This window comes from Micromonospora sp. C95 (assembly GCF_018070465.1).
In the GTDB taxonomy this organism is placed as follows: domain Bacteria; phylum Actinomycetota; class Actinomycetes; order Mycobacteriales; family Micromonosporaceae; genus Micromonospora.
Map to the genome: position 1 here is coordinate 169336 of NZ_JAGPXT010000006.1, position 55424 is coordinate 224759.

Consider the following 55424-nt stretch of genomic DNA (forward strand, 5'->3'; position numbering starts at 1 on the left):
TCACCCGGCACCCCGGCAACGAACGGGCCGACGCCATCGACGTGGTGACCGTCGCCGACGCCACCGTCACCGACGGCGTCAACCAGGCCGAGGTGGCGACCGTACTCGACCTGGTCGCCGCCCTCGCGGCCCGACCGCCGCAGGGCGGCGTCGCGGTGATCAGCCCGTTTCGCGCCCAGGCCGACGCGGTGGAGACGGCGCTGCTGGCGGCGTACGACGTCGACGAGATCGAACGGTTGGGCCTGCGCACCGGGACGGTGCACGCGTTCCAGGGCAGTGAGGCGGACGTGGTGATCGCCACGCTCGGGCTGGTCGACGACGACCCGCCGGCCCGGCACCGGTTCGTCGCCGAACCGAACCTGTTCAACGTCCTGGTCACCCGGGCCAGGAAGCAGCTCACGGTGGTCACGTCACTCCAGGCCCCCGAGGGCATCATCGGCGACTACCTCCGGTACGCCGAACAACCCCTCGACGCCACCCACGCCGGGCCGCCGGACACGACCTTTGCTGGACCGCCGGACACGACCAGAACGGGAGCCGCCCAGCAGGAGCCCTGGACCCGGGCACTCGCCGTCGAGCTGACCCGGGTAGGACTGGCCGTGCGACCCGACTACCCCGTCGGCCGCTGGCGGGTAGACCTGTGCGTCAGCGACGACGGCCCGGTCGGATTGTGCTGCGCGGTGCACCCGGACGGCGTTGCCGCGCACGTGGAGCGGCAACGCACCCTCACCCGCGCCGGCTGGCGCCTGTACGACGCGTTCGCCAGCCGCTGGGCCGACGACCCGATCCACGCCGCCCTCGACCTAGCCACCCGCCCCCACGACGACGCCACGCACGAACAGGCCAATCCGCCCGCTGGCTGAGCAGTCGGACCCGGCCTCACCGCTTCTCCGACCGGTTGGCTTCGCGCAGGTCAGGGCTCCCGCATCCAGGTCTTCGGATCGGTCACGAAGACACCCTTGCCCTGCTGCCGCCGAATGACGCGAAGCGCTTCCAGTCGTACGTAGACCATCTGGATGGTCGATGAGCTGACGTCGAAACGGTCACCCATACCGGCGATCGACGGCAGCTTCTCTCCTGGCTGAACCTTTCCGCTCCGCACGTCGCTAACGATCTCGTCAGAGATCCGAATGTAGTCGGGTCTGGTCGATCCTCGCGTGGCAACGAGTTCGGCTCATCCCCCTGGTCGGGGCGGGTGCAATTCCAGGCCACGGTCGCCGACGAGCTGGCCGACCTGCACCAACAGCTCCGCAGACTCGCCCAGGAGAACAACCGGCTCAAGCGGACGCTGCGCGACTGGCAGTCGATGCACGCGCGGCACTGCCGACCACCGAACCAGGGCCCCTGGTGACGGTACGCCCGCAACCCGGCGACCTGCTCCGGATCGACAGCCGGGCATTGGTGCAGTTCGCCGGTGGGCGAGCGCTCACGCTGCGGGTCGTCTCGGTGAGCGACCGCCACGCATACGACGGATGGATCTGGCTGACCGGGTACGTCATCGACCGGCGCGGCAACGCCACCGCCAAGCGGGAACTCTACCTCCGGTCGGCTGGCCTCCGCTGGGCCCCTGATCCCGCAACGGCTGGTCCTGGGGCTGATGGCCCGTCACGCCGGAGGCTTCGGCGGGTGTCGACGGTCAGCCCGTCGCCGCCTGCCGGGCGGGCCGTCGAAGGACGGCGGGTCGCGAGAATGGCCAGGGTTTCCCGGCGTACGTTGTCGGGTTCGTGAATCAGGCGGCGGTGGGCGAAGCGGACCACCAGGATGCCGGTGGTCGCCAGCAGCGCGTCCCGCCGCAGGTCGATCTCGCGCTGACGGGGGTCGCCGTGGGTCGCCGCCCCGTCGAGTTCGATGTTCACCAGTTCCTGCTCGGCGAGGAGGTCGAGGTACATGGTGCGGCGCCCGATCGCGACCCGCGTCTGCCGTTGGAACGCCGGCATCCCCGGGCCGATGAAGACGTGCTCGTGCCCCCAGATCTCCAGCGGGCTGCGGCAGACATCGGCCAGCCGGGTCAGTAAGGTGCGCAACGTCGACAGGTCGGGCAGCTTCGACGCGTCCCGCAGGACCGACGCCACCCGCACCGGTGTGGTGAGCCGATCGTTGACGGCCTTGATGATCGGCGACCGCCGTTCAGCGAGAGGCAGCATCGGCCAGGAGTCGACGAGTGCCCGCTCGACGCGGGTCACCGGACGTCCCTGGCGTACCACCACGTGCGGCGGTTCGAGGGTGAAGTTCCGCCGTCGGTGCACTCGCGTAGCGGGTTGGCCGCGCAGGCCACTGTCGGTCGGCACGCTCAGGTGCAGCGGTTCACCGTCCGCCTGCCGGCGTAGGCCCCACAGGTCGAGCGCGGTGAGGTGGCTGAACGCCGCCCGGCCCCGCACCCACGCCCCCACCGCGCGGTGTGCCGTGGACGGGCCGAGCCGGCTGAGCGCGGGAGCGTCCTGCGGGCCGTGGGCCAGCAACTGCGCCGCTACGAACACCCCGGTAGCACCCGCACCAGCTCGCCAGCCCCGCACGCCTTCTGGAGAGTCCACCGGGGCACCACCTGCTCGACGGCCGGCCGGGTCACCAGACCACCGCCCCGCGCCACCAGTTCCCGAAGCACCCCGTTCACGCCCCCGACGGTGTCCCCCCGCCCGTCCCTGCGCCACTCCGCTCGACACCACCTGTGGGCAACCACCCCACTGTGGAAAACCCACACCACCCCACCCAAACCTGCTACGAGCCGAGCGGCCGGCCTGTCTCGATCTGTGGCAGTAAAGGTGCTCGGCGGTCGGCGTGTCGAGCACCGAAACTGCCAACGATCGGACGTCGGTGGCCCGGCGGATGGTGGGGGCGGTCCGATATAAGGGACGGATGGAGTTGCCGCCGTACCTGGCCACGATGCCGATGCACGCGATCACCGAGATGCACGGCGAAGCCGGGCTGCGGGAACGTTTCCGGCTGGAGATCGAGAGGTTCGAGGCCGCGGAGCGGCAGCGGCTCGACGAGGCGTTGGAGCTGGCCGCGCGGCTGCATCGTGATGATCGGCGGTCCCGGGAGCCGTACGTCAATCATCTGCTCCGGGTGGCGATCCGGATGCTGCACCACTACCAGGTACGCGACGTCGACGTGATCGTCGCCGGGCTGCTGCACGACGCGGTCGAGGACCATCCCGCCGAGCTGGCCGGCGGTGGGGACAACGTCGAGGAGCAGACCGAGGCGGCGCTGGGGGTGCTGGCCGGGCGGTTCGGGGCGCGGGTGGCGCGGCTGGTCGCGGCGGTGACCAACCCGCAGTGGGATCCCGGACGGGACCGGTACGAGCAGTATCGGGAGCATGTCGCGGCCAGTCTCGAACGGGAACCGTGGGCGCGGGTCATCAAGGTCTCCGACTTCACCGACAACGGCGTCGGGGTGATCCATTCGGTCGGTCCGAAGGTGGAGTCGTCGGCCCGCAAGTACCGGCCGTTGGTGCCGGTGTACCGCGATCTCGTCACCCGTGCCGACACTCCCCTCTCCGAGCCGGCCAAGCGACACATCCTGGACCAGCTCGACCTGGCCGAGCAGCGGTTCAGCGCCATCCTCGACCAACCCACCCACCCCGCCTGAGCGACACCGCCAAGCCCACCTGAGCCGCACCTTTTCGAAACCCCCGGCCGCGGCCGGCGGTCACCGTTCGGCCAGGGTTCCGGTGGGTGGGGTGGTTGGCAGGTTGAGCCTGCTGAACAGCAGATCGGCCTGAGCCACCGACCCGCCGCCGACTCCGAGCCCGCCACGGGCGGCACGGTAGAAGCCGTCCCGTGCCTCGTTGGCCCGGTGCAGCAACGTGGGCCGGTCGGCGTCGGCCTGCCCGTCCCGCGCCAGCCGCTCGACCTGCCACACGCTGTCCCGCCACGCCCGCGCCGCCGCCACCGTCGGCGCGTCGCCGAGCAGCAGCACGTTCTCCCAGGCCAGGGTGTGCCGAAAGTCGGCCTCCGCCAGCTCGGCGAGCGCCGCGTCCCGGTCGAGGTGGCCGCCGGTCAGCCGGCTGGCGATGGTGTGTGTCTCCTTCAACGCCCGGGCGAACTCGACGTACGCGTCGAGCCGGCGCTCGTCCCAGCGCACCGTCTGGTTGCGTCGCCAGCGTGACCGGTCGGCCAGCGACGTGGCCACGATCGTGCCGATCGTCCCGACCAGTACGCCGAGTAGTGCGGGTAGCTGCGCAGCGATACCGTCCATCGCCGGACAGCCTGACAGCAGCGGGCGAGAATCGTCCACCCGTCGTGGGTGTATCTGCGCTGGGTACGATGCGGTGATCTAGGCGCTTTCCGACGACCCCTCCGATAGGAGCTCCGGCATGCCCAGCCCGCCCTCTGCTCGGCGGTGACGGTGAATCCGCTGGCCCAGCTGTCCCTGGCCGAGCTGCGCCGCCGCACCAGCGTCAAGTGGCGCCAGTACGCCGACGACGTGCTGCCCCTGTGGGTGGCCGAGATGGACGTCCCGCTGGCCGCGCCGGTCGCCGAGGCACTGCACGACGCGGTCGGGCGCGGTGACACCGGATACGCCTGCGGGACGACGTACGCCGAGGCGCTCGGCGACTTCGCGGCCCGCCGGTGGGGCTGGTCCGACCTGCCGGTCGACCGCACGACCCTGGTGCCGGACGTGATGCTCGGCATCGTCGAGGTGCTCCGGCTGCTCACCGGTCCCGGTGACGCGGTCGTGGTCTGCGCACCGGTCTACCCGCCGTTCTACGCCTTCGTCAGCCACGCCGACCGGCGAGTGATCGAGGCACCTCTCGGCGCGGACCAGCGGATGGACCTGTCGACGCTGGACGAGGCGTTCCGCCGGGCCCGCGCGGGCGGTCGCCGGGCGGTGTTCCTGCTGTGCAACCCGCACAACCCGACCGGTGTGGTGCACCGGCGCGACGAACTCGAAGGGGTCGCCGACCTCGCCGGCCGGCACGGGGTGCGGGTGGTCTCCGACGAGATCCACGCTCCGCTGGTGCTGCCCGGGGCGCGGTTCACGCCGTACCTGACGGTGCCCGGTGCCGAGGACGCCCTGGCCGTGCTGTCCGCCTCGAAGGCGTGGAACCTGGCCGGGCTGAAGTCGGCGCTGGTGGTGGCGGGCCCGCAGGCGGTCGCCGACCTGCGGCGGATCCCGGAGGAGGTCAGCCACGGACCGAGTCATCTGGGCGTCATCGCGCACACCGCCGCGTTCCGGGACGGCGGTGAATGGCTGGACCGGCTGCTGGTCGGGCTCGACGGCAACCGCGAGCTGCTGGGAATGCTGCTGGCACGGCACGCCCCGGCCATCCGCTACCACCGTCCCGAGGGCACCTACCTCGCCTGGTTGGACTGCACCGCACTCGGCATCGACAGCGGCCCGGTCAGCGACGAGCCGGGCGTGGTGACCGACGTCGCCGGGCCGGCGAAGCTGTTCCTCGACCGCGGGCGGGTCGCCCTTAGCTCCGGGCATGTCTTCGGCACCGGCGGCGCCGGCTTCGTACGGCTCAACTTCGCCACCGCACCGGACATCCTGACCGAGGCGGTGACCCGGATGGGCCGCGCCGTCGCCGAGCACCACGCGACGGCCGGGTAGTCGCGGTGGCGGCGCGGCGCGGTCAGGCGAAGAACCCGTCGCGCAGGTTGATGCCGTGTTCCAGCCACGCCTTCAGGCAGCAGAGCATCTGGGTCCAGCCCTGGCAGTTGCCGTACGAGGCCTCCTGGCCCTCCGGGGTGGGCCGCCACCCCTGCTCGGCGATGGTGACCAGGGTCCGGTCGTCGCCGAGTGACTCGAACTCCATGGTGACGGTGGTGAAGTAGGACGCCCCGGTGACCGGGGTGTCGGTGGTGGACTGGGCGCCGTCGGCCGCCTCCCAGCGCAGCACGATCCGCCGGTCCTGCTCCACCTCGACCACCTCCACCGGGAAGGCTCCGGGGAAGTCGGCAAAGTCCCAGGTGACGGTGGCGCCGGTGACCAGCCGGCCCTTCGCGCCACCGGTGGTGAAGTACCTGGAGAGCTGGTCGGGATCGACCACCGCCTCGAACACCTCGTGCACCGGGCGACTGATCCGTCCGGCGATCTTGAATCGCAGGTCCATGGCGATCCCCTTTCGCAGCGTCGACATGTTATAGCTTTATAACATGTCGAGTCGTCGTGGAAAGCGTTCCGGCCCGGAACCGGTCGACGAAGACAGGGTCTTCAAAGCGCTGGCGTCGTCGACCCGCCGACAGATACTCGACGCGCTGAAGAACCAACCACGGACCACCGGCGCTCTCTGCGAGCGGTTTCCGCAGCTGGACCGCTGCACGGTGATGCAGCACCTACGGGTGCTGGAGGCGGCCGGGCTGGTCATCGCCCAGCGCAAGGGCCGCGAGCGGTGGAACCATCTCGACCCGCTACCGATCAAGCACATCCACGACCGGTGGATCGGCGACTACGCCAGCAGCGCGGTGGGAATGCTGGCCACCCTCAGAGACGACCTCGAAACCCGTCCCACCGACCACCGGAACGGGTGACCGGGCCGTGGAGTGATCACTCCCGGTCGGGTGCCGGCCCGTTGTCGTTGAGCCGGAAGCTGCTCGTCGGCGGCCCGTCGCCCAACTCCTCCAGGATCAGCCCGGAGTCCCGTGACGTCCGTGGATCCGCCGAGTTGTTGCTGATCAGGAACCCCTCGTCCGCGTCGCCCTCCACCAGCAGCGGCCGGCCGCTGATCGACGTACCCGGGAGGCGGCACAGGTATGCGACGACGCCCCGGTTACGACTCAGGTCGTAAGTCGAATGCCGTCCTGCGCCAGATGTCGCGCCGACGGCACTCGCGGAGGCTGGCACCAGGCCCCGGGTGACGCCGTACGGAAGCTCTCCGGACACCCGTACGGCCCGGAAGGTGACAACCAATCATGATCCACAAGACCGCGATCCGATCCCTGTCGCACCGCGTACGAATCGGCGCTGCCCTGGCCACGGCGGTCGCCGTCGCCGCGACGGTGGTGGGCTGCGGCACGTCACCGGCCGCCCCGGTACCGCCCGCTCCCGCGTCGGCCGATCCCGCCGCGTTGACCGGCGCGAACGTCGACGCCTGGCTCGACGGGCTGCTGCCGGCCGCGCTGGCCCGCACCGGCGTCGCGGGAGCGAGCGTCGCCGTGGTCCGGGACGGCGAGATCCTCACCGCCCGGGGATACGGCCACGCCGACACCGGCGACGGCGGTACGGACGCGGTACCTGTCGACCCCGACCGGCACCTGTTCCGGATCGGATCGGTGTCCAAGCTGGTCACCGCCACCGCGGTGCTGCAACTGGTGCAGAGCGGCAAGCTCGACCTGGACACCGACGTCGCCGAGTACCTCGACTTCACCGTGCCCCGCCGCTATCCGCAGGCCGTCACGCTGCGGCACCTGCTCACCCACACCGCCGGGTTCGAGGAGCGGATCGCCGGCCTCATCGGCACCCCCGGCACCGACGTCGACCTGCGGGCCGCCCTGACCACCGACCCGCCGGAGCAGATCTACCAGCCGGGCACGGTGCCGGCCTACTCCAACTACGGAAACGCGCTGGCCGGCTACATCGTCGAGCGGGCCGGTGGCGTCCGCTTCGAGGAGTACGTCGCCAGCAACGTCCTGGCCCGTGCCGGCATGACGTCGTCCACCTTCGAGCAGCCGCTGCCCGCCGAGCTGAACGACCGGATGTCGAACGGGTACGAACGCGCCGGTGCGCCCGCCGCGCCGTTCGAGATCGTGGGCACTCCCCCGGCCGGCGCAATGAGTGCCCCGGCGACGGACATGGCCCGGTTCATGCTCGCCCAACTGGGTGAGCGGGTGGGCGAGGCACCGCTGCTCGACGCGGCGACACGGGAACTCATGCAGCACCCGGCCCTCGACGCGGCGTCGCTCGGCACCCTTGCCGACGGTCCCCGGATGACCCTCGGCTACTTCGACGAGAGCCGCAATGGGCACCGCATCCTCGGCCACGGCGGCGACACCCGGTACTTCCACTCCCACCTGCAGATCTACCCCGACGACCGAACCGGCATCTATCTCTCGCTGAACAGCACCGGCGACAGCGCGCTGGACAGTCACGAACTCCGGCAGGCCGTGCTGAACGGCTTCGCCGACCGCTACTTCCCGATCGGGAGCACGCAACCGGCCGAGGGCACGCAACCGGCCGAGGGCACGGAATCGGCCGAGGGCACGGAATCGGCCGAGGGCACGGAATCGGCCGGGACCACGCGGCCGGCCGTGGGCGTCGACGCGGCCACCGCCGCCGAGCACGCCGCGCTGGCCGCCGGGACGTACGAGAGTTCGCGGGCGGTGCGGAGCAACTTCCTGACCATGATCGGTCTGGTCGGGCGTACCACGGTCAGCGTCACCGACGGCGACCGGCTGCTGTTCGAGCCGGCGCCGCTGTCCGACTCCCCCGCGGTGTACGAGGAGGTCTCGCCGTGGGTGTGGCGCGAGGTCGGCGGGCAGCGCACCGTGGCCATGCGGGTGGCCGACGGTCGGGTGGAGGCGATCAGCTTCGACTCCGCGTTCGCGCTGCTCCCGGTGCCGGCCGAACGCGACTCGGCACTGGTGCTGACGGTGCTCGCCGCATCCACCGCGGTCCTGCTGCTCGTGGCCCTCTCGTGGCCGGTACGCGCCGTCGTCCGCCGCCGCCTCGGCCGCGCGCCCCGGGACCGGGCCGGCCGGACCGCGCGGATCCTCACCCGGGTCGCCGTCGCCGGCACGCTGCTCGCCCTCGCCGGCTGGGCGGTGAGCCTGGTCAGCATCATGGGCCTGCAGGACGTCTCCGCGACCAGCCTGCGGGTGGTGCAGCTGATGCAGCTGATCGGCCTGCTCGGGGTGCTGCCGGCCGCCGTCCGGCTGGTCGACGACATCCGACGCCGGACCGGCTGGCACCGGATCACCGGCAGCGTAGCGGTGCTGCTCGCGCTGGCCGGCACGGGTTGGTTCGCCGTCGAGTTCATGCTGCTGGCCCCTAGCATCTCCTACTGACCGAAACGAACCGGAACGAACCGGAGCGAGGGTGGCCATCGCATGTCCGACCACAGTGGCACCGACGCCGTCGACGTCCCGGGCCCTCCCCGGCTTACCCGCTGGTTCGACGAACGGCTGACCCGGGTCGGCGTGACCGGTCGGTTCGCGCGGGACTGCCTGCTCGCGGCACTGCTCACCGTGCTGACGTTCCTGATCCTGACGCTGTTGTTCCGGTTCGTGGCACCGGCGCAGGGGCTCACCTTCGGCCCGGCGCGGGTCTGGCTGGTCATCGCCCTGTGCAGCGGACAGGCGATGCTGCTGTGCCTGCGTCGGGTCCGGCCACGGCTCTGCCTCGCGCTCGTCGTCGGCGTCCAGGTGCCGGTCATCGTCCTGTCGGTACCCGAGGCGACGATCCGCGGTGTCGCACCGTTCGTCGCGGCGTACACCGTCGGCGCGCTGCTCCCGCTCCGCTCGGCGCTGCTGGCTGCCGGCGCGGCGGTGGCGGTGGAGACGTCCGGCGTGGCCGTGGCGGTGCGAGCTGCCGACGCGGCGGACTTCGCCATCGGCGGCCCGGGTCCCGGACCGCTCGCCACGACCGTCGGACATCTTGCCACCAGCGCCCTGCTCTACGCCGGTCTCGTCTTCGTCGGCAGCTACGTGGGCACCTACCGGCGCTACCTGCAACTGGTGCGGGTCCGAGCGGACGAGGCGGTGCGGGCACAGCAGGCCACGGTCCGCGCCGCCATCGGCGCGGAACGCGCCCGGATGGCGCGTGAGTTGCACGACGTCGCCGCCCACCACCTGTCCGGCATGGTGGTGCAGGCGGCGGCGGCCGAGCGACTGATCGACCCGGATCCGTCGGCGGCGAAGACCGCGGTGGCGTGGATCCGGTCCCAGGGCAAGGAGACCCTCGACAATCTCCGGCTCGTCGTGGGCGTGCTGCGCGGTCGCCCGGGAGACAGCGACGGCACCTGTCCGGTGCCCGGCCTGGCCATGCTCGACGATCTCGTTGGCGGCGCCCGAAAGCTCGGCAGCCCGGTGGAGTTCGTCCGGCACGGGCAGCACCGCGACGTGCCGCCGATCGCCGACGTCGCGCTGTACCGGATCGTGCAGGAGTCCCTCTCCAACGCCCGCCAGCACGCCCCCGGCGCGCCGGTACGCGTGCAGTTACGCTTCCTCCCTCGGCAGGTCTCGCTCGAGGTGAGCAACGACCGGCCGGCTCGACGGCCCGAGCCGAGATCCTCGGTCACCGGTGGGGTCGGGCTGGTGGGCATGCGCGAGCGGGCACAGCTGATCGGCGCGCGGTTCGCCGCCGGCCCGACGACGACCGGCGGCTGGTCGGTCACCGTGACGGTGCCGACGACCGGAGACGATGCCCGCGCCACCGCGGCGACGGCGACCGGGAACGGAGACCAGCAGAGATGATCACTGTGCTGCTCGTCGACGACCAGTCCGTCGTCCGGGCCGGCTTCCGGGTCATCCTCGAACAGGCCGGCGACATCGAGGTGGTGGGTGAGGCGTCGAGCGGGTCCACGGCCGTCGACCTGGCCCGCCGGCTCCGACCCGAGGTCATCTGCATGGACGTACGCATGCCCGGCGGCGACGGGCTCACCGCGACCCGCCGGATCGTCACCGAGGCGGTCGGGTCGCCGCCGGCCGTGCTTGTGGTAACCACCTTCGACCTCGACGAGTACGTCTTCGGCGCGTTGGAGTCCGGCGCCAGCGGTTTCATCCTCAAGGACTGCGAGCCGGAGGAACTGATCGAGGCGGTCCGGCGCCTCGCCGCCGGTCAGGGGCTTGTCGACCAGGCGGTCACCCGACGGGTGATCGCCGAGTTCGCCCGCCGCACACCCGCACCGGCGACCGATGCCGCCGCCGCGCATCAGCTCACCGCGCGGGAGGTCGAGATCATCGGTCTGCTCGCCCGAGGGCTGTCGAACGTCGAGATCGCCGACGAGCTGTTCATCGAGACCAGCACGGTCAAGTCGCATCTCGGCCGCGCCATGGCCAAGATCGGTGCACGGGACCGGCTCCAGACGGTCGTCTGGGCCTACCGCAACGGCGTCGCACCGCGCTGACCTCAACGCGCGAGATCTGTGCATACCCGCTATTCTCCCCAGCCATGCGGACCGGACCCGACGACCGACACGTGGCGCTCGCGGCGGTGCTGGGTGGCGTGCTGCTCGGCGCTGTCGACTTCATCTGGATCAAATACCTGCCGTATCCCGTCGGCAACCTGGGCAACTCCAGTGCGGTGTGGGCGGTCGCCGCCTTCTGCTTCGGCTACTGGGTCCGGTCGGGTCGGCTACGCGCGGCGATCGGTGCCGCCGCCGGGCTCGTGATCGCGGTGCCCGGCTACTACGTCACGGCGGCGCTGGTGCAGGGCGACGACTGGGCGGTGCTGTGGACACCGACGTCCCTGCTCTGGATGTGCTTCGGCGTCCTCGCCGGAGTGATCTTCGGCATCCCCGGGATATGGACACACGAGGCAGGTTGGCGACAGGTGGTCGGGCCGGCACTGCCGGCCGCGGTGCTGTTCGCCGAGGCAGGGCTGGAGATCCGTCGGATCGGCGACCCCAGCTACGGCAACGACCCGATCTGGGACGCCCTGATCAGGGTCACGCTCGGCCTGCTGGTCCCCGTCCTCGCCGCGCGTACGAACCGGCAGCGGGTGCTGACCCTCGCCGCGGCGTTGCCGCTGGCGCTGGCGGGTCTGGCGGCTTTTCTCCTGGCCGGCTTCCGCTGACCCACCCGACTGCGGGCCTCAGGCCAGCGACAGGAAGAGCTTCTCCATCTGTTCGAGGTTGGCCTTGCGGTCCTCCCCGGCGGAGCCGCTGACGCACTGCTCCAGACCGCTAGCGATGATCTTGAACCCGGCGCGGTCCAGCGCGCGCGAGACCGCCGCGAGTTGGGTCACCACCTCGGCACAGTCCCGGCCGTCTTCGAGCATGCCGATGACGCCGCGAATCTGGCCCTCGGCACGGCGAAGTCGCTTGACCACGTCACCGACCGCATCCTCGTCGACCTGCATTCCCCACCCCTTCCCTCGTCGAACAACAGTACACCGGGGGGTATTTCGCGGCGGCTGACCGCGAGCCGTTTGCGGTTCCCCGATTCTTGGTCAATACTCGGATCCAGATACCCCCGGGGGTATGCAGCCGAACCTGAGGATGGAGTGTCCCGTGACCGCCAGAAGCAGTTCCCCGACCATCGACGTGCCCGCCGCGCAAGCCCTGATCGCCGACAACCCCGACGTGCTGATCGTCGACGTACGCACCCCGGGCGAGTTCGAGACCGCGCACGTCCCCGCCTCGATCAACCTGCCGCTCGACCAGGTCGACGCGCACCTCGGTCGGATCGTCAACGACGCGGGCGGTCGGATCCTGCTGATGTGCCAGTCCGGCAACCGGGCCACGACGGCCTGCGCCCGGCTGGCGAACGCCGGACTGACCGACGCCACAGTCATCACCGGTGGCATGAACGCCTGGGTCGCCGCGGGCGGACCTGTCGAGCGCGGCCGGCAGCGGTGGAGCCTGGAACGCCAGGTCCGGCTCGTCGCCGGCGGTCTCGTCCTGCTCGCCGTCGTGGCAAGCGTCTGGGTGCCCGCCGCCCGGTTCGTGGCCGGTTTCATCGGCGCCGGGCTCACCTTCGCCGCCCTGACCGACACCTGCGCGATGGGCGCGATGCTGTCCCGGCTGCCGTACAACCGCGGCGCCGGTTGTGACGTGGACCAGTCCCTCGCCCGGCTGCGCAACGAGCGGCAGCAGGCATGAACGCTACGGAGTACGTCCGGCAGGACCGCTCCGGCCTGGCCCGGGTGGTGCCCCTGCTCGGGTGGTTGCGCCACTACGACCGCCGCACCCTGCGCCACGACCTGATCGCCGGGGTGACCGTGGCGGTCATGCTTGTCCCGCAGAGCATGGCCTATGCCGCGCTGGCCGGCATGCCCCCGGTCACCGGGCTCTACGCCTCGGTGGTGCCGCTGCTTGTCTACGCACTGCTTGGCAGTTCCGGATCGCTCGCCGTCGGGCCGGTGGCGATCACCGCGTTGATGACCGGAACCGCGCTGGCGCCCCTGGCCCACGGTGACCCCGCGCGCTACGCGGCCCTCGCCGGCCTGCTCGCGCTGCTGGTCGGCGCGATCCAGGTGCTGATGGGGGTTCTCCGGCTCGGCGCGCTTGTCAACGTCATGTCCCACTCGGTGCTGTCCGGTTTCACCTCCGCCGCCGCGATCGTGATCGCCGCCAGCCAGGTGAAGGACCTGCTCGGACTCGACGCCGGGCGGGCGGAGACCTTTCCGGAGATCGCCGCGTCGCTCTGGCGGTCGGTCACCACCGTCCACCCGCTGACGGTCCTGGTCTCCCTGACGAGCGTCGCCGGTCTGCTGCTGCTGCGCCGCTACCTGCCGAAACTGCCCGGTGCCCTGCTGGTGGTGGCGGGCATCACGGCGGTCAGCGCCGGGTTCTCCCTCGGCACGCACGGCGTACGGATCCTCACCGAGGTCCCCGGCGGGCTGCCCGCCCCGGCCATCCCCACGCTCGGCGGCTCGGACGTGGCGGCGTTGCTGCCGGCGGCCGTGGCGATCGCCCTCGTCGCCTACCTGGAGGGCATCGCCGTGGCCAAGTCCCTCGCGGCGCGCAGCCGCCAGCAGCTCAGCCCCAGCCAGGAACTCGCGGCTGTCGGTTCGGCGAACGTGGCGGCCGGTCTGTTCCAGGCGTTCCCCGTGGCCGGCGGCTTCTCCCGCAGCGCGGTGAACTTCTCCGCCGGGGCACGTACGCCCGTGGCCAGCGTGGTCACCGCCCTCGTGGTGGCGCTGACCGCGGTGTTCCTGACACCTGCCTTCCACCATCTGCCCAAGGCGGTGCTCGCCGCCATCGTGGTGGTCGCGGTGCTCGGACTCGTCGACCGCCGGTCGGCGGTGACCGCGTGGCGGACCCGCCGCTCGGACGGCCTGACCCTCGCCCTCACCTTCGTGGTCACCCTGCTGTTCGGGGTCGAGCCCGGTCTCGCCGCCGGCGTGGCCTTCAGCCTGGCGATGTTCCTGTGGCGCTCCGCCCGGCCGCACCTGGCCGAACTCGGCCGGGTGCCGGGCACGCAGACGTACCGGAACGTGGCGCGCTACACCGGCCTGGTCACCGATCCCCGGGTCGCGATCGTCCGGGTGGACGGGCCGCTGTACTTCGCCAACGCCCAGTTCCTGGAGGATCGGCTGCTCAACCTGTCCGAGCAGCGCCCGGACCTGACGGCACTCGTGCTCGACGCGAGCGCGATAAGCGACACCGACGCCGACGGCGCCCATGCCGTCGCCGAGTTGCGCCAGCGTCTCGCCGCCCACGGCGTGGCGCTGCACCTGGCGACGGTCCGTGGGCCGGTGCGCGACCTGCTCGGCCGGGCTGGCGTGTGGCAGACGCTGCACGGGGACGGCCAGGTGCACGCCGACCTCACCACCGCGCTGGCGGCCATCGGCGGCGGGGTGGCGCAGCAGGTGGCCGACGCGCCCGCGCGGCCACCGTCACCACAGGAGGTGTTGTAGCCGTGTCCGACCGGTTCGCCACCTTGCTGAGCTGCATCGACGGCCGCGTCCAGCGTCCCCTCGACGAGTGGGTGCGACGGCATCTCGACGTCGACTACCTCGACACCATCACCGAGCCCGGGCCGGAGGCGGTGCTGGCCACCACCGGCGAGGCCGGGCTGGACGCCCTGCTGGAGAAGGTGCGGATCTCCCAGCGCGCCCACGGCAGCGCGACACTCGTCGTCGCCGCGCACTCCGACTGCGCCGGGAACCCGGTGAGCGTGGCCGAGCATCACCGCCACCTGCGTACCGGCCTGTCCCGGTTGGCCGCCCGGCTGCCGGGCACCCGCATCCTCGCCGTACACGCCGGCCGCTGCGGCCACCGGTGCTGGGCACCCGAACTCGTCGCGGAGGTGACCCCGTCCACCACCGGACCGTGAAACTCTGCCCGATGCATACCCCACGGGGTATAAGCGAACCGAACCCACCTGAGGAGCTGACCATGCTGTTCACCCAGTACTACCTGGACTGCCTGTCCCAGGCGTCGTACCTGATCGCCGACGACACCACCGGCCGGGCGATCCTGGTCGACCCGCGCCGCGACATCGAGGAGTACCTCGCCGACGCCCAGGCCCGCGGGCTGCGCATCGAGGGCGTCATCAACACCCACTTCCACGCCGACTTCCTCGCCGGGCATCTGGAGGTGGCGGCGGCGACCGGTGCCTGGATCGGGTACGGCCGACGCGCCGAGACCGAGTACCCGATCCGCAAGCTGGCCGACGGCGACCGGATCAGCCTCGGCGAGGTGACCCTGCAGATCATGGAGACGCCCGGCCACACCCCGGAGTCGGTGAGCGTGCTGGTGTACGAGCACGCCGAGGACATTGTGCCGTACGGAGTGCTGACCGGCGACGCGCTGTTCATCGGCGACGTGGGCCGACCCGACCTGCTCGCCTCGCTCGGCGTCACCGCCGACGAGCTGGGCAGCATGCTCTACCACAGCGTGCACCACAGGCTGATGAACCTGCCCGATGCGGTGCGGGTCTTCCCGGCCCACGGCGCGGGCTCGGCCTGCGGCAAGTACCTGTCGACCGAACGGCAGTCCACCATCGGCGAGCAGCGCCGCACCAACTACGCCTGCGCACCGATGAGCGAGGACCAGTTCGTCGCGCTGGTCACCGGCGGCCAGCCGGCAGCACCGGGATACTTCGCGTTCGACGCGGTACTCAACCGCAAGGCCCGCGAGCTGTTCGACCACGCCCGCGCCGCCCGGCCGCTCACCCCCGCCGAGTTCCTCGCCGCCCGGGCCGACGGCGCCATCGTCGTCGACACCCGCGACCCGCACGAGTACGCGGCCGGGCACCTCCGTGGCGCGATCAACATCCCCGCCGACGGCCGCTTCGCCGAGACCGCCGGTAGCGTCGTCACCCCGGATCGCCGCATCCTCGTCGTCGCCCACCAGGACCGCGAGGAGGAGATCGTGACCCGCCTCGCCCGGATCGGCTTCGACCACGTCGCCGGTTACCTGCGTGATCCCGAGCACGCGTTCCGCGAGATGCTCGCCGAGCTGACCCCGGCCAGCCGGGTCACCGCCGCGGAGTTGGGCGACGCCCTGGACCGGGCGGAGCCGCCGTGCGTACTCGACGTGCGCAACGCCGGGGAGCGCGAGCAGGGCGCCATCGACGGGTCGCTGCACATCCCGCTGGCCGAACTGCCCCGGCGGCTCGACGAGGTGCCCGACGACCGGCCCGTCGTCGTGCACTGCGCCGGTGGCTACCGCTCCTCGGTCGCGGCCAGCCTGTTGCGGGCGGCCGGCCGTACCGACGTCGCCGACCTGCTCGGCGGCTACGGCGCCTGGCAGGCGCTGCGGCAACCCACCGCGGCCTGAGCCCGGCCGGTGCGGGCGTGGTCGCTCCGGTCGCGGTCACGCCCACACCGCCACCCGGTCGCGCGCCTGCCGGTTCCGCGCCGCACCCGGCCCGAGCTACGGCCGGCCAGCGGTAGCTCGGGCCGGCCCAGCCTCGGCGCGCAGTTGCAGACCGGGAAGGTGGCGCCCCACCAGGACGAAGATCAGGACACTGATCACCGCGAAGACACCGACGCCCAGGAACATCGCGGTCCCGCCGTAGTGGGCGAGAATCAGTCCGCCGGTGAACGGGCCGACGAAGCCACCGAGCTGCGCGAAGGTCTGTGCCCCGAAGTAGCTGCCCCGCCGGTCCGGCGGAGCGATCCGGTCGATGACGGCGAACTCCGCCGGGACGATGAAGGTCTCCCCGATCGTGAAGACCACCATCGCGACGACGAACTGCCAGCTCGGACCGGACAGGGCGAAGCCCACCATGCCCGCGACGAGGAGCACCCCGCCGACGACGATCGACCGCACCGGATCGCGGTTGCGCGCGTACCGCGAGACGAAGAGTTGGACGACGACCACGGTGACGGCGTTCGTGGTCAGCACGTAACCGAGAATCGTCGTCCCGTCGGCGAATCCGGCGGAGAGATGCTGTGCCAACAGTGCGGATATCTTGCCGTGTACGGCCTCCAGCAGCAGGCCGGCAACGATGAGGCAGAGCAGCCGGGCGTCTCCGACGGCCACCCGAAGGCTGTCACGCAGGCCGTTGAGGTGGCCCCGGACACCGTTGCCGGGCGCCTGGTCCACCGCCGTCGGCGACCCGGGTGCCAGGAACAGCAGCGTCAACCCGAACAGGCAGAGGTAGCCGGCGTAGACCGCAGCACCGACGAGAAAAGCCACGCGACCGCCGGACAGACCCACATACGCGCCCAGCAAGGGACCAACGGCGAAGCCGACGTTCACCGCCATGTACTGGTAGGAGAACCATCTGAGGCGGTCCTCCGCCGGCAACAGGTCGCTCAGCAGCGCCTTGGCCACCGGGCTGAACGTGCTGCTGCTGAGGGCCAGAGCGGCGTTTATCAGGAAAACCGCCACCACGGTACTGCTGAAGTAGAAGGCGACGAAGGAGGCGATGACCCCCGACAACGCGAGCAACAGCAGCCCGGTGCGGCCGAGGGCGTCGGACAGGGAGCCGCCGACGAACCCGGCGAAAATGGAGAAGAAGACCGACGACCCGATGATGAACCCGATCGTGGTCGGGGCGAGCCCCAGTTCCCGATGAAGGAAGATCGCGAGGAAGGGGATCGTCACCGAGTTCGCCAGACTCATGATCCCGGCCCCGGCGATCAGTAGCCGGGCCAGCACCATCGGGCGGCCTGTCATCGTCATCGGGAGGTCGGCCCCGCCCCACCCTCGCTTGGGGACCGTGCCGGCGGAGGAAGCATGGCGGTCACCTCGTCGCAGATCAGCTACCAATGCAAATTAGTGGCATCTGCACACGAGTGGCAATAGGGGTTCAGCCCTCCGTCGCCACGACCCGGCGGGCCGGCGCGATGCCCCGGGCCACCCCGGTCGCGATCAACCGACGCGCGACGACGAGGCCAAGCGCGGTGAATGCCACCTGACTGGCGAACATGAGCGCGAAGAAGATCACCTGGACGGGCACCGACATCGTGGCGATGTTGAACGCCGCGTACGCGGACAGGGCGTACAGCGCGGTGAACACGAGCGCGGTGAGCTGGAACAGCCACGGCCGCCAGATCCGGTACCGGGTCACCAGGAACCCCAGTTCCAGAGCGACGCCGACCATCAGGCAGGTGACGATCGCGCTGGGGCCGGCCGGGGTGGGCGTGCTGATGACACCCGCGACGAACATCGTCAGCACGGCCGAGCCGGGCCGCCGCAGCACCGCCAGCGCGACCACGGGTCCGATGAGCCACAGGCCGAGCATCGGGGCGTACGCCAACGGCACGGTCGCGGAGACGCTGAAGGCCGCGAAGTTGGCCGGGATGAGCAGCACGCCGGTGGCCGCACCGATCGCGGCGCACGCCATCAGAAAGCGGGTGGTGAACGTCAAGGGGTACCTCCGGTCAGGTGGTGGACGAGCAGCGGGACCAGCGGAGCAGCAGCCAGCAGCAGCACGACAAGCACCCCGTCGCGCAGCCGGAACGGGATGTGCCGACGCTCGGTCCGGCTCGGATAGGCACCGAAGCCGCGCGACTCCATCGACAGCGACACGCGGTCGGCGTGCCGGATTCCGCCCGCCAGGAGCGGGATGGCGTACCCGGCGTAGCGCCGGACTCCCGCGACCGGCCCTCGGCCGCCGGACAGCCCGCGTACCCGGTGGGCGCTGCGGATCGTGTCGAGTTCCTGCGCGAAGCGCGGCACGAAGCGCAGCGCCGCCAGTCCGGCGTAGCCGATCCGGTAGGGCACCCGCAGTTGCGCGATCATGGACCGGACCAGGTCGGCTCCGTGCGTGGTCAGCCCCGACAGCAGGGCCAGCAGCACCACCGCGGCGACCCGTAGGCCGGTGGCGAGACCGGTCTCCAACGCGCCCGACCAGAGGGTCAACGGGCCGAGCCGGAGCAGGGCGTGGGTGTGGTCGACCTGTGCCGGGTCCGTCCAGATCCCGAACGACACGGTCATCACCGCCACCAGGGTGGTGACACCGAGCAGCAGGCCACCCAGCGTCCGTACGGCGAGCCGGCCCCCGACCAGCAGCAGGGCCAATGCGAGGGCCGCGAACAATGCCGGCGTGAGCAGGTCCCGCGAGCCGATCGCCACCACCATGGCCGCGATCGGCCCCAACACCTTCACCAGCGGGTTGTAGGTCCGCAGGTCCAGCACCGAGCCGTTCAGGTCCGGCTCGGCCCCCAGACCGACGGGATTGCGTGGTGCGCGGGCCATCATGCCGGCACCGCCGTACCAGTCGGCAGGTCGGCCAGTCGGGTGACCGCGCGCCACGACTCATGGCGGACCAGCGTGCCGGTGGCGCGGGCCACCGGAGGCGGGCGAAGACCTGCCCGGGCCAGCAGCCCGGCATCGGCGAACAGGTCTGCCGGCGGCGCATCGGCGATCACCCGCCCGTGGGCGAGCGCCACGACGCGGCTCGCGTGCTCGGCGACCAGGTGCATGTCGTGGGTCACCACGACGACGGTGGTGCCGGTCCGGTGCAGGTCGCGGAGAAGGGTGAGCAGTTCCGCGGCCCGCTGCCGGTCCTGACCGAAGGTGGGTTCGTCGAGCACCAGCACCTGCGGTCGGCAGATGATCGCGGTCGCGACCGAGAGGCGTCGCTTCTGGCCGCCGGAGAGCAGGAACGGGTGCCGGTCTCGCAGTTCCAGCAGACCGAACCGGCTCAGTACGTCGTCGACCCGGCGCGCCAGCTCGTCCTCGGCCACCCCGCGGATCCGCAGCCCGTGGGCAAGTTCGTCGTCGACCCGAGTGGCGACGAACTGATGCTCGGGATTCTGGAAGACGAATCCGACAAGCCCGGACAGGGTGCGGCCGTCGACCCGGGCCGGATCGACACCGGCCGCCCGTACCGTGCCGCGTGGTGGCCGGGTCACGCCCGCGATGGCCTGCGCCAGGGTGGTCTTGCCGGCGCCGTTCGGACCCACCACGGCGACCAGTTCGCCCGCCGGTATGACCAGGTCGATCTCGTGCAGCACGGGCACCCGCCCCCGCCTGACCGTGAGACCGGACACCTCGACCGCGACACCAGCCTCGCCGGCCGGCGCGACGGGGTCGGCCGCATCCGCCGGTGCCGGCAGGACCGGGCAGGCATCGAGTGCGGCGCCCAACTCGGTCGGCGTCAGCGGCAGCGGCGTCAGGTCGATGCCGGCCTGGCGCAGCCGGAGCGCCGCCAGGATCGCCTGCGGCAACCAGACGCCGAGCCGCAGCAGGCGGTCGGCGTGCTCGGTGAGCACCTGCCGAACCGGTCCGTCCAGGATCAGCCGACCGTTGTGGTCCAGTACGACCACCCGGTCGACCAGTTCGACGGCGGTGTCCAGGTTGTGCTCGACGAGCAGGACGCCGCGTTCGCCGGTCGCGACGATCCGCCGCAGCAGGGCGTGCACCTCCTCGACACCTACCGGGTCGAGATTGGCGGTGGGCTCGTCCAGGACCAGCAGCGGTGCCCGCAGCGCGAGCGCGCAGGCGATGGCCAGCCGTTGCCGACCGCCGCCGGACAGGTGACTCGGATCGTCGTGGCGCCGCTCCCACAGGCCGACCGTCCGTAACGCCTCCTCGGCCCGTACGAGCACCTCGCTGGCGGGCAGCCGCAGGTTCTCCGGGCCGAAGCAGACCTCGTCGAGCACCGTGGCCATCACCACCTGCGCGTCGGGATCCTGGAAGACCATCGCGACGTCCCCGGCGAAGGTCGGCACCGGATGGTCGGCGACCGACCGACCGGAGACCTCCACGGTGCCCGCCACCTGGGCGGTCACCACGTTCGGAATCAGCCCGTTGCTGGTCAGGGTCAGGGTCGACTTGCCACAACCCGAGGGCCCGAGCAGCAGCACCGCCTCACCCCGCCGGACCTCGAACGAGACCTCGTCCGGGCTGGGGCGTCCGTAGTGGACCACGTTCTCGTCGCCGTGCTGGGGCAAGTCGCCGTGCTGGGGCAACTCGTGCCGCACGGAGACGCTCGCGAACGAGAGCAGAGGCCGATGCACGAGGTTAGGATAGGCGACCCTAACCCGAATTTTCCATGTGCGGTGCGGCGTCAGGTCAGCAGCCGGAGCGCCCGGTGGCGGATGTCGACGTAGCGGTCGTACACCTGCGGGGTGCCGGCGGCGGCGACCTCCTCGGCCGCGACCGGCCAGTGCGGCGGTTCGGCGGCACCGGACAGCGCCCAGGCCGCCTGACGCGCCGCGCCGAGCGCGACGTACTCGCCGGGACTCGGCACGCTCACCGGGGTGCCGAACAGTGCCGGCGCGATCGCCCGCACCGCGCGTGACCTGGCCGCACCACCGACCAGCAGCACCCGATCCACCGCAATACCCTGGGCCCGCAGGGCGTCGAGAGCCTCGGCGAGGCCACCGAGCATGCCCTCGACCGCGGCCCGCGCGAGGTGCGCCGCCGACGCGTTCGCCCGGGTCAGCCCGGCGAGCAGTCCGCGGGCGTCGGGCAGATTGGGGGTGCGCTCCCCGTCCAGGTACGGCAGGAGCGTCAACCCGTCCGCGCCGGGCGGCGCCGCGAGTGCCAGTTCGTCGAGTTCGGCAAGCGAGCGGCCCAGCAGGTCGGCGACCGCGACCAGCACCCGCGCCGCGTTGAGCGTGCACACCAGCGGCAGGAACCGGCCGGTCGCGTCGGCGTAGCCGGCCACCAGACCACTCGGGTCGGCGGTCGGCACCTCACTCAGCCCGAACGCGCACCCGGAGGTGCCCAGCGACACCACCACGTCGCCGGTCCGCAGACCGACGCCGAGTGCCGCGCCCATGGTGTCGCCGGTGCCGGCGGCGAGGATCGCGCCGGACGCGGTCTCGCCGACCGTCTCGGCGGGCCCAGCGACCCGGGGCAGCGCCACGTCCCGACCGAAGGCGAGCTTCACCAGATCCCGCCGGTACTCGCCGGTCGCCGGTGACCAGTACCCGGTGCCCGACGCTTCACCGCGATCGGTCGTCGGTTCTCCCCCGCCCGCGCGCAACCGGTGGGTGAGCCAGTCGTGCGGCAGCAGCACCGTGCTGGTCCGGGCGGCGAGTTCCGGCTCGGCGCGGGCGAACCAGCGCAGTTTGGTGACCGTGAAGCTGGCCACCGGTACCAGCCCGACCGCATCGGCCCACGCCTGCGGGCCACCGAACTCGCCGGTGAGGTCGACCGCGGCGCGCGCCGATCGGGTGTCGTTCCACAGCAGGGCGGGACGGACCACCTCGCCCGCGTCGTCTAGGCAGATCATGCCCTGCTGCTGCCCGCCGACGCCGATGGCGGCCACCCCGTCCAGCAGACCGGCACTCGCCCGCTCGAAGGCGGCCCACCACAGGTGCGGGTCGACCTCGGTCCCGTCGGGGTGCGCGGCACGACCCTCGCGGAGCACCTCGCCGGTGTCCGCGTCGCACACCACGACCTTTGTCGACTGGGTGGACGAGTCGACGCCCGCAACCAGTGCCATCGCACCCCCACAGGGTCAGGTGCCGATGGTTCAACGGCACTCGAGCGACGCTGCCGGGGCCGACTCTACGGACATCGGCCAGTTAGTTCAACGCCCTTCCAAACTGGTCGGCACGATGCCACCGCGCCTGATCAGGAACGGAACACCACCCGGTCGTACGTCGCGGAGTGCTGCAACGCGAGCAACACCGCCCCGCGTACCTCCGCGTCCCGACCGAGTGTGGAAGCCCGGATCTGCACCGCACGCCGGGCCGGACCGAGCGCCCACTGCGTCGCCGTCGCCCGGAGGTGGGGCAGCAGCAGATCGGAGATCGCGGCGAGGCCGCCACCGAGGACCAGCATCGCCGGGTTGTACGCGTTGATGACCCACGACGCGGCCAGGCCAAGGTTGCGACCCAACTCCGCCACCGCCTCGGACGCCACGGCGTCACCGCAGCGGGCGGCGTCGGCCACGTCCGGCACGCCGAACCCGTCGTCCAGCACGGACGATCGACCCGCAGCGATCGCCTCCCGCGCGAACCGGACCAGTGCCGGCCCGGACGCCACCGTCTCCAGGCAGCCGATGTTCCCGCAGTTGCACGGCACGGTACTGCCCGGCACCCGGCAGTGTCCGATCTCGCCGGCCGTGCCGCCGGTGCCGTACAGCACCTGTCCGGCACAGAGCACCGCCGCCGACAGACCGGTACCGACGTACAGCAAAGCCAGGTCACCGACCTGGCCGCCGACGCCTTCGAGGTGCTCCGCCACCGCCGCCGCCTGACCGGCGTTGTGCAGATACACCGGCACGTCCAGCAGGGCGGTCAACGTCTCACCGACGGGTACGTCGCGCCACCCGAGGTTCGGTGCCAGCAGGCAGACACCACTGTGGAAGTCGGTGAGCCCGGGCAGTACCACACCGACCGCGGCGGTCCGCCCGTCCGGGACCGCCGACCCGACGACGAGCGTCGCCTGCGTCGCTACCTCCCGCAGCACCGCCCCGGGCTCGCCGGCCGGAGTGTCGAACTCGCGCCGCCCCAGTTCGAGCCCGTCGGCGTCGCTGACCGCCACCGTGGTACGCCGGGCGCCGATGTGCGCGCCGACCACCAGGTGCGAGGTGGCGTTGAACTCCAGCAGGATCGGTGGCCGGCCGCCACCGACCGCTGCGGCCCCTCGGCCGACCTCTCGCACCAGATCGTCGGCGATCAACTCGTCGACGATCGCGGAAACCGTCGGCTTGGCCAGCCTGGTGACCCGCGAGATGCCGGCTCGCGAGATCCGTCCGCCCGCTCTGAGGGCGGCGAGCACGAGCGATCGGTTCACCTCGCGTACGACGTTCCGGTCAGCGCCGCGTCGAGGCCCTGCGCCCTGCATCGCCTCACGCTACCCGCGTCGATTACGTGCTCGACGACCGGACCGGCCGGGCGACCGGTCGACGCGCCGCCGCACTCGACGCCCACGCCTCACGTGGTGGTCGCGGTGGCGGCGTCGTACGCCCGGCGCGCCGCCTCGATCGCGCCCAGGTGGTTGTCGGCCCAGTCGAGGAGGACGTCGATCGGCTCCCGGAGGGTCTTGCCGAGTCGGGTGATGCGGTACTCGACGGCGACCGGTCGCGACGAGACGACCCGACGCTCGACGATGCCGTTGCGTTCGAGTCGGCGCAGTGTGGCGCTCAACGACTTCTGCGAGACGGGCGGAATCGCCTGGCGCAGCTCATTGAACCGCGTAGGTTGTACGCAGAGCCGGTCGAGCACCGCGAGTGACCACTTGTCCAGGACCTGGTCCAGGAGTTCCCGGTGCGGCAGCGGAAGCGCGAGACGTTCCACCGCGTGGGGGTCGGTATCTGCCATGACACCCAGTCTCGTTGAAGTTTCCTGAATGCACCAGGTATCAAGGAGATACCGAATTGGTCCGAGGAAGGAAGTTCGATGGGTGTTCAGCTCCACTCCCCGCAGGGCATGATGCGGCCGGTCCCCTACCACCACGTCGCGGTCGCCACCGGGTCACGTCAGGTCCACGTGGCCGGTCAGATCGGCCGCGACGAGGCCGGGCAGCCGGTCGCGGCCGACCTCCGGGGCCAGGTCAGCCAGGCACTGCGCAACACGGCGCGTGGTCTGGCCGGCGGCGGCGCCCGCTTTTCGGACGTCGTCCGCCTGACGTTCTACGTCACCAACTGGTCACCCGACAGGATCGACGACTTCCTGGCCGGGCGCGGGGTACGGCTCACGAAGGGTGAACGCCTCCGGCGACGGGCCGTCGTGCAGCAGTTCCAGCCGGTCGGCGGCCTCGGTGATGGTCGGCAGGACGCCGGCGGGAATCCACCACAGCACGAGGTGGGGGCGGTCGAGCGGGACGAACCACTCCCGGCGCCGGCGCATCGGCTCCAGGTGCGCGGTCCGGTACACGAAGGCGCGCAGCGACTCGACCGACTGCCAGACGGTCAGGTTCACGATGATGTCCGGCCCGAAGGGCCGCAGCGCGGTCGCGTCACCGGACACGTCCTGCAGTCGCCAGACATAGCCGGGCGAGCGCTCGGCCAGGGCGTTGATCTCCGGGAGTTGGGCGACGAAGTCGGCGATCTCGGGGCTGTCGAGCGGGGCGCGGAGTCGGGCGATGTTCAGTTGCGCCAGGTGATGGTCGGCCATGCGACCAAGCCTATGTTCTATGTCAATCCTGATTGTCTTTAGAACGGATCACGACGCAGCACCCGGTCGGCCCGGGGTCGATCCGGACGTCCCAGTCACGGTCGCCCACCAGGCCGTCGAGCAGGGCCAGGTTCAACCCGCAGACCAGCGCGGGATACGCCTCGGCCAGCGCGTGGAACGGACAGTTGCGCAGCCGGATCGTCTGGTCGGCGTCCGCGAACGGCTCGTAGCCGAGTGTCCCCAGGCGCGCGTACACCTCGCCGCCGGCGAGCTTCGCACCCAGCTCGCGCGCTGCCGCGTGGACCGCCGGTTCCACACCGGATCGCTCGACCGCACTCGCCAGCACATCGGCCAACAACCGATAGTCGCGCGGCGGCAGCGTCACCGCGTGTTCGGCGGCCGACCGCCGGTACAGCTTGGCCGGCCGGCCCGCGCCTGGCCCACCGCTGCGCGGCGCGTAGGCCGTTTCCAGCAGCCCCGCCTCGGCCAGCTTGTCCAGATGAAAGGCGGCCAGGGTACGCCCGATGCCCGCCGCCTCGGCCACCTCGTTACGGTTCACCGGCTCCGCCCGCGCGACCACGTACTCATAGACTGCCCGGCGCACCGGCTCCCGCAGCGCCCCGATGGCCTCGAACGACATGCTGCCGACGCTACCCGCCCGAGCACGGTCACCTGCCGAGGCGGCGGCGTCCGGCCAGGTTCGCGGGTCCGGGCGGCGCGAACATGTCCGGGTGCCGCACTAGTCTGCCGTCATGGCGAGCGCTGAGCTGGATGAGTTGATCGTCGCGGACGCCGACGCCCTGCGTGCCTGGTTGTCGGCCAACCACGCCACCTCACCCGGCGTCTGGCTGGCCCTCACCAAGAAGGGCGGCTCGGTCACCACCCTCACCTGGCAGCAGGCCGTCGACGAGGCCCTGTGTTTCGGTTGGATCGACGGGCAGGCCCGGAGACAGGATCACCAGACCTCCTGGATCCGGTTCACCCCTCGCCGGCCGCGCAGTTCCTGGTCGCAGCGGAACGTGACCCACGTCGCCCGGCTGGAGGCGCAGGGGCGGATGCGGCCGTCTGGTCGCGCCGCGGTGGAGGCCGCGAAGGCGGACGGCCGGTGGGCGGCCGCCTACGCCCCGCCGTCGGAGGCCGAGGTGCCGGCCGACCTCCTGGCCGCCATCGCGGCCGACCCGGCCGCCCAGGCCATGTTCGACGTCCTCACCAAGACCAACCGGTTCGCTCTCATTTACCGCCTCAACGCCGTCAAGCGGGCCGAGACCCGCGAACGGAAGATCGGCGAGTTCGTCGCCATGCTGGCCCGCCACGAGACGTTTCATCCGCAGAAGGCCCGGCCCGCACCGGCGGACTGAACTCCTCGAAAAAATCTTGACACACCTGTCGATCGGGGCTGGTCCTCTTCGTAGCTGTGGTGAGAGCCCGGCACCGAGCCGGGACACACGCCGCCTGGAGGGCACGATGAGCACCACCGCGAACACGACCCGCGCCACTACGTCGACCATCGGAACCGGCGTCGTCGCCACGGCTGCCGCCAGCGCCGCCACGATGGCCGTCGCCGCCGCCGGCAACGCGGCGGGCATCAGCCTCGACGTGGGCGGAGCCCCCATCCCGGTCGCCGGGTTCGGCGTGCTGACCACGGTCTTCTCGCTGATCGGCGTGGCCATCGCCGCGCTGCTGTCCCGCTTCGCCCGGCATCCCCGGCGTGCCTTCGTCCGTACGACGGTGGTGCTGACGATGCTGTCGCTGGTGCCGGACGTGATCGCCGACGCCAGTCCGGCGACCAAGGCGCTGCTGATGCTCACCCACCTGGTCGCGGCCGCGATCGTGATCCCCGCTGTCGCGCGGCGCCTGGCCGCCTGATCCCACCAACCCATCGAACCACCGGAGGATCGTCATGAAGCAGTACCTGCTGTCCGTGCACTTCGTCGAGGGCGCGCCGGAGCCGTCCGAGGAGGAGATGCAGACCATGTTCCGGGAGACCGGGCGGATCAACGACGAGATGCAGGCCGCCGGTGCCTGGGTCTTCGGCGGCGGACTCCGCTCGCCGGACACCGCCACCGTCGTCCGGAACGAAAACGGCGCCACCACCATGAGCGACGGGCCGTTCGCCGAGACGAAGGAACACATCGCCGGCTTCTGGGTGCTCAAGTGCGCCGACCTGGACGAGGCCCTCGCCTGGGCCGAGAAGTGCGCGGCGGCCTGCGGCCCGGTCGAGGTGCGCCCCTTCGACGACCTGTCCCAGGCCTGAGGAGCCGGTCACCCGAGATGGACCTGGCGAGCGTCTACCGCGCGGAGTACGGCCGCTGCGTAGCCACCCTGACCCGCCTCCTCGGCGACCTTCACCTCGCCGAGGAGGCGGTCCAGGACGCCTTCGCCACGGCGCTGCAGAAGTGGCAGACCCTGCCGCCGAACCCGGGCGCCTGGATCGTGACCACCGCCCGCAACCGGGCCGTCGACCGGCTCCGCCGGGAGACGACCCGCGAGGCCCGGCACGCCGAGGCCCTGCTGCTGCACCAACAGGACGAACCCCAGGAGGTGGGACCGGTGCGCGACGACCAGCTACGACTCATCTTCACCTGCTGCCACCCGGCGCTCGCCCCCGACGCGCGTACCGCCCTCACGCTGCGCCTGCTCGGTGGCCTGGACGTACCGGAGATCGCCCGGGCCTACCTGATCCAGGAGGCGACCGTAGCCCAGCGGATCGTGCGCGCCAAGAAGAAGATCCGTGACGCCGGCATCCCGTACCGGGTGCCCGCCGAGCACGAGCTGCCGGATCGGCTGCCACCGGTGCTCACCGTGCTCTACCTGATGTTCAACGAGGGCTACACGTCCACCGCCGGTCCGCTGATCAGGACGGACCTGTGCGCCGAGGCGATCCGGCTCGCCCGGGAACTCGCCGCGTTGATGCCCGACGAGCCCGAGGTGCTCGGTCTGCTCGCCCTGCTGCTGCTCACCGAGGCGCGCCGGCCGGCCCGACTCGGCCCGGCCGGCGACCTGGTGCCGCTGGCCGAGCAGGACCGGTCGTTGTGGAACCGGACGCTCGTCGCCGAGGGCCACGACCTGGTCCGCCGCTGCCTGCGGCGCAACCGGCCCGGGCCGTACCAGATCCAGGCCGCGATCGGCGCGGTGCACACCGACGGCGCCGCCACCGACTGGCGACAGGTCCTGGCACTGTACGACCAACTGTTCGCGCTGGTACCGACCCCGGTCGTCGCGCTCAACCGTGCGGTCGCGGTGGCCGAGGTGCACGGACCGGCGGTGGCCCTCGCCGCGCTGGCGGAGATCGACCTCCCCGGCTACCACCGGCTGCCCGCCACCCGCGCCGAACTGCTGGCCCGGCTCGGCCAGCACACCGCCAGCCGGGCCGCCTACGACGAGGCCATCGCGCTGGCCACCAACGAGACCGAACGCGCCTACCTGGAGCGGCGTCGCACCGAACTCACCCACCCGAGGAGACCATCATGACCGCCACCTACACCTTCGACGTCTTCTCCAGCCTCGACGGCTTCGGCACCCATCGCGGAGACTGGGGCAAGCAGGGCCCCGAACTGCTCGCCCATCGCCTGGCCGCGTACGACCCGCCACAGCGCATGGTGTTCGGCGCCGACACGTACCGGGTCTTCGCGCGGTTGCTGGCCGAAAGCACCGACGAGTCCGAGGTACGGGACGCCTGGGTCACCCGGATGCGCCACCTGCCGGCCACGGTGGTGTCGTCCACCCTCGACGGGCCCCTCGACTGGCCGGACGCGACAATCGCGCGTGGGGACGCCGTCGACGTCGTCGCCCGGCTGAAGAAGGAGTCCGAGGTGCCCCTGCGGTCGCACGGCAGCCTGTCGATGAACCGGGCCCTGATGGCCGCCGGTCTGGTCGACCGCGTCCAGGTGACGATCTTCCCGGTGATCACGGGTCAGACCGGCACGGAACCGATCTTCCAGGACGCGGCCGACTTCGACCTGGAGCTGATCGAGAGCCGGACCCTCGACGGCCGCACCCAGGAACTCGTCTACCGCCCCACCCGCCACGGCTGACCGCGTGCCACGCCCGAGACCGAAGGTGAGTCCATGCCGTTCCACACCGAGGTACCCGCCCGGGTGCACCGCGCCCTCGCCCGCGCCTCCGAACTCGGCTTCCCGGGCGTCTGCGAGGACCCGGTCGGCCCGCTGCTGGCGACGTTGGCGGCAGCGGTCCCACCGGACGGTCGGATCCTGGAACTGGGCACCGGTACGGGTGTCGGCACCGCCTGGCTGGCAGCGGGGCTCGGCCGGCGCGGCGACGCGCGGCTGGAGACGGTCGAGTTGGACGAGTCCCTGGCCGCGGCCGTCCGGGCGGACGACTGGCCGCCGTACGTCACGGTCCACACCGGTGACGCCGAGGCGTTGCTGCCCACGCTGGGCCAGTTCGATCTCATCTTCGCGGACGCCGTGGCCGGCAAGTGGACCGGCCTCGATCTGACGATCGACGCGCTGACGCCCGGTGGACTGCTCGTCGTCGACGACATGGACCTGGGGCGCTACCCCGATCCGCAGCACCGCGCCACGGTGCTGCGGGTCGAGCGAACCCTGGCCGACGACCCCCGACTCGTCCCGGCGCGGATCGCAGCCGGCACCGGCCTGATCATCGCCAGCCGACGGCCGGATCACCTTGCGACTACGGCCGGACAATCATCAAGCGCGCGGCCGGACTGAGGTGCACCGCCGTCATCGGTCGGTCCGGCGGCCGATGACGGCGGTGCGGTCGGCCGCGGTCGGCCGACAGTCCACGTAGTCGAAGCCGGTCTCGGCGAACATCTCGCCGAGTTCCGCCACCGACCAGCACTTGCCGGGGGTCGAGTGCATGAGCAGCACCGAGTACTCCGCCACCGGCAGCGGACCGGACCGCTCGACGTCGATGTGTGTGTCGTGTACGACCACCCAGCCGCCCGCCGGCAGTGCGGCAGCCGAGTTGGCCAGGAGCCGCCGCACCTCGCCGGTTCCCCAGTCGTGCAGCACGTGCGAGTACAGGTGGATGTCGTACCTGCCGGGCAGTCCGGCGAACATGTCCCCGGAGACCACACCGACCCGGTCCGCGTAGCCGCGTCCGGCCAGCAGGGTGCGGGCGACGTCGTCCACCGGCGGCCGTTCGAAGACATCGGCCCGCAGGCCGGGATTCCGGTCCACCAGCGCGGCGGCGTAGACACCGGAACCGCCCCCGAGATCCAGAACGGCTCGGGCCGGCAGGTCGGCGAGCGTCTCGGCCAGCACCGGGCCCAGATAGGCACCCCGCGCATCCATCGCTGCCGTGATCGACGCCGCGAACTCCGGCGACGCCAGCCGATCCGACCAGGCCCCGGCGCTGCCGGCACCGGCCCACGCGGCGGGTCGCCCGGAACGGAGGACGGCGAGCAGCTCCCGACAGGTGGGCCGCTCGCGCAGCGAGGCGTAGTAGGCCCGCAGGTCGTACGGTGAGCCGCCGACCAGATGCTCCCGGGCGACCCGGGTCGGCGTGATCCGATCTCCGACGCGGGCCAGCAGCCCACGCGCGACCAGATAGGTGATCGTCACGTCGGCCGCCCGCGGATCGAGACGGTGCGCGCCGCACACCTGCTCGATCCGGGCCAGGTCGTCGTGCTCGCGCTCGTACCGGTCGAGCCAGCTGAACAGATCCAGCTCCGCGACGACCGCGATCAGCAGGTCGGCAGCGTACAACCCGTCCCGGAGCCGGTACAGCTCGGTGGGATCGGTACCGGCCGGTCCACGGTGCGCCGTCACGCCAGTCTGATGCGGACCCGCCGGTTCTGGCGGCCCTTGCTCTCCACCTTCGTGACGGTGACCCGGCCGATCTGGCCGGTCGAGGCCACGTGGGTACCGCCGTCGGCCTGCACGTCGAGGCCGACGATGTCCACCACCCGTACCTGGGGCAGCTCCGGAGGTGCCTTGAACTGGGTGCGTACCAGGTCGGGGGTGGCGTCGGCCTCGTCCCGGGAGAGCATCCGAACAACGATCTTGCGGTCCGCGGCGATCTCGGCGTTCACCGCATCCTCCAGGCTCTGTTTGAAGCCCGGCGGCACCTCCGGCAGGTTGAAGTCCATCCGGGCCTCACCGGGCTCCATGTTGCTCCCGGTCACCAGGACGTTGAAGTCGCGGAAGACGGTGCCGCAGAGCACGTGCAGGCCCGAGTGGGTACGCATGAGCGAGCTACGGCGGTCGTCGTCGATCGCACCGGTCACCGTGGTGCCGACCGGAGGCACCGGATCTCCCGGCGCGGGTAACAGGTGGAGGTCGTCGCCCTTTCGAGTGCCGACGATCCGGGTCTGCACGCCCTGCCAGATCAACACGCCGTGGTCCGGCGGCTGACCGCCACCGCCGGGGTAGAACGCGGAGCGGTCCAACACGATGCCCTGCTCGGGATCCGCCGGATCCGACCACAGGACCGTACAGTCCCACTCCCGGAGTGTGACGTCCGCCCAGTCCAGCCGTTGGGTCCGGCCGTGGTGATCAATACCCATAGGTTGGTGGGGAGGGCGGCCGTCGGTGGCCCGCCGCTCCGTCTCCCTTCAGCACTCGTATGGTCATCAGGACTATTCGTACCGGACACCGGGGACGAACATCCGGTGTCGCTAAGCGATCAGACGCAGCACCGCCGCGGTGCCGGCGCCCAGGGCTACGACCAGCAGGAACGGTGCCCGCAGCAACGCCGCCAGCAGGGCGACGGCGAATCCGGCAGCGCGCGCGTCGAGCACCAGCTCGTGGCCGGTGGCGAAGGTCTGCACCGCCACCAGGGCGGCCAGCAGCGCCACCGGCAGCAACGCCGACGCCTGCTGCACCTGCGGCTGCTCCAACACCGACTTCGGTACGCAGAGCCCGACCAGCTTGAGCAGGTACACCCCGAGGGTTCCCAGCAGGATCGCCGTCCACATCAGCGGCCACCCGCCCGACGGGCGGCCAACGCCGCGACGATGGCGGTCAGCCCGGCCACCAGCACCGGTGTCCCGGCCGGCAACAACGGGACCATGATCAGCGCGAGCACGGCCGCGGCGACCGCGAGTGCCCAGAGCCGCCGGCCACGCAACCGTGGCAGCAGCAGGGCGACGAACGCGGCCGGTGCGGCCACGTCGAGCCCGAGTGCCTCCGGGTCGGGCAGCACGTGCGCGCCGAGCGCACCGCCCAGCGTGGCGATGTTCCAGAGGACGAAGACGGCGACCCCGGTGGCCCAGAACGCCAGACGTGCCTCACGTGGGTCGTCGCGGGCCGTCGCCATCGCCGAACTCTCGTCCAGCACCAGGTGGGCGCCGACCAGACGGCGCACCCCCCGCAGCCGTAACAGGGACGCCAGATTCAGGCCGTAGAGGCTGTTCCGCACCCCCAACAGGGTTGCCGTGGCCGCGCCGGTCAGTGCGCCACCGCCGGCACCCAGCACCCCGATCACGGCGAACTGCGACGCGCCGGAGAACATCAGCAGCGACAGCGCGCAGGTCTGCGCGACGGAGAAGCCGGCCAGCACCGACAGCGCGCCGAAGGAGAGCCCGAGGGCACCGACGGCCACGCCCACCCCGACCGCGTCGCGCAGGACGGCGATACGCGCCCTCGGCCAGTCGCGATCCGCGATCGTGCCTGTCGTACTCACCTCGGCGTCCCTTCGCGTACCTGCTCGCACGGCTCGTGCGGCCTCGCCGTACCTGCTCGCGTGCCGGATCGCGGCGACGCGGTCGGATTGTCGGCGGCACCGAGGGTTCGGAAAACCCGCGCCTCATCGGGCGCAACTCGGCGCAGCGGGCGAGGCGGGCACCAGTGCGCTCCTCACCCGCTCGGTGTACGCGAGCAGGATACCGAGGTCCGTGCCGTGGTGGGGGCCCGCCGAACCGGCCAGGCGCGGAGCAGCGCCGCCCCGAGCATGCTCACGCCGCGCCAACCAGGCATCAGCGCCCAGCTACCGGTGGACCTTTCGGGTGGCGCCGGGCGAAGTCCCAGACGATGGCGCTGGCGTCCGGACCGGCGCGATCGGTGAAGAGGCCGTCGCCGGCAGGTCCTGGCCAGACGTGCCCCATGTCACGGACGAGGTACGACTCGACGACAGACGTGCCGTCAGGCGTGGTGATGGTGGTGTGCGTGTACGCATGCCTGCCCGGTTCCCCGGGCACCGTCGTCGTCTCTGTGACCAGGTCCAAACTCTCGTTGAGCAGACCGTCGTCGACGAGGTCGCTCACCGCGGTCCAGTGCTCGACGAGGCGAGTGGCGACGATTGGTGGGACCACGTCATCATCCTCGCCCTGGATGACGAGCAGCGGCACCTGCCGCGCCCGGTCGCCCATCTGGGACCACGCCTGACGTGCGGTGTACTCCGGCGGGGTGGCGCCGGGGTCGTCCGCGTCCACCTGGTTCAGCCCATACTCGCCACCGGCGACCGACGTCGCGGTCGCGAACACGTCGGGATAGGTCGCCGCGAGGATGACGGCGGCCCCCGCACCGGACGACGCGCCGGCGACGTGCACCTGGTCCGGGTCCGCGTGGTAATCCTCGACCACCTCCCGGGCCACGCCTGCGAGCAGCGCGGGTTCCCCGTCGTAGCGGTGCTGTTCCCGCGGGTCAGCCGAGTTCCAGCAGTTGATCGCGCTGCGGAAGATGCGCTGCGTCGGATAGACAACGATGAAGCCCTCGCGGTCGGCCAGATCGTTGAACTGCGTCGTGAACTTCATCGAGTTCCACCCGTACCCGGACATCCCGCATCCGTGGATCGCCATGATCACCGGCAACCGGGTCGTGCCGTCGTACTGTGGCGGCAGGTGAACCTGGTAGCGCTGGGAGCCGACGTCGCTTTCGTACTTGTGATTGCGATCTCCCTCCCCCATCCACCACGGCAGGCCGAACTGGAAGACCGCAGCACCGACACCGATCGCGGCCACGAGCACCAGCACGACGCCGGAGGCGATCCAGCGCCATCGCCGCCGCAGCCCGGTGGTCGCCGCGGTGCGGGGATCATCGGGAGCTTCGTTCCGTGCCGACATCGGCGTCTCGCCCATAGGTGGTTCCTTCCCTGGTCTTCGCGCGTTGCCCCTTCCGGTCGGCTCAGCCCAGGAAGGTGCGCAGGGCGGCGTTGACCTCTTCGGCGTGGGTCCAGAGAAGTCCGTGTGGGGCGCCTTCGATCTCGATGTACTCGGCATCGGGAAGTGCCCGGCGGAAACGCCGGGCGGTGGCGTCGATGGGGAGGATGTTGTCGGCGGTGCCGTGCAGGATCAGGGCCGGTTTGCCACTGGCGTGGACCGCCTCGACGTCGTCGCGGAAGTCCTCGATCCAGGAGGACACGACGGCGTAGGCCGCCACTGGCGCGCTGGAGACGGCGACGTTCCAGCTGCCGGTGACCGCCTCCTGGCTGATCCGGCTGCCGAGGTTCTCGTCGAGGTTGTAGAAGTCCGAGAAGAACTGCGTGTACCAGGCGTAGCGGTCACCTTTCGCCGCGGCCTCGATCCCGTCGAAGACCTTCTGCGGCAAGCCCTCTGGGTTGTCATCGCGGGCGACCAGGAACGGTTCGAGTGAGGCGAGGAACGCCAGCTTCGCCACCCGCTGGTGGCCGTACCGCGAGACGTAGCGGGCCAGCTCACCGGTGCCCATCGAGAATCCGACCAGGACGACATTGCGCAGGTCGAGCGTCTCCAGCACGGTGTTCAGGTCAGCGGCGAATGTGTCGTAGTCGTAGCCGGAACCGACCTTCGACGAGCGCCCGAAGCCGCGGCGGTCGTAGGTGATCACCCGGTACCCGGCAGCGAGCAGCTCGCGCGTCTGAAGCTCCCAGCTGTGGCCGTTGAGCGGATAACCGTGGATGAGGACAACCGGCTGACCTGCACCCTGATCCTCGTAGTACAGCTCGATCGGGGTGCTGTTCTCGTTCCCGACGGCGATGAATCCCATGATCGCTTTCCTTCTGTCGCCGGATACTCAGTGGTGGTGTCCGCGCTGTCCTGACACCAGGCTCCCGCAAGCGCCGGCACCTTCGCGTCGGTATGAGCCCCTTAGCTGTTACCGCCAGCGCGCTGCCGCCTGCTTGATGCCGGGTGAAGGCGGACTCGGCGATCTTGAAGATGGGCGCCCCGTCACCGCCGCCGACCTCGGCCGCTACCAGCAGGGCCGCCGCCATCGTCGAGGACGCCCGTTCGGTGGCGCGAGGTGGGTCCTCGCTGCCTGCGGCCGGCCAGGACCAGCAACGGCGCCGGCGGGCGCCGGCCACCCGGCGGCCCGGCCACGGTGGAGGCCCTGCTCTGGCAGCCGCGGTTCGCGTCGGTGATAATTACCTACGTTCCAAGCTCCTTGTACGCTGCGACGGACTCAGGTGAGAGCGAACTGGCGAACCTTCTGGGCCGGCGTGCAGAGCACGAGGCCGTCGAACACCTACTCGCTCAGGCACAGACCGGTCGTAGCGGGGCATTCGTGGTGCGCGGGGAAGCGGGCATCGGGAAGACCGCGATCCTGGAGCACGCCCGCGACACCGCGGGTCCGTTGGGGTTCCGAGTCGAGCAGTCGGTCGGAGCGGAGTCCGAGACGCAGTTCGCCTTCGCCGGCCTGCACCAGCTGTGCGCGCCACTGCTCGACCACACGGATGCGCTACCCGAACCTCAGCAGGCCGCCCTCGGCGTGGCGCTCGGCTTACGCGCCGGGGCGGCACCGGACCGGTTCCTGGTCGGGCTGGCCACCCTCAATCTGCTCGCCGAGATCGCCGAGGAACAGCCGCTGCTGTGCCTCGTCGACGACGCCCAATGGTTGGACGAGTCCTCCGCGCAGGTCCTGGCGTTCGTGGCACGCCGGGTGGCAGCCGAGCGGATCGCGCTGGTCTTCGCGCTACGAGACGCCAGCACGAGCGAGGGTCACCCGCTCTGCGGACTGCCAGAACTGCGTCTGGACGGGCTCGGCGACGCCGATGCCGAAGCGCTGCTGGCGGCCGCGGTCCGCACCCCGCTGGACGACGAGGTCCGTAAGCGGATCGTCGCCGAGGCCCGCGGCAACCCGCTGGCGCTGCTGGAACTCTCCCGCAGCACGCCGCCCACCCAGCTGGCCGGCGGGTTCGGGCGGCCCGACGCCCTCAGCGTCCCGCACCGCGTCGAGGACGAATTCCGGCGCCGCTCCCGCGATCTGCCCCCCGACACCCAGCTGCTACTGCTGGTCGCCGCCGCCGAGCCGACCGGCGACGTGGCGTTGCTGTGGCGCGCCGCCGCCGAGCTGAGGATCGCCCGCGACGCGGCCGCACCCGCCGAAGCCGCCGGGTTGCTCGAGATCGATATCCGGGTGCGGTTCTGTCACCCGTTGGCGCGTTCGGCGGTCTACCGGGCCGCCACACCGCCCGACAAACGCCGCGCCCACGGCGCGCTGGCCGCCGCCACCCACCCGCAGACCGACCCGGACCGGCGCGCCTGGCACCGCGCACAAGCGGTACTGGGCACCGACGAGGAAGCCGCCGCGGAGCTGGAACGGTCGGCGGACCGGGCACGGGCCCGTGGCGGGCTGGCCGCCACAGCCGCGTTCCTGCAACGCGCGGCAACCCTCACCCCCGATCCCGCCACCCGTGCCCGGCGGACGCTGGAAGCCGCCCGCGCCAAGCACGAGGCCGGCGCTTCCGAAAGCGCGCTGGAACTGCTCACGGCGGCACCGCTCGAGCCGCTGGATCCCCTGCAACGCGCGCATCTCGACCTGTTGCGAGCCCAGATCGCTTTCCACCTGACCCGCGGCACCGAGGTGCCGTGCATGCTGATGGATGCCGCCAAGGCACTCGCCCCGTTGGACGCCGCGCTTTCCCGCGAGACCTACCTACATGCGCTGGATGCGGCGATCATCAACGGAGGGGGAGACGCGGTGCGCATCGCCGAAGCGGCCCTGGCCGACCCCGCACCCGAGGCGCCGCCGCGACCGGTGGACCTGCTCCTCGACGGGCTCGCGACGACCTTGACCAGGGGCTATGCGGCGGGCGTGCCGGGGCTACGGCTCGCGCTGGAGGCGTTCCGCGACGGCCCGCAGGCGGAATCTGTGCAGTCCAGCCAGAGCGACCGGTGGCTGTGGCTGGCCGGCCGCAACGCCGTGGCGGTCCTCGACGACGAGCTGCTCCATGTGCTGGCCAGCCGCAACGTCCAGCTCGCTCGTGAGGCCGGGGCGCTGGCGACGCTTCCCGCCGCACTCAACTTCCTGTCCATCACCTCGGTCCTGATGGGCGATCTCGCCCACGCCGACGAGCTGGCCACCGAGGCCACGGTAATCACCCAGGCGACCGGGGGCGTGCCGCTGCACCATGCTCGCGTCATTCTCCACGCCTGGCGTGGTGACCAGGCCGAGACCACCGCCCTCAACGCCATCATTGCCAAAGAGGACATCTACCCCGAGGGCGGTACGGATGTCTCCCTGGCTCAGTACGCGATGGCGGTGCTCCACAACGGGTCGGGCAACTACTCGGTCGCGCAGGAAGCGGCGACGAAGGCGTGCAGGTCCGACGAACAGTCGATCAGCAGCGCGGGCCTGCCCGAGCTCATCGAGGCTTCCGTCCGCGCCGGCGACCCGACACGAGCGGCGCTCGCACTGGAGCAGTTCACCTCACTCGCAGATGCGTGCGGCACCTCATGGGCGCTCGGCCTGGCGGCGCGCTCACGGGCGCTGACCAGCACGGGACCCGAGGCCGAGGAGCACTACCTCGAGGCGATCGAACGGCTCGGGAAGTCCCGGATGGCCAGCGAGGCGGCTCGTGCTCAGCTCGTATACGGCGAGTGGCTGCGCCGCGAAGGCCGCCGTCAGGACGCGCGCAGGACACTTCGCACCGCCCACCAACTGCTGTCGGACATGGGGATAGAAGCGTTCGCCGGGCGGGCCGCCCGCGAGCTGCGCGCCACCGGTGAACACCCACGCAAACGCGGCACCCAGCCGGCCCACGCCCTCACCACCCACGAGCTGCACATCGCCCGATTGGTCGCCACCGGGGCGACCTCCCGGGAGATCGCCGCACAGCTGTTCCTGAGCCCACGCACCATCGAAGCGCACCTGCGCAGCATCTTCCGCAAACTCGGCATCACCTCGCGCCGACAGCTCAAGGATCTGCCGCTTCCCTGACCAGACCTGCACCCACGGCCGAAGCCCTGGGGAGACCGAACAGCCGAGCGTCGGTGCTCGATCTGCCAGCAAACCTGCCAGCACGGTGCGACCGGTCCGGATCTCGGTAGCCTCCACTGACGCGAACTGCCGCCACTGGTGCGAGTCTGGTGACCCGACCGTGACCGATGGCAATTCGGATCGCAAGACCTCATTCCGACATAACCTGAAATTATACGACCCAATGTCGCACAACCGATTTGGCCACCGAGTCGCCCTCAGGCCAGACCACGAGAGGACGATCATGCCCACCGTCAGCCACACGATCGACATCGCCGCGCCCGCGGATCGCGTGTGGGCGATCCTCACCGACACCGCTGCGTACCCGGAATGGAACCCGTTCATCACGAGCCTCGAGGGCAGCCTGACCCGTGGATCCCGGCTGGCGGTGACCATCGCTCTTCCCGAGGCCAAGCCGCGCCGCTTCACGCCCACCGTCACCACCGTCGAGCCCGAGCGGCGGCTCGCGTGGCTCGGCCGTTTGCTCATCCCGGGCATCTTCGACGGCGCGCACTCCTTCGACCTCGAACCGCTCACCACCGAGTCGACCCGGTTCACCCAGTCGGAGCGCTTCTCCGGACTGCTCGTGATGATGCTGCCCGGCGTGTTGCGCTCGACCGAGTCAGGCTTCACGGCGATGAACACAGCCCTCGCCGCGCGGGCGGAGGCATGACGGCCGGGTGCGCGGCCCAGCGTCCGGGGTGCTTCATCCTCAGCCGGTCGGTGTGCACCATGCAGACCACCTGCTCGCCCCATGGCTCATCCTGGGAATCGACAGGCCGGGTGTCGGGTCAGCCAAGCGGCGTCCGACCGCAGGGCCCGGTGTGATCGCAGTACGGCTGCAGGCGGCTCTGCCCGCACCCACACAGGACGGCCCTGGTCTCAGCGCGCACGCCTTGCGATGTGTCCACTCTCAACTCACCGCGCAGGACCAACTGTCCGGTGGACTCGCGCGTCACCCGCGTGGGCCGGTCCGGGATCTCCGCCCCGCCGTCTACCAGTTCGTACTGCAACGCTCCGGAGGGACAGCGCCGGACCACTTCGGCCAGGCGGTCGGCCTCGGCACCGTCGGGCCGGATCCACGGGCGCCGACCCGGGTCGAAGACCTCCGGCAAGCCTCGGACGCACTCGGCGGCGTGCAGGCAACGCCGGGCCTCAAAGGTCACCGTGATCGACTGGCCCTCGTACGCCTTCTTCGCGGTTCCGCTGCTCATTCCGACTCTCCGTCGCTGCCGTGCCCGGCTGTTCAGTCGCTGACCCTGCTGCGGGACTGGTACACCAGGTCCTGGTACTCGGGGTGCCGGGCGATCCACCCCGCGAAGAATGGACAGGTGGGCAGGACCAGCAGATTCGCGGCCCGGGCTTCGTCGAGGCCGGCGCGGGCCAGGGCCGCCCCAACTCCCCTGCCCTCGTACTTCGGCGAGACCTCGGTGTGCACGAACGCGATGAGTTCCTGGGTGCGGATGTACTGCGCGAAGCCCGCGACCTCGGACTCTCCCTCGACCCGCGCCTCGTACCGCTTGGCTTCTGGGGCATCCTTCACATTCACTACCATGTGTCCTCCATCAGATCTCATCTCCGAAACGGGCCGACCGGCGGTAACGCGGCGATCGTGCGGTCACCTTGCCGGTCTTCACCGGGTAGGGGTTTGGTGCCAGCGCAACGGGTTGTCCTCCAGCGCGGAGCGGTCCCAGTGCCCGAGATTCGCCGCGGCTTCGTAGGTGGTGCGGAGGAACTCGGCGACCGCCCGGTCCGGGTCCGGCGCGGTGCGTGCGGCCTCGTACGGCAGCAGGAACTGCTTGAACTCGGTACTGAAATACGCGCCGTCGGGGCCGACCTGCTGCGCGGCGAACCCGTCGGGTTCGGGATAGGCGTAGGAGTAGAAGGCGCCCTCCTCGCCGCCGCCGGGCCAGAACCCGCAGCTGGACAGCTCCCGGGAGTAACCCTCGACCATGACCCAGTCCCCGCAGTTGGGCACGCCCCCGGGGTGCGGTGGGGCCGACCGGCCGGAGAAGCGGGTGCAGGCGAGGTCCATCCCGCCCCAGAAGAAGTGCACCGGGCTGACCTTGCCGATGAAGTGTGACCGGAACTCCCCGATCACACGGTTCGCCTGCAGCAACTGCTGCCAGAACAGGACGGCCGCCTCGCCGTCGTAGGAGGCATGCTGGTGGTCCTCGGCGAACGGAATCGCCGGGTCGACCTCGTTGGGGCGCGGCCGGATCGGTGCCTCGATCCCGAGCTCGTCGAGCATGGCCATGACCCGCGCGTAGAACTCGGCGACCGGCATCGGCCGGAGCGGAAGGCTTCGCGCGCCGCCGTTGCTGGTGCGAATGTCGAGCCGGTGGCCGAGGAAGTCGAACTCGATCTCGAAGGCCCCCGTGCCGTACGGGATGGCGGACGTGGTCAACCCGCGCGGGCTCACGTACAGGGTCACCTGCCACCAGTGATTGAGAAACGGAGCGTGCGCCATGCGGATCTTGCCCACGATCTGGGTCCACATGTGTACGGTCTCGCGGGTGGCGGTCCAGTCCGAGACCCGCAGGCTCGGCCAGCTCGTCGTTGCCGGGCTTGTCATCGCAACTCACATTCTTCGTGCCGTGCCGGAAAGGCGGCGGTCGTCGTGGTCGGGTCCTCGGTTCGGCCGGCCGATGCGTCAGCGGTACTCGGGGTTGGCGGCATCCGGATGGACTCCTGCGTCCCAGGCCGTGCGCTGGTTGCCGTACGCCGGGAACCCGCCGGCACGACGCATCATCGACGCGAGGTGGAGCAGGTTGTAGGTCATGAACGCCGTATTGCGGTTGGTGAAGTCGTTCTCCGGCCCACCGGAACCCTCGTCAAGGTACGACGGCCCGGGCCCGACCTCACCGAGCCAACCCGCGTCGGCCTGCGGCGGGACAGTGAAGCCGATGTGCTGCAAGCTGTAGAGGATGCTCATCGCACAGTGCTTCAGGCCGTCCTCGTTGCCGGTGAGCAGGCACCCACCGACCCGCCCGTAGTAAGCGTACTGGCCATGCTCGTTGAGTACGCCGGAGTAACCGTACAGCCGCTCGATCACCCGACGGGTCACCGAGCTGTTGTCGCCGAGCCAGATCGGCCCGGCGATGACCAGGATGTCAGCTGCCAGCACCCGGCTCAGCAACGCAGGCCATTCGTCGGTATCCCACCCGTGCTCGGTCATATCGGGCCGCACGCCGGTGGCGATGTCGTGATCGACGGCGCGAATCTGGTCCACGCTGACCCCGTTCGCCTCCATGATCGCCACACTGCGGTCGATCAGCCCCTGCGTGTGGCTACGGCCAGGAGAACGGTTGAGGGTGCAGTTGATGTACATCGCGCGCAGCCCGGTGAAGTCAGGCTTCTCGACCATCGATGCGGTCATGGGGTCCTTCCTGGTAGCAAGTGATCAATGACATCGATGACCGTGAGCCGGCCGCCGTCGCCGGGATCCGGGTCCGGGATCATCGTCTCCGGATCTACGAGATAGACCTCGTGACCGTCCAGTGCGAGCCGACGCGCGGCCTCCAGGAGCATTCGTCGGGCGACATCGTCGATGGAGTGCACCAGAGATACGTCGAGCACCACTCGGCGCTCCGAAGGTGCAGTCGCCACGAGCTCGCGAACGATCCGCTCGGCTCCCGCGAAGCGAATTCCGCCCTGCAGTCGGAGCACCCGGGTCGCGTCCGCTCCGCCGCCTCGTACCCGATTGGAACGCACGACCGCGCGCGCCGCCGGCGGGACCTCCATCACATGCAGCCCCATGTCGGACGAGAACCGCTCGAACAGCGACACTCCGCGCACGCTGTTCCCATGCCGGTCCAGTCGAGGCGAGAAGGTGGCAATGCCGAGCTGACCGGGGAGGGCACCGATCAATCCACCGGCCACCCCACTCTTGGCCGGAATGCCGACCTGCGTGGCCCAGTCGCCAGCGGCGTCATACATTCCGCAGGTGGCCATGACGCTCAGCACCTGGCGCACCACTGCCCCGTCCACCACCTGCTCGTTCGAGAGGGGATTGACCCCGCGGTTGGCCAGCGTCGCCGCCATCATCGCCAGATCTCGGGTGGTCACGAGCACCGAGCACTGACGGATGTAACCATCGACGACGGCCCTCGGGTCCTCGGTGAGGATGCCGTGGCTGCGGAGCATGTGCGCGATGGCGAGGTTGCGGTGCGCGTTCTCCATCTCGGACGCGCACACCGTCTCATCGACCGTCAGCTGGCGGCCCGCGAACGCCGATAGTCCCTGAACCACGCGGTCGACCCGCTCGACGGGCTTCAGGTTCTCCGGACCGGCGAGTGAGTGAGCGGTGATCGCGCCAGCGTTGATCATCGGATTGCGGGGACGCCCTGTGTCGTTTTCCAGGGAGATCTCGTTGAACGCCTCCCCAGACGGCTCTACCCCGACCTTGTCGAGGACCCGATCGAAGCCGCGATCGGAGAGCGCCATCGCGTACACAAAGGGCTTCGAGATCGACTGGATCGTGAACGCGACATCGACGTCGCCGGCACCGTAGACCGTGCCGTCGACCGTGGCGAAGACCGCTGCGAGACGCTCAGGATCAGCTGTCGCGAGCTCGGGGATATATCCCGCCGGCTCCCCGGAGGTGTCCGATTCGACATCCCGGAGCACCTCAATCAGATAGTCGGGGACAACTGACCGCATCCACCCTCCTCCGGTTCTCGCGGCGGCTCTCCGCGGGGCCTCGCACACCATCAGCCCGGCCGGCTGCGGTCAGGGTTCGCAACTCGGCGGCCTCGACATTCGCTCCGAATGCAGCAGTCCCGGGCTCCAGGCGGGCACCGGCCGCGAGGGAGCCGATCGCAACGGCGTCGAAGCCGAACGTGTCGATCAGCTGTGACACCGCGGCAACGTCCTCGCGAGAGTCGCCGGCGACCGCGATCGCCTTGCGCCCGGACCGCCCTGCCGGACGAGCCTCGTCCTCGAGATCGTGATAGCCCATATGGTTCAGGGCCTTGACGACACGCGCGCCCGGCAGGAACCGCTGCACAGCCTCACTCGAAGACACACCGGACGGGACGACCGTGTCGCGGGGGCCGTCAACCTCCCACCAATGGTTCATCGCATCCACGACGAGCTTTCCCCTCAGCTCGTCTGCCGGGAGCTCGCGGTGCTTGCCGAGCGGCAGCGCGAGGATCACCACGTCCGCAGCCACCGCAACGTCGGTCGGCCACGCCGAAGTCGCCCCGGGGGTCAGCACCTCGGTACTCAGCGCGATCCTCGCAGGATCTCCAGAGCCGGAGATCAAGACGCGGTAGCCTGCGGCGACGGCCAGCCGGGCCAGGACGGTGCCGACCTTCCCGGCGCCCAGGATGCCGATGGTGGTGACCTGGGAGGTCATCGTGCCACCCGCGCGGTGGCCCCGGGCTGCTCGGCCAGAAGCTCACGTACCCGTGGGATGACCTGCGTACCGTACAGCTCGACCGACCGCATCCGCGCGGCGGCGGAGACCGTCCCGGCGGCGGAGTAGATCATGTCGAAACGGCCCACGTCCAACACCCGGATCGCGCGGGCCATCTTCGCCGCGACGGTCTCGACCGACCCGACATACAGCGAGCCGTGCGCGACATCGGCATCGAACTCCCGCCGCTGGAGCGGCGGCCAACCCCGCAACGCGCCGATCCGGTCGCGGATCTCCCGGTAGCCGGGGTAGAACAGCTCCCTGGCCTCCTCGTCGGTCCCGGCGACGAAGCCGGGCGAGTGCATCCCGACCGGCGCAGCGGGCGTGCCGAGCTGCTGGTGCGCGCGTCGGTACAGGTCCACGTACGGAGCGAAGCGATCGGGTGCGCCACTGATGATGGCGAGCATCAGCCTGAACCCGTAGTGCGCGGTGCGCAGCACCGACTGCGGTGTCCCGCCCACTCCCACCCAGGTGTTCAGACGTCCCGAGTCCGTCTTCGGGTAGACGTCCGCGTCCTTCAGGGCGGCGCGAGTGGTGCCTTCCCACGTCACCGGCTTCTCGTCCAGAAGTCGGTGAAACAGCTCGATCTTCTCCTCGAACAGCACCTCGTAGTCCGTCAAGTCGTACCCGAACAACGGAAACGACTCGGTGAACGACCCTCGCCCGAGGATCACCTCGGCGCGACCGTTGGAAAGCGCATCGACCGTGGCGAACCGCTGAAACACCCGCACCGGATCATCCGAAGACAGCACCGTCACCCCCGACGCGAGCCGGATACGCTCGGTGGCGGTCGCGATCCCGGCGAGCACCGTCTCCGGACTGGAGATCGCGTACTCCGGCCGGTGGTGCTCGCCCAATGCGACCACATCGATGCCGATCTGGTCGGCCAGCACAGCCTCGGCCACTGCCGCACGGATCGCCTGCGCGTGCGACACGATCTCCCCCCGGTCATCCCGGGGACGGTCTCCGAAACTGTCGATACCAAACTCGATCTGCGATGCATGCATCGCGGGCAACTCCTTCAATGTCTCGGCCATCTCCCGCGTGATCCGCGCCGTGGTCGATGCTGATCAGGTTCTTCGCCGCCTCTCAGCCTCGCGTTCAGTCGGGCGACGTCGATGACTGGGATGACGGGCATCGCGGATCCTTTCGTCTCGGCACAAGTCTTCCGTCATCGGCGGCACCTTCGCGTCGGTACAAGCCCCTTAGCCCTCACCCTCGGCGCGCCGCGTCGTCAGCGAGCTGGTCGCTGTCGGGGCTATTAAGCCGGTTTGGGGCGTCCTGTACGGTATTGACCACCGATGAAAGCCGCGGGCTCGGGGCCTGTCTCGACCTGCGGTAACCGTTCATCAACCGCTTCGCGTGGAGATCACGGCCTTGCCGTGGCGGCTGGATCAGGAGCGATTGCAATTCCCATCGGTGACAACTACCTACTCCGACCCCGGTCGGACCTCAGCCCACCAACGGGTGGGAGCGAAACCGACCGACCTCCTGGGCCGACGCGCAGAGCGCGTCGAGACCGCCCGCGCTGAGCCCGTTCGAGCCCGCGTACTTCGAGGCCCTGCGCGAGTCCGGCGAACCGTTCGGGCGACGCGGGTGGCGCCTCACCGCCGATGCGTAGCGATCGCTGGGCGGCACCGGCACCGACGAGGCAGGTGTCGCACTCATGGTGGGCAGAGGCCAAGGACTCAGCCTTTCAGGTAGGCGAGTACCGCCAGGATGCGGCGGTTGTCGTCCTCGGAGGGCTGGAGACCGAGCTTGGTGAAGATGCTGTTGCTGTATTTGCTGATGGTCTTCTCGGTGACGAACATCCGGGCGGCGATCGCAGCGTTCGAGCGGCCCTGCGCCATCAGGGTGAGGACCTCATGCTCGCGTGGGCTCAGCTCCAGGAGCTTAGGGTCGGCGGAACGGTGGGTGAGCAGCGCACTCACCACGTCGGGGTCCATAACGGTGCTGCCGGCAGCGACCTGCCGGACACTGGCGACGAACTGGTCGACGTCCGTAACCCGGTCCTTCAACAGGTAGCCCACCGCGCCCGCGCGATCCGACATCAGCTCCCTGGCGTAGATCTGCTCGACATACTGCGAGAGCACCATGATGGGCAGCCCTGGAATCTGCCGGCGGGCCTCGATCGCGGAACGCAGCCCCTCGTCGGTGAAGGTCGGCGGCAACCGCACATCGACGATGGCGACGTCGGGACGGTGCGTCATCAGCGACCGGATCAGCGCGGGACCGTTGTCAACGGCTTCCACGACCTCGAATGAATTGGCCCGCAGGATCCTGATCAGGCCCTCTCGGAGCAGGGCGAGGTCCTCGGCTATCACGATACGCACGGCAGCGACATCCTCACGTCGGTAGGTCCGCCCGGCGGGCTGTCAACGGTCAGCGTGCCGTCGAAGGCCGCCAGCCGACGGACGATGCCACGCAGGCCGGTGCCGGAATCGATCGAAGCACCCCCACGGCCGTCGTCGGACACCAGCATCGTCAGTTCCCCAGCAGCGCCGCCCCGCTGGGGTGCGAACTCCACGGTGATCCAGATCTGCTGGGCCTGGGCGTGCTTGATGGCGTTCGACAAGGCCTCGGCGACGGCGAAGTAGGCCGCGGACTCGATCGGGGCCGGCAGCCGTCCCGGTAGGCGGGTCACCACCGTGGTCGGGATCGGATTGACCAGGGCCAAGGCCTTGAGTGCGCCCTCCAGGCCACGGTCCGCCAGTACCGGCGGATGGATGCCTCGTACCAGGTCGCGCAGTTCGGTCAGGGCGATGGAGGTCGACTCGCGGGCCTCGGCCAGCAGCTGCTGGACGGCCTGCGGATCCTTGGGCAGTAACTGTTCGGCCAAGCCCAGGCTCATACCCAGCGACACCAGCCGGGCCTGCGCGCCGTCGTGCAGGTCGCGTTCGATTCGGCGCAGTTCGCCGGCCTGGGTATCGACGGTCTCGGCTCGCGAGGTCGCCAACTGTTGGACGCGGGCCCGCAGGCGCGCCTGTTCGGTGGGGCCGAGCAGGGCGCGGATCACCCGAGCGTTGAGGTTCGCGAGGCGCACCGCGGTGACGTACCAGAGCAGAAGGAAAATCGGACCGAGCGGTACCAGTCCGAACGACTGCGCGACGCTGTGCAGCCGGAAGGCCTCCCCCATCGGTGTGCGGAATACCTGAGAAGGCGTCAGCTGATAGATGAGCGGGTAGGTCAGGTATACGACTCCGAAGACGAAGAACAGCAGCGACAGTCCGCAACTCAACCAAATGGTGATCGAGTTGACCACCAACCAGATCCAGTCACGCCACGTCGCCGGATCGCGCAGGACCGTCCAAAGCCGCACCGGCCACCAGGCGTCCGGCGTCGGCTGATAGGGCCGGGCGGGCACCGGTTCGCCGAGCCGGTCGGCGGCCCACTGGCGGTGCAGGTCGGCAAACCAGCGCACCAGTACGGTCGCGAGCAGGGTCAGTGGGATTCCGACGCCAAGCGCGACGATCGATATCGAGGTGATCCAGAGCGTGGCCAGCACGGCACCTAGGACCGCGCCTGGCAGCAGCACCAGTGACCAGCCCAGCAGGCTCATCCGCTGGGCCAGCGCGGAGCGCGGAATCCGACCGTTGCCAGCGACGAGACCCGGCCCGGCGCCGTCCCGCGAGGGCAAGGAGCCGCCGGGAAGGGCGGTTCCGCGGTAATCGGTCATCTCACTCCATCGTTGCGCATCGTGCCGAATCGCCGGGCTGGTGATGCACACCGGCGCGATCCGCACCTCCCCAAGGCGGGTTCCGCCACTCCGCGTGGGATCCAGCGACCACGGTGTCTGTCCGTGGCCCACGGAGGCTGGCATTGCCGGTCGACGGCTCGGGCGATCGACACCCGCGCACACGTTACCCACCGCCTAAGCAGTCTCAGCCCGCTCCCCCGAAGCTCGACCACCACCTCGCCGTCATCGGGATCCGGACCGTGTGGCTCGTCGCGCTCGCCTATGGCGCTGCCCCGGGTCATCGGCAGCTGCGCCACAACGAATCCGAGTCCGCCGGACACTCCGTGCACGCTCAGGCGGGCTCTAGCGATGGCCGCACGCGATGAGGTCGTCTCCGCAGCCTGGTTGACCAGGCTGCGGAGGCCCAATTCCCCGGCACTATGGCCGTTACTTGACGGTGGCGGCCATCTGTTCGATTTCCCTGAGCACCAGGGCGGGCTTGTCCTGGGGAACGTCGTGCGAGCTTCCCTCGGCGATGACGAGTCTGCGGTCGGGCCCCGCCTTGGTGAACGCCGCTGCCGCGTCGCGCCAGGCCTGAGCGTCCTGCGGAGATCCATCGAAGGGCGTCTTGTCCGACACGACATAGATGACGGGAACACTGTCGGGCCAGGAGACCTTGTGGTACGCCTGATGCGTGGGACCGAAGTTGTCGGCCGTGGCGATGAGCTGGCGGTTCGCCTTCGTCGACGGCGCCTTCTTGAGCTCTTCGATCTGCGGTGCGGTTAGCGCGACAATGCGTTGAATCTGGGTTTCGGTGAAGAATTGCGGCACGTTGGCGTCGATGAGCACCGCCCCGGAGACAACGCCGGGGTTCGCGAGGACGAAGTAGTGGGCCACCTCCCCTGCCTGCGAGTGGCCCGCCAGGACCACGTTCTGGGTGACGCCGAGTTCACGCAGACCGGCCTGCAGGTCGGAGGCGGCGGCCCGGGGGTCCCAGGGGCCCTCCACCTCCTCACTGGCGCCCATACCGGCCCGGTCATAGGTGATGATCTGCGATCCGGTGGCCTGCGACAGCTGCGGTACCAGAGCATCCCAGTACGAGGAGTCCTCGCCGCCGCCGGCGTCCAGCACGATGGTGGGAGAACTTCCGGGCGTGACGTGGAAGGCAAGCTGATGCCCGTTGTTGGCGATCATATGCAAGCCCGCTGCGGGGGCCGCACTTGCCGGGCCGGCCGCGCTCGTCGAGGTCGAGGGAACCGCGGCTTCCGGACTGGCCGCGGGTGCGGCCTTCGGCGCCGCCGAATCATCACACCCGGCGACTGCCGCTACCACGGCGACGGGAAGGGCGAGGGCCAGGGCGGCCCGATGGAACCGGGAGATCTTCTGCGTGGTCATGGAAATGAGCCTCCACGGTTTCTGGATCTTGCTCAATCCTGCTAACCCCCCAGTCGGGTTGGGAGTTACCCCCACCCTCGCCAGGGGCAAATCAGAACCCGTCACGCAGGTGCCCGGTCCGGGCCGGGCGCACCAGCACCTGCCAGCGGGCCGGTCAGGAGGTGGGTGCCGGTGGACCAGATTCCTGGCTGACCACCGGGTCTTCAGCACCGGAATACCTGCGCCACTCCTACGAATACTTGACATCTGTGCACGGCATCACGCTGGCCCCCAACCAGGTCGGGTTCAACCTGCTGCACCGCCACCCGGAGACCAACGGCATGCTCGCCGCCGGCCGCGAGCCGGCCGTCACGATCCTGCCCATCCTCCCCTCGCCGAAGGAGTCCGCACGGCAAGTACCGCGTCGGTGGTCAAGAACAAGGAGGTCAACAGGCCACCCTGTTCCGTGGCGCGAGCCTGCTCGAAGGGACTTTGCCGGGGCCCTGCCCGTGCCCCTGTTCCGGAGATGAAGCCACAGCTGACCCAAGCCAATCGGGGATCCCTGCTCTTGCCGCCGTCGCCTCGCCGCAGCAGCGGCGGCCGGCGGCCGGCGCAAATTTCGCCGCGGCACCAGATCTTCGCGACGAAAACAAGGGGGCTGGGCAAGCGTGGTCTGAAGCGACACGTCCACAAGCGGCTCGCTATTGTATTTCCTGCCCAAAGCACTCGCCCACCGGACTCCAGTCTGAGGCGACATCCCGAGCATCTGCCGCGCGTTGCCCGCAGCGTCCTCCGCCGCCTTGCTCATCGCGCGTTCGTGGATAGTGCCCGCCAAAACACCACAGCGGCGCCAACCGCAACTGCCGCGCCCACCGCAGCGGCGATAGCTGACATGCCGTCTGTCCCAGGGCCATTGCGTGTTCGTCGGGCTGCCGCTTGGGCTGGGGTTGTCGGGGTGATTGGCCGCTGTGGAGGATGCATAGGGCGGGTAGCCCAGTCACGTCTTTCCTCATCGGTGCGCTGCCGGCATCGGGCCCGCCGGGCGGGGCCAGGACAACGCCGGTGTATCGACCATTTTGAATCGGTTATTTGATCGACACACGTCTGTCTGCTTTTCGACAGCGGCAGTCCAATGGTGTCCAACCTGGTCCAGGATGGCCGCATGAACAGCCGTCTAGGACCGAAGCTCGATATTGACCGGGGTAATCCCCGGTATCTCACACGACCCGGGAAGAGGGATGTTCGATGAGAGCAAGAACAATCGGTGGTCGGCGCCTGACGTACCCCATCCTGGCCCTGGCCTTGGCCCTGCCGCTGCTGACCGTCGGCCAGCCGGTGCAGGCGGCTCCGCACGCCGACGGTGACAGCATCCGTCAGGTGGGCACGGCCGTCAGCGCCGAGGCGTGGGCGGCCGGCAGGCAGCGGTACGGCGCGCAGGTGACTGCCGACGAGGCGATCGAGGCGTACTGGACGCCCGAGCGGATGCGCAATGCCAAGCCTGTCGAGGAGTCCCCCTCGTACAAGGCCGCGGCACGCCGTTTCGCCCAGAGTGGCGGGACCTCGTCTGCCGCACCGACCAACCGGTCCAGGCCGGTGGATGTGCCTCCGGTGGCCGGCCTGATGGGTACCCCGGGCATGTCGACGCAGGCCATCAACCCGAACCTCGGCTCCAACCACCCGACCGCCCGGTCCAACGGCAAGGTCTTCTTCAACATGGACGGCGGATCGTGGGTCTGCTCCGGCGCGGTCATCAACTCGGTCGGCTTCAACACCGTGTGGACGGCTGGCCACTGCATCCACGGCGGCCCCGGCAGCAGTCTCGCCACCAACTGGTCGTTCGTCCCGGCGTACGACGATGACCTGGCCAACCCTCGGCCGCACGGCACCTGGACGGCCCGCGAGCTGTGGACCTGGAGCAGTTGGATCGACAGCTCCAACTGGGAGGCCGACATGGCCGTGGCCATCATGAACACCCGTAACGGCGTCCGCATCGTGAACCAGTTCGGGGGCCACGGCTTCCGTACGCACCAGGGCTTCACGGTCGGCATCAACAACTTCGGCTACCCGAGCGGCGCGCCGTTCGACGGCGGCAACCTGTTGAGGTGCAGCGGCAACTCGACCCAGTCCGGGGCGCGAATCCGCATCAACTGCGACCTGACCGCAGGCGCCAGCGGCGGCCCGTGGTTGATCAACTGGGATGGGAACTGGGGCTACCTCAACGGGGTCAACAGCACGCTCAACTCGTACACGGCACCGACCTTGTGGTGGTCACCCTATTTCGACGACACCGCGTCGGAGTTGTACAACTTCACCGCCGCTCGCTGACCGATGTCCGGTGACAGATATCTCGTCCCGGTAGTACGCCCTTGACCTGAGCGGGCCTTCTCCAATGGCAAATGATCGAGCGACTGGTCGCCATTGGAGCCGGCCCGCTGGCGTGTCGGACGAGCTACCCGCAGAGCGAGGTGTAGAGCTCCAGGCTGTCGGCGAAGCTTGCTGGTGTCCTCGTCGCGCATGACCGGGATCAACTTGCGGGGTGTCTTCGGCTGCCGCACCCGGTGCATCGGCGACCGGTCGATGGCCTCCTCGTCGAGGAGCAGCCACGTGAAGAACTGCTGCAGTCCCTTGTGCTTGTTCACCGCCGTCGACGCGGACCTGGTCTCGATCATCCAACCCTGGAACGCCTCCACATGCGCCCGCGTCACCGCACACGGATCCTCGGCCGCATCGGCGGCGTCCGGATCCGGCGACTGCTCTGCCAGGTAGCGGCTCAGCTGCGCGGCGGCGAGGAGGTAGTCGTAGCGGGTGGTCTCCGGCTAGTTCCTGGTCCGCAGGGACCGGTCCCAGTCGCGGAGGAACCCGGCCCCGGTCCGGGAGAGCCCGACGGTGAGTTTCTGAGGATCCAGTAGCGGCACGACAACCTGCCCGAGTCAAGGAGTCCAACACCAGCGCGCTGGACCAGGCATCCATGCCAGGCAATGAAAAGAGGGCTCCCGCAAGTCGCTGACCTGCGGAAACCCTCTCGCTGTCGGGACGGCCGGATTCGAACCGACGACCCCTTGTTACCGTCAGTAGCCATTTCGACCTTGTCATTGGCTGTCGAAAGTCAGCACTGAGCTGCGCAGACATGATCAAGCGATGATCGCTACTTGTCACTGGTTGTCACCCACGGGCGGGGATTCTCGGGGGGTAAACGGGGGGCCGACAGGGCGCGCCAGTCCATCGTGTCCCGCTCCCTACCAGCCGAACACCCGTCACCAAGGGAGCGCGCGCTCCCACCATCGCCGCACGCCCGGCGCAGGCATGGGGGGGTTCGTGTCGGTGGGGCGACGTCGACCACGAATCCATGATCGCCTTTCGCGGCGAACTGCAACTCACGCCCAGGTGACCCGGCCGCCGGCGTCGGCGAACAGGTCGAACAGCACGTAGTAGGCCCGGGTACTCGCGCGCCAAGCGCAGGGACCGACCCGCCCGCGTCGACGCCCGCTCGGAGCGGCCAGAAGTGGTTCCTACCTTGGCGCCGTTGTGTCACGTGGGCGGGCGGCCGGTCGCGAGGCCAACCTGGTTGCCGACGTCCTCGCTGTCTGCGGCGGTCAGCACGGCGTCCAACAGACCGGGGAAACGGGCGTGCAGGTCCTCACGGCGCAGCACGACGTAACACCGGGTGCCTTCCTGGCGAGTGCGGGTGAGCCCCGCAGCGCGCAGCACCCGCAGATGGTGGCTCAGCGTCGACTTGGACACCGGCGTTCGCAGCTCTCCCCAGCCGCGTTCGTGGCCGTCGGACAGCAGTCGGACCAGGCCGATCCGGATCGGGTCGCTCAGCGCGGCCATCACGTCGGTGAGGGTCATCTCGGCGAGTTCCGGGTGCTGCGGATCTTTCACACGAACCATGGTAGCTTGTTCGATGTTCTACGAACATCGAACAAGAGGTGGAGTTGTGACCGCACCCCCAGACACCGGCCCATTCACCGGTCGCGTGGCCGTCATCACCGGAGCAGGATCAGGAATCGGCCGCGCGGCCACGATCGCGATCGCCGAAGCCGGCGCACACGTCCTCGGTGTCGGACGCCGCGCGGAGGCACTGCACCGCACCGCGCAAGAGCATCCCGGCATCGCCGTTCTCGCCACCGACATCCGCGCGACCGAGGCCGGCCAGGCAATCATCGACGCCGCCGTCGACCGGTGGGGCCGGGTAGACGTGCTGGTCAACAACGCTGGCGCCACCGCCGTCATGCCGCTCGCCGACACGGTCGCGGACCGCATCACCGAGATGTTCGACCTCCACGTCACCGCACCCAGCATGCTCGCCCACGCGGCTCTACCCCACCTGCGGCACACCCGCGGCACCATCATCAACATCTCCAGCACCTACGGCCATCGCCCGGTGGCCGGCGCCGCCCACTACGCCGCGTCCAAAGCCGCCCTCGAACAGCTCACCCGATGCTGGGCACTGGAACTGGCCACCGACGGCATCCGGGTCAACGCCCTGGCCCCCGGCCCCACCGAAAGCGAAGCCCTGCGCGCCGCCGGCCTGCCCGAACCAATGGTCAACCAGATCAAACAGGACGAAGCCGCACGCGTCCCACTTGGCCGCCGCGGCCACCCCGACGAAGTGGCCAGATGGGTGCTCCGGCTCGCCGACCCCGCCGCCACCTGGCTCACCGGACAAGTCCTCACCATCGACGGCGGCCTCGAACTCACCTGAGAGCAGCAACTCGGCTGACCAACGGCCGCAGCCTGAGCCCCGGCGACCGGTGCCCGGCCTGAGCACGCAACGCTCAACCGGTGTGGCGTGTCCGATCCAGCTTCCAGCGCACTTGGAATGTCAGCGCGGCGGCCATCAGCACCGCCGGGACCACGGTGAAGCCGATCAACAGGGCGGTGTGGGCGGACTCCGGCTGCGTCACGGTCTGCCCCTCGGTGGTGGCGATGAAGCCGCCTAGGGCGAGCACGGCCGAGTACACGTACGGGCCGATCGCGGTGCCGGTGGCTTCGGTGGCGGTCCAGACACCGGTGTAGGCGCCAGCCCGGACGGTACCACGCTGCTCGGCGGCCGCGACCGCGTCCGGGACCATCGAGAACGCGAAGAGCTGCAGCCCGGCGAACGCGATGCCCAGGACGCCGACCACCGCGACAGCCGGCCCGGTGCCGTAGCCGAGCAGCGGCGCCAGCGAACCGGCCACGAAGACCACCTGGCAGATCAGCAGGCCACGCTGCTTGCCGATGCGCCGGGACACCTGCATCCACACCGGACCGGCGACGACCGCTGGACCGAGGAACGCCCCCATGAACAGGGCGGTTAGCCCAGAGTTCTCGAAGACGTACTTGGTGTAGAACGGCAGCGCTGCGAGGAACAGGTGGGTAGTGGTGCCGGTGAACAGGTAGGACAGCACGAGCGCGCGGAAGTCGGGATCCCGCCAGGCGACCGCGATGTCACCGATGGTCGAGTGGGCCGCCTGCTGGTCGGGCATCCGGAAACCGGCGTGGGCAGTGAGACGCCGTACCCCGGTCAGTGCGACCAGCCCGGAGATCACCATGACGCCGGAGAGCAGCAGGGCCATCCAGCCGTAGTCGCCGCGCCGTCCCGACTCCACCAGCGCCGGTGCGGCCACACCGGCACCGAGTAACCCGAGGGTGAGGAAGAGCATCCGGAACATGAACACCCGGGTGCGCTCGTGGTACCCGACTCGAAGATCGGACGGGGTGGTCAGGTAGGGCACCTGGAAGCACGCGAAGAGCAGGTTGCCGGCGATAAACCAGCCGCCCACCCAGAGCGCCGCCGATGCGCCGGAGAAACCGGCGGGCACCGAGAACATCGCCACCATGGCCACCGGAAGCAGCAGACCGGCCCGCAGCATGCCGAGCCGGTGTCCGCTGCTGCGCGCTTCCCGGTCGGATCGGCTGCCCAGCATCGGATGCACGATGATGTCGATGATCTTCGGCAGCAGCAGGGTGAGACCGGCCAGGAACGGCGAGACACCGAGCGTATTGGTGAGGAAGTAGAGCAACAGCAGGCCGGGAACGGTCACCCAGACGCCCATCCCGACCGAACCGGTGGCGTACGCGATCAGGTCACCTGCCCTGCTCCGCACCTCGCCCGCCGCCCCGCGCAGCGCCGTCATCGGGTCGCCTCGTGCCGTGCGACCACACCCGCAGCCAGCTCGGCGCCCTGGAACGCGCCGGAGCGGACCCGGCCGGCGAGGATGCGCGCCACGATCCGATCGGTCAGCGCGGGCAGGTGACGGGCCAGGAAGAACTCGACCGCGCCCCGCCGGGTGGTGGGTAGATCACGGCGAGGACGACGACTGAGCGCGGCGCGCAGCACGGTCCGGACCACCCCGTCCAGCGGCTCGTATTGGCTCATGCCCTCCAGCGAGAGCCCGGCCGCGGCCGTCGAGTCGTGGATCGGGCTTCGTACCGCCGACGGGTACACGCAGGTGACGCCGACATGGGTGCCGAGCTCCAGACGCAGCGCGTCCGCGTACGCGACCAGGGCGCGCTTGGAGGCACCGTACGCAGCGGCCAGCGGCAACTGCATGACGGCCATCCGCGAGCTGAGCATGACGATCCGGCCACCAGAGGCGACCAGCGCGTCCACACATGCGGCGGTGACCCGCCAGGCGCCCAGCAGGTTGATGTCGAGCTGGCGGCGTACTTCCGCGCCCGGCGCCAGTTCGGCCGGGGCGGGCCCACCGATCCCGGCGTTGTTGATCAGCAGGTCGAGCCCACCGAGCTGGTCAATTGCTTCGCGTACCACGGCCGGCACCGCGTCGTCGTCGGTGATGTCGCAGGCCAGGACCCGGACCGGGTCATCGGCACGGGGGGCCAGGTCCAACCC

General features: G+C 70.3%; 58 protein-coding genes and 2 pseudogenes (2 of these 60 only partly in view). 24 read left to right on the plus strand and 36 right to left on the minus strand.

The window, feature by feature from the left end:
* Positions 1 to 863, plus strand: the final stretch of a protein-coding gene (locus KBX00_RS10015) for an AAA domain-containing protein (RefSeq protein WP_210825543.1). It extends 1984 nt beyond the left edge of the window; the window shows 863 of its 2847 coding nt (coding positions 1985-2847); its start codon lies off the left edge, out of view; it ends in the stop codon at positions 861 to 863.
* 50 nt (positions 864 to 913) lie between these two features.
* On the opposite strand, the gene KBX00_RS10020 is transcribed toward KBX00_RS10015, so the two are convergent.
* Positions 914 to 1132, minus strand: coding sequence for a winged helix-turn-helix domain-containing protein (locus tag KBX00_RS10020; RefSeq protein ID WP_210825729.1), 219 nt, complete (start codon positions 1130 to 1132; stop codon positions 914 to 916).
* Positions 1133 to 1195: 63 nt separating this feature from the next.
* Here KBX00_RS10020 and KBX00_RS29190 point away from each other — a divergent pair, with 63 nt between their 5' ends.
* Entirely contained in the window at positions 1196 to 1351 is a 156-nt protein-coding gene (locus KBX00_RS29190) for a hypothetical protein (RefSeq protein ID WP_301547654.1), read from the plus strand.
* A 184-nt stretch (positions 1352 to 1535) separates the two neighbouring features.
* Here the strand turns inward: KBX00_RS29190 and KBX00_RS29640 are convergent, their stop codons facing one another.
* Both KBX00_RS29640 and KBX00_RS29200 read right to left on the minus strand, forming a co-directional pair.
* Positions 1536 to 2477, minus strand: coding sequence for a DUF559 domain-containing protein (locus tag KBX00_RS29640; protein WP_307868371.1), 942 nt, complete (start codon positions 2475 to 2477; stop codon positions 1536 to 1538).
* The gene (locus KBX00_RS29200; protein WP_301547655.1) at positions 2468 to 2611 is read right to left on the minus strand and encodes a hypothetical protein; all 144 of its coding nucleotides are present in this window, start codon (positions 2609 to 2611) and stop codon (positions 2468 to 2470) included. The genes KBX00_RS29640 and KBX00_RS29200 overlap by 10 nt, the downstream gene beginning before the upstream one ends.
* A 242-nt stretch (positions 2612 to 2853) precedes the next feature.
* Here KBX00_RS29200 and KBX00_RS10035 point away from each other — a divergent pair, with 242 nt between their 5' ends.
* Entirely contained in the window at positions 2854 to 3585 is a 732-nt protein-coding gene (locus tag KBX00_RS10035) for an HD domain-containing protein (RefSeq protein ID WP_210825544.1), read from the plus strand.
* A gap of 60 nt (positions 3586 to 3645) precedes the next feature.
* Here the strand turns inward: KBX00_RS10035 and KBX00_RS10040 are convergent, their stop codons facing one another.
* Positions 3646 to 4194 (minus strand): hypothetical protein, encoded by a 549-nt coding sequence (locus KBX00_RS10040; RefSeq protein WP_210825545.1) that lies wholly within the window; start codon positions 4192 to 4194, stop codon positions 3646 to 3648.
* A gap of 144 nt (positions 4195 to 4338) precedes the next feature.
* Between KBX00_RS10040 and KBX00_RS10045 the strand changes: the two genes are divergently transcribed.
* On the plus strand, positions 4339 to 5553 hold the full coding sequence (locus tag KBX00_RS10045) for a MalY/PatB family protein (RefSeq protein ID WP_210825546.1): 1215 nt from the start codon (positions 4339 to 4341) through the stop codon (positions 5551 to 5553).
* Between the two features lie 22 nt (positions 5554 to 5575).
* Here KBX00_RS10045 and KBX00_RS10050 read toward each other — a convergent pair whose 3' ends face one another.
* Positions 5576 to 6082 (minus strand): SRPBCC family protein, encoded by a 507-nt coding sequence (locus tag KBX00_RS10050; protein ID WP_301547656.1) that lies wholly within the window; start codon positions 6080 to 6082, stop codon positions 5576 to 5578.
* A gap of 16 nt (positions 6083 to 6098) precedes the next feature.
* On the opposite strand from KBX00_RS10050, the gene KBX00_RS10055 reads away from it, so the two are divergent.
* Positions 6099 to 6473 carry a helix-turn-helix transcriptional regulator gene (locus tag KBX00_RS10055; protein WP_210825548.1) on the plus strand — a complete coding sequence of 125 codons (375 nt, stop codon included), beginning with the start codon at positions 6099 to 6101 and terminating at the stop codon, positions 6471 to 6473.
* A gap of 16 nt (positions 6474 to 6489) precedes the next feature.
* Here KBX00_RS10055 and KBX00_RS10060 read toward each other — a convergent pair whose 3' ends face one another.
* A complete protein-coding gene (locus KBX00_RS10060; RefSeq protein ID WP_210825549.1) occupies positions 6490 to 6825 on the minus strand; it encodes a hypothetical protein in 336 nt (111 codons plus the stop codon).
* Between the two features lie 29 nt (positions 6826 to 6854).
* On the opposite strand from KBX00_RS10060, the gene KBX00_RS10065 reads away from it, so the two are divergent.
* Genes KBX00_RS10065 through KBX00_RS10080 form a run of 4 tightly spaced genes read left to right on the plus strand, consistent with a single transcriptional unit; the run spans position 6855 to position 11673 of the window.
* On the plus strand, positions 6855 to 8945 hold the full coding sequence (locus KBX00_RS10065) for a serine hydrolase (protein WP_210825550.1): 2091 nt from the start codon (positions 6855 to 6857) through the stop codon (positions 8943 to 8945).
* A 42-nt stretch (positions 8946 to 8987) separates the two neighbouring features.
* A complete protein-coding gene (locus KBX00_RS10070; protein ID WP_210825551.1) occupies positions 8988 to 10352 on the plus strand; it encodes a sensor histidine kinase in 1365 nt (454 codons plus the stop codon).
* Positions 10349 to 11005 carry a response regulator transcription factor gene (locus KBX00_RS10075; RefSeq protein WP_210825552.1) on the plus strand — a complete coding sequence of 219 codons (657 nt, stop codon included), beginning with the start codon at positions 10349 to 10351 and terminating at the stop codon, positions 11003 to 11005. The genes KBX00_RS10070 and KBX00_RS10075 overlap by 4 nt, the downstream gene beginning before the upstream one ends.
* Positions 11006 to 11049: 44 nt before the next feature.
* Entirely contained in the window at positions 11050 to 11673 is a 624-nt protein-coding gene (locus tag KBX00_RS10080) for a DUF6518 family protein (RefSeq protein ID WP_210825553.1), read from the plus strand.
* A gap of 18 nt (positions 11674 to 11691) precedes the next feature.
* On the opposite strand, the gene KBX00_RS10085 is transcribed toward KBX00_RS10080, so the two are convergent.
* Entirely contained in the window at positions 11692 to 11958 is a 267-nt protein-coding gene (locus KBX00_RS10085) for a metal-sensitive transcriptional regulator (protein ID WP_099846331.1), read from the minus strand.
* A 139-nt stretch (positions 11959 to 12097) separates the two neighbouring features.
* On the opposite strand from KBX00_RS10085, the gene KBX00_RS10090 reads away from it, so the two are divergent.
* The 4 genes from KBX00_RS10090 (at position 12098) to KBX00_RS10105 (ending at position 16327) form a co-directional block, all read left to right on the plus strand.
* The gene (locus KBX00_RS10090; protein WP_301547657.1) at positions 12098 to 12700 is read left to right on the plus strand and encodes a rhodanese-like domain-containing protein; all 603 of its coding nucleotides are present in this window, start codon (positions 12098 to 12100) and stop codon (positions 12698 to 12700) included.
* The gene (locus KBX00_RS10095; RefSeq protein ID WP_210825556.1) at positions 12697 to 14460 is read left to right on the plus strand and encodes a SulP family inorganic anion transporter; all 1764 of its coding nucleotides are present in this window, start codon (positions 12697 to 12699) and stop codon (positions 14458 to 14460) included. The genes KBX00_RS10090 and KBX00_RS10095 overlap by 4 nt, the downstream gene beginning before the upstream one ends.
* Before the next feature lie 2 nt (positions 14461 to 14462).
* Positions 14463 to 14879 (plus strand): carbonic anhydrase, encoded by a 417-nt coding sequence (locus KBX00_RS10100; RefSeq protein WP_210825558.1) that lies wholly within the window; start codon positions 14463 to 14465, stop codon positions 14877 to 14879.
* 62 nt (positions 14880 to 14941) lie between these two features.
* Positions 14942 to 16327 carry an MBL fold metallo-hydrolase gene (locus KBX00_RS10105; protein WP_210825560.1) on the plus strand — a complete coding sequence of 462 codons (1386 nt, stop codon included), beginning with the start codon at positions 14942 to 14944 and terminating at the stop codon, positions 16325 to 16327.
* Between the two features lie 96 nt (positions 16328 to 16423).
* On the opposite strand, the gene KBX00_RS10110 is transcribed toward KBX00_RS10105, so the two are convergent.
* From KBX00_RS10110 to KBX00_RS10140, 7 genes are all read right to left on the minus strand, one after another.
* On the minus strand, positions 16424 to 17680 hold the full coding sequence (locus KBX00_RS10110) for an MFS transporter (protein ID WP_210825562.1): 1257 nt from the start codon (positions 17678 to 17680) through the stop codon (positions 16424 to 16426).
* Positions 17681 to 17807: 127 nt separating this feature from the next.
* Positions 17808 to 18368, minus strand: coding sequence for an ECF transporter S component (locus KBX00_RS10115; protein ID WP_210825564.1), 561 nt, complete (start codon positions 18366 to 18368; stop codon positions 17808 to 17810).
* Complete coding sequence (locus KBX00_RS10120; protein ID WP_210825566.1) at positions 18365 to 19201, minus strand: energy-coupling factor transporter transmembrane protein EcfT; 837 nt, start codon at positions 19199 to 19201, stop codon at positions 18365 to 18367. Before KBX00_RS10120 ends, KBX00_RS10115 begins: the two co-directional genes overlap by 4 nt.
* The gene (locus tag KBX00_RS10125; RefSeq protein WP_307868380.1) at positions 19198 to 20964 is read right to left on the minus strand and encodes an energy-coupling factor transporter ATPase; all 1767 of its coding nucleotides are present in this window, start codon (positions 20962 to 20964) and stop codon (positions 19198 to 19200) included. The genes KBX00_RS10120 and KBX00_RS10125 overlap by 4 nt, the downstream gene beginning before the upstream one ends.
* 50 nt (positions 20965 to 21014) lie before the next feature.
* Positions 21015 to 22400, minus strand: coding sequence for a xylulokinase (gene xylB / locus KBX00_RS10130; RefSeq protein ID WP_210825568.1), 1386 nt, complete (start codon positions 22398 to 22400; stop codon positions 21015 to 21017).
* Between the two features lie 131 nt (positions 22401 to 22531).
* Positions 22532 to 23749 (minus strand): ROK family transcriptional regulator, encoded by a 1218-nt coding sequence (locus KBX00_RS10135; RefSeq protein ID WP_210825570.1) that lies wholly within the window; start codon positions 23747 to 23749, stop codon positions 22532 to 22534.
* Between the two features lie 89 nt (positions 23750 to 23838).
* Positions 23839 to 24225: a helix-turn-helix domain-containing protein gene (locus tag KBX00_RS10140; protein ID WP_210825572.1), complete on the minus strand. Its 387-nt coding sequence runs from the start codon at positions 24223 to 24225 to the stop codon at positions 23839 to 23841.
* Between the two features lie 111 nt (positions 24226 to 24336).
* Here KBX00_RS10140 and KBX00_RS10145 point away from each other — a divergent pair.
* Positions 24337 to 24543 (plus strand): annotated as a pseudogene (locus KBX00_RS10145) (RidA family protein); the annotation flags it as partial.
* 9 nt (positions 24544 to 24552) lie between these two features.
* On the opposite strand, the gene KBX00_RS10150 reads toward KBX00_RS10145, so the two are convergent.
* Both KBX00_RS10150 and KBX00_RS10155 read right to left on the minus strand, forming a co-directional pair.
* Positions 24553 to 25020: a DUF3291 domain-containing protein gene (locus KBX00_RS10150; protein WP_210825574.1), complete on the minus strand. Its 468-nt coding sequence runs from the start codon at positions 25018 to 25020 to the stop codon at positions 24553 to 24555.
* 22 nt (positions 25021 to 25042) lie between these two features.
* Positions 25043 to 25660: a metalloregulator ArsR/SmtB family transcription factor gene (locus tag KBX00_RS10155; protein ID WP_210825577.1), complete on the minus strand. Its 618-nt coding sequence runs from the start codon at positions 25658 to 25660 to the stop codon at positions 25043 to 25045.
* Positions 25661 to 25772: 112 nt separating this feature from the next.
* On the opposite strand from KBX00_RS10155, the gene KBX00_RS10160 reads away from it, so the two are divergent.
* From KBX00_RS10160 to KBX00_RS10185, 6 genes are all read left to right on the plus strand, one after another.
* Positions 25773 to 26378, plus strand: a complete 606-nt coding sequence (locus KBX00_RS10160; protein WP_210825579.1) for a YdeI family protein — start codon at positions 25773 to 25775, stop codon at positions 26376 to 26378.
* A gap of 106 nt (positions 26379 to 26484) precedes the next feature.
* Positions 26485 to 26886 (plus strand): DUF6069 family protein, encoded by a 402-nt coding sequence (locus tag KBX00_RS10165; RefSeq protein WP_210825581.1) that lies wholly within the window; start codon positions 26485 to 26487, stop codon positions 26884 to 26886.
* Positions 26887 to 26920: 34 nt separating this feature from the next.
* Positions 26921 to 27274 (plus strand): YciI family protein, encoded by a 354-nt coding sequence (locus KBX00_RS10170; RefSeq protein WP_210825583.1) that lies wholly within the window; start codon positions 26921 to 26923, stop codon positions 27272 to 27274.
* Positions 27275 to 27291: 17 nt separating this feature from the next.
* Complete coding sequence (locus KBX00_RS10175) at positions 27292 to 28491, plus strand: RNA polymerase sigma factor (RefSeq protein ID WP_210825585.1); 1200 nt, start codon at positions 27292 to 27294, stop codon at positions 28489 to 28491.
* Positions 28488 to 29054 (plus strand): dihydrofolate reductase family protein, encoded by a 567-nt coding sequence (locus KBX00_RS10180; RefSeq protein WP_210825587.1) that lies wholly within the window; start codon positions 28488 to 28490, stop codon positions 29052 to 29054. The genes KBX00_RS10175 and KBX00_RS10180 overlap by 4 nt, the downstream gene beginning before the upstream one ends.
* 33 nt (positions 29055 to 29087) lie before the next feature.
* Positions 29088 to 29711, plus strand: a complete 624-nt coding sequence (locus tag KBX00_RS10185; RefSeq protein ID WP_210825589.1) for an O-methyltransferase — start codon at positions 29088 to 29090, stop codon at positions 29709 to 29711.
* Between the two features lie 12 nt (positions 29712 to 29723).
* On the opposite strand, the gene KBX00_RS10190 is transcribed toward KBX00_RS10185, so the two are convergent.
* From KBX00_RS10190 to KBX00_RS10215, 6 genes are all read right to left on the minus strand, one after another.
* Positions 29724 to 30773, minus strand: coding sequence for a methyltransferase (locus KBX00_RS10190; RefSeq protein ID WP_210825591.1), 1050 nt, complete (start codon positions 30771 to 30773; stop codon positions 29724 to 29726).
* Positions 30770 to 31510, minus strand: coding sequence for an alanyl-tRNA editing protein (locus tag KBX00_RS10195; protein WP_210825593.1), 741 nt, complete (start codon positions 31508 to 31510; stop codon positions 30770 to 30772). The genes KBX00_RS10190 and KBX00_RS10195 overlap by 4 nt, the downstream gene beginning before the upstream one ends.
* 111 nt (positions 31511 to 31621) lie before the next feature.
* Positions 31622 to 31921, minus strand: a complete 300-nt coding sequence (locus KBX00_RS10200) for an AzlD domain-containing protein (protein WP_210825595.1) — start codon at positions 31919 to 31921, stop codon at positions 31622 to 31624.
* Positions 31921 to 32628, minus strand: a complete 708-nt coding sequence (locus KBX00_RS10205) for an AzlC family ABC transporter permease (protein WP_307868384.1) — start codon at positions 32626 to 32628, stop codon at positions 31921 to 31923. The genes KBX00_RS10200 and KBX00_RS10205 overlap by 1 nt, the downstream gene beginning before the upstream one ends.
* Positions 32629 to 32920: 292 nt before the next feature.
* Positions 32921 to 34021: a PHB depolymerase family esterase gene (locus KBX00_RS10210; protein ID WP_210825597.1), complete on the minus strand. Its 1101-nt coding sequence runs from the start codon at positions 34019 to 34021 to the stop codon at positions 32921 to 32923.
* Positions 34022 to 34067: 46 nt separating this feature from the next.
* Complete coding sequence (locus KBX00_RS10215; protein WP_210825599.1) at positions 34068 to 34907, minus strand: alpha/beta fold hydrolase; 840 nt, start codon at positions 34905 to 34907, stop codon at positions 34068 to 34070.
* 369 nt (positions 34908 to 35276) lie between these two features.
* On the opposite strand from KBX00_RS10215, the gene KBX00_RS10220 reads away from it, so the two are divergent.
* Positions 35277 to 38078: an AAA family ATPase gene (locus tag KBX00_RS10220; protein ID WP_374225280.1), complete on the plus strand. Its 2802-nt coding sequence runs from the start codon at positions 35277 to 35279 to the stop codon at positions 38076 to 38078.
* Between the two features lie 283 nt (positions 38079 to 38361).
* Positions 38362 to 38790 carry an SRPBCC domain-containing protein gene (locus KBX00_RS10225; RefSeq protein WP_210825601.1) on the plus strand — a complete coding sequence of 143 codons (429 nt, stop codon included), beginning with the start codon at positions 38362 to 38364 and terminating at the stop codon, positions 38788 to 38790.
* A 118-nt stretch (positions 38791 to 38908) separates the two neighbouring features.
* Here the strand turns inward: KBX00_RS10225 and KBX00_RS10230 are convergent, their stop codons facing one another.
* The 10 genes from KBX00_RS10230 to KBX00_RS10275 form a co-directional block, all read right to left on the minus strand.
* A complete protein-coding gene (locus KBX00_RS10230; protein WP_210825603.1) occupies positions 38909 to 39331 on the minus strand; it encodes a (4Fe-4S)-binding protein in 423 nt (140 codons plus the stop codon).
* 32 nt (positions 39332 to 39363) lie between these two features.
* Positions 39364 to 39672, minus strand: coding sequence for a GNAT family N-acetyltransferase (locus KBX00_RS10235; RefSeq protein WP_210825605.1), 309 nt, complete (start codon positions 39670 to 39672; stop codon positions 39364 to 39366).
* Between the two features lie 78 nt (positions 39673 to 39750).
* Positions 39751 to 40692, minus strand: a complete 942-nt coding sequence (locus KBX00_RS10240) for a DUF5996 family protein (RefSeq protein WP_210825608.1) — start codon at positions 40690 to 40692, stop codon at positions 39751 to 39753.
* A gap of 78 nt (positions 40693 to 40770) precedes the next feature.
* The gene (locus tag KBX00_RS10245; protein ID WP_301547659.1) at positions 40771 to 41496 is read right to left on the minus strand and encodes a flavodoxin family protein; all 726 of its coding nucleotides are present in this window, start codon (positions 41494 to 41496) and stop codon (positions 40771 to 40773) included.
* Complete coding sequence (locus KBX00_RS10250; RefSeq protein ID WP_210825610.1) at positions 41493 to 42779, minus strand: glutaminase; 1287 nt, start codon at positions 42777 to 42779, stop codon at positions 41493 to 41495. Before KBX00_RS10250 ends, KBX00_RS10245 begins: the two co-directional genes overlap by 4 nt.
* A complete protein-coding gene (locus KBX00_RS10255; protein WP_210825612.1) occupies positions 42748 to 43476 on the minus strand; it encodes an NADPH-dependent F420 reductase in 729 nt (242 codons plus the stop codon). Before KBX00_RS10255 ends, KBX00_RS10250 begins: the two co-directional genes overlap by 32 nt.
* Positions 43473 to 44543 carry an LLM class flavin-dependent oxidoreductase gene (locus KBX00_RS10260; protein WP_210825614.1) on the minus strand — a complete coding sequence of 357 codons (1071 nt, stop codon included), beginning with the start codon at positions 44541 to 44543 and terminating at the stop codon, positions 43473 to 43475. The genes KBX00_RS10255 and KBX00_RS10260 overlap by 4 nt, the downstream gene beginning before the upstream one ends.
* Before the next feature lie 681 nt (positions 44544 to 45224).
* Positions 45225 to 45869, minus strand: a complete 645-nt coding sequence (locus KBX00_RS10265; protein ID WP_210825616.1) for a response regulator transcription factor — start codon at positions 45867 to 45869, stop codon at positions 45225 to 45227.
* Positions 45857 to 47278: a sensor histidine kinase gene (locus KBX00_RS10270; RefSeq protein ID WP_307868388.1), complete on the minus strand. Its 1422-nt coding sequence runs from the start codon at positions 47276 to 47278 to the stop codon at positions 45857 to 45859. Before KBX00_RS10270 ends, KBX00_RS10265 begins: the two co-directional genes overlap by 13 nt.
* Before the next feature lie 381 nt (positions 47279 to 47659).
* Positions 47660 to 48607 carry an alpha/beta fold hydrolase gene (locus KBX00_RS10275; protein WP_210825618.1) on the minus strand — a complete coding sequence of 316 codons (948 nt, stop codon included), beginning with the start codon at positions 48605 to 48607 and terminating at the stop codon, positions 47660 to 47662.
* Between the two features lie 1224 nt (positions 48608 to 49831).
* Between KBX00_RS10275 and KBX00_RS10280 the strand changes: the two genes are divergently transcribed.
* Positions 49832 to 50911 carry a serine protease gene (locus KBX00_RS10280; RefSeq protein ID WP_210825620.1) on the plus strand — a complete coding sequence of 360 codons (1080 nt, stop codon included), beginning with the start codon at positions 49832 to 49834 and terminating at the stop codon, positions 50909 to 50911.
* Here KBX00_RS10280 and KBX00_RS29205 read toward each other — a convergent pair.
* Both KBX00_RS29205 and KBX00_RS10290 read right to left on the minus strand, forming a co-directional pair.
* A pseudogene (locus KBX00_RS29205) lies at positions 50860 to 51387 on the minus strand (hypothetical protein); the annotation flags it as partial. The gene KBX00_RS10280 and the pseudogene KBX00_RS29205 sit on opposite strands and share 52 nt — an antisense overlap.
* A gap of 727 nt (positions 51388 to 52114) precedes the next feature.
* The gene (locus KBX00_RS10290) at positions 52115 to 52477 is read right to left on the minus strand and encodes a helix-turn-helix transcriptional regulator (RefSeq protein WP_210825622.1); all 363 of its coding nucleotides are present in this window, start codon (positions 52475 to 52477) and stop codon (positions 52115 to 52117) included.
* A gap of 46 nt (positions 52478 to 52523) precedes the next feature.
* Here KBX00_RS10290 and KBX00_RS10295 point away from each other — a divergent pair, with 46 nt between their 5' ends.
* A complete protein-coding gene (locus KBX00_RS10295; protein ID WP_307868392.1) occupies positions 52524 to 53291 on the plus strand; it encodes an SDR family oxidoreductase in 768 nt (255 codons plus the stop codon).
* Positions 53292 to 53364: 73 nt separating this feature from the next.
* On the opposite strand, the gene KBX00_RS10300 is transcribed toward KBX00_RS10295, so the two are convergent.
* Together KBX00_RS10300 and KBX00_RS10305 are read right to left on the minus strand one after the other, a co-directional pair.
* Positions 53365 to 54708 carry an MFS transporter gene (locus tag KBX00_RS10300; RefSeq protein WP_210825625.1) on the minus strand — a complete coding sequence of 448 codons (1344 nt, stop codon included), beginning with the start codon at positions 54706 to 54708 and terminating at the stop codon, positions 53365 to 53367.
* Positions 54705 to 55424, minus strand: partial view of an SDR family oxidoreductase gene (locus tag KBX00_RS10305; protein WP_210825627.1) — the 3' portion only. The gene runs 84 nt beyond the window's last position; 720 of the gene's 804 nt are visible here — the last part of the coding sequence; its start codon lies beyond the right edge, outside the window; it ends in the stop codon at positions 54705 to 54707. Before KBX00_RS10305 ends, KBX00_RS10300 begins: the two co-directional genes overlap by 4 nt.

What these genes read in the sequence shown, in the direction of transcription:
- KBX00_RS10035 (WP_210825544.1), top strand. Translation starts at nt 2,854, where the DNA reads ATGGAGTTGCCGCCGTACCTGGCCACGATGCCGATGCACGCGATCACC.
- KBX00_RS10040 (WP_210825545.1), bottom strand. Translation starts at nt 4,194, where the DNA reads ATGGACGGTATCGCTGCGCAGCTACCCGCACTACTCGGCGTACTGGTC.
- KBX00_RS10050 (WP_301547656.1), bottom strand. Translation starts at nt 6,082, where the DNA reads ATGTCGACGCTGCGAAAGGGGATCGCCATGGACCTGCGATTCAAGATC.
- KBX00_RS10055 (WP_210825548.1), top strand. Translation starts at nt 6,099, where the DNA reads ATGTCGAGTCGTCGTGGAAAGCGTTCCGGCCCGGAACCGGTCGACGAA.
- KBX00_RS10065 (WP_210825550.1), top strand. Translation starts at nt 6,855, where the DNA reads ATGATCCACAAGACCGCGATCCGATCCCTGTCGCACCGCGTACGAATC.
- KBX00_RS10070 (WP_210825551.1), top strand. Translation starts at nt 8,988, where the DNA reads ATGTCCGACCACAGTGGCACCGACGCCGTCGACGTCCCGGGCCCTCCC.
- KBX00_RS10075 (WP_210825552.1), top strand. Translation starts at nt 10,349, where the DNA reads ATGATCACTGTGCTGCTCGTCGACGACCAGTCCGTCGTCCGGGCCGGC.
- KBX00_RS10080 (WP_210825553.1), top strand. Translation starts at nt 11,050, where the DNA reads ATGCGGACCGGACCCGACGACCGACACGTGGCGCTCGCGGCGGTGCTG.
- KBX00_RS10085 (WP_099846331.1), bottom strand. Translation starts at nt 11,958, where the DNA reads ATGCAGGTCGACGAGGATGCGGTCGGTGACGTGGTCAAGCGACTTCGC.
- KBX00_RS10090 (WP_301547657.1), top strand. Translation starts at nt 12,098, where the DNA reads ATGGAGTGTCCCGTGACCGCCAGAAGCAGTTCCCCGACCATCGACGTG.
- KBX00_RS10095 (WP_210825556.1), top strand. Translation starts at nt 12,697, where the DNA reads ATGAACGCTACGGAGTACGTCCGGCAGGACCGCTCCGGCCTGGCCCGG.
- KBX00_RS10105 (WP_210825560.1), top strand. Translation starts at nt 14,942, where the DNA reads ATGCTGTTCACCCAGTACTACCTGGACTGCCTGTCCCAGGCGTCGTAC.
- KBX00_RS10110 (WP_210825562.1), bottom strand. Translation starts at nt 17,680, where the DNA reads ATGACGATGACAGGCCGCCCGATGGTGCTGGCCCGGCTACTGATCGCC.
- KBX00_RS10120 (WP_210825566.1), bottom strand. Translation starts at nt 19,201, where the DNA reads ATGATGGCCCGCGCACCACGCAATCCCGTCGGTCTGGGGGCCGAGCCG.
- xylB (WP_210825568.1), bottom strand. Translation starts at nt 22,400, where the DNA reads ATGGCACTGGTTGCGGGCGTCGACTCGTCCACCCAGTCGACAAAGGTC.
- KBX00_RS10135 (WP_210825570.1), bottom strand. Translation starts at nt 23,749, where the DNA reads ATGCAGGGCGCAGGGCCTCGACGCGGCGCTGACCGGAACGTCGTACGC.
- KBX00_RS10140 (WP_210825572.1), bottom strand. Translation starts at nt 24,225, where the DNA reads ATGGCAGATACCGACCCCCACGCGGTGGAACGTCTCGCGCTTCCGCTG.
- KBX00_RS10150 (WP_210825574.1), bottom strand. Translation starts at nt 25,020, where the DNA reads ATGGCCGACCATCACCTGGCGCAACTGAACATCGCCCGACTCCGCGCC.
- KBX00_RS10155 (WP_210825577.1), bottom strand. Translation starts at nt 25,660, where the DNA reads ATGTCGTTCGAGGCCATCGGGGCGCTGCGGGAGCCGGTGCGCCGGGCA.
- KBX00_RS10160 (WP_210825579.1), top strand. Translation starts at nt 25,773, where the DNA reads ATGGCGAGCGCTGAGCTGGATGAGTTGATCGTCGCGGACGCCGACGCC.
- KBX00_RS10165 (WP_210825581.1), top strand. Translation starts at nt 26,485, where the DNA reads ATGAGCACCACCGCGAACACGACCCGCGCCACTACGTCGACCATCGGA.
- KBX00_RS10170 (WP_210825583.1), top strand. Translation starts at nt 26,921, where the DNA reads ATGAAGCAGTACCTGCTGTCCGTGCACTTCGTCGAGGGCGCGCCGGAG.
- KBX00_RS10175 (WP_210825585.1), top strand. Translation starts at nt 27,292, where the DNA reads ATGGACCTGGCGAGCGTCTACCGCGCGGAGTACGGCCGCTGCGTAGCC.
- KBX00_RS10180 (WP_210825587.1), top strand. Translation starts at nt 28,488, where the DNA reads ATGACCGCCACCTACACCTTCGACGTCTTCTCCAGCCTCGACGGCTTC.
- KBX00_RS10185 (WP_210825589.1), top strand. Translation starts at nt 29,088, where the DNA reads ATGCCGTTCCACACCGAGGTACCCGCCCGGGTGCACCGCGCCCTCGCC.
- KBX00_RS10195 (WP_210825593.1), bottom strand. Translation starts at nt 31,510, where the DNA reads ATGGGTATTGATCACCACGGCCGGACCCAACGGCTGGACTGGGCGGAC.
- KBX00_RS10200 (WP_210825595.1), bottom strand. Translation starts at nt 31,921, where the DNA reads ATGTGGACGGCGATCCTGCTGGGAACCCTCGGGGTGTACCTGCTCAAG.
- KBX00_RS10210 (WP_210825597.1), bottom strand. Translation starts at nt 34,021, where the DNA reads ATGGGCGAGACGCCGATGTCGGCACGGAACGAAGCTCCCGATGATCCC.
- KBX00_RS10215 (WP_210825599.1), bottom strand. Translation starts at nt 34,907, where the DNA reads ATGGGATTCATCGCCGTCGGGAACGAGAACAGCACCCCGATCGAGCTG.
- KBX00_RS10225 (WP_210825601.1), top strand. Translation starts at nt 38,362, where the DNA reads ATGCCCACCGTCAGCCACACGATCGACATCGCCGCGCCCGCGGATCGC.
- KBX00_RS10230 (WP_210825603.1), bottom strand. Translation starts at nt 39,331, where the DNA reads ATGAGCAGCGGAACCGCGAAGAAGGCGTACGAGGGCCAGTCGATCACG.
- KBX00_RS10235 (WP_210825605.1), bottom strand. Translation starts at nt 39,672, where the DNA reads ATGGTAGTGAATGTGAAGGATGCCCCAGAAGCCAAGCGGTACGAGGCG.
- KBX00_RS10240 (WP_210825608.1), bottom strand. Translation starts at nt 40,692, where the DNA reads ATGACAAGCCCGGCAACGACGAGCTGGCCGAGCCTGCGGGTCTCGGAC.
- KBX00_RS10245 (WP_301547659.1), bottom strand. Translation starts at nt 41,496, where the DNA reads ATGACCGCATCGATGGTCGAGAAGCCTGACTTCACCGGGCTGCGCGCG.
- KBX00_RS10250 (WP_210825610.1), bottom strand. Translation starts at nt 42,779, where the DNA reads ATGCGGTCAGTTGTCCCCGACTATCTGATTGAGGTGCTCCGGGATGTC.
- KBX00_RS10255 (WP_210825612.1), bottom strand. Translation starts at nt 43,476, where the DNA reads ATGACCTCCCAGGTCACCACCATCGGCATCCTGGGCGCCGGGAAGGTC.
- KBX00_RS10260 (WP_210825614.1), bottom strand. Translation starts at nt 44,543, where the DNA reads ATGCATGCATCGCAGATCGAGTTTGGTATCGACAGTTTCGGAGACCGT.
- KBX00_RS10275 (WP_210825618.1), bottom strand. Translation starts at nt 48,607, where the DNA reads ATGACCACGCAGAAGATCTCCCGGTTCCATCGGGCCGCCCTGGCCCTC.
- KBX00_RS10280 (WP_210825620.1), top strand. Translation starts at nt 49,832, where the DNA reads ATGAGAGCAAGAACAATCGGTGGTCGGCGCCTGACGTACCCCATCCTG.
- KBX00_RS10290 (WP_210825622.1), bottom strand. Translation starts at nt 52,477, where the DNA reads ATGGTTCGTGTGAAAGATCCGCAGCACCCGGAACTCGCCGAGATGACC.
- KBX00_RS10300 (WP_210825625.1), bottom strand. Translation starts at nt 54,708, where the DNA reads ATGACGGCGCTGCGCGGGGCGGCGGGCGAGGTGCGGAGCAGGGCAGGT.